Annotated in this window: 45 protein-coding genes and 1 tRNA gene; 27 read left to right on the plus strand and 19 right to left on the minus strand. The window is 69.0% G+C overall.

The genetic code is table 11. From position 1 onward, the window contains the following. Positions 1-66 precede the first annotated feature (66 nt). Positions 67-486 (plus strand): ATP-binding cassette domain-containing protein, encoded by a 420-nt coding sequence (locus D0D37_RS48515; RefSeq protein WP_279630336.1) that lies wholly within the window; start codon positions 67-69, stop codon positions 484-486. On the opposite strand, the gene D0D37_RS27270 is transcribed toward D0D37_RS48515, so the two are convergent. Together D0D37_RS27270 and D0D37_RS27275 are read right to left on the minus strand one after the other, a co-directional pair. Further along, positions 416-1,087 carry a response regulator gene (locus D0D37_RS27270; protein WP_116203458.1) on the minus strand — a complete coding sequence of 224 codons (672 nt, stop codon included), beginning with the start codon at positions 1,085-1,087 and terminating at the stop codon, positions 416-418. The two genes, D0D37_RS48515 and D0D37_RS27270, sit on opposite strands and share 71 nt — an antisense overlap. After that, entirely contained in the window at positions 1,084-2,685 is a 1,602-nt protein-coding gene (locus tag D0D37_RS27275; protein ID WP_116203459.1) for an ATP-binding protein, read from the minus strand. The genes D0D37_RS27270 and D0D37_RS27275 overlap by 4 nt, the downstream gene beginning before the upstream one ends. A 286-nt stretch (positions 2,686-2,971) precedes the next feature. On the opposite strand from D0D37_RS27275, the gene D0D37_RS27280 reads away from it, so the two are divergent. From D0D37_RS27280 to D0D37_RS27290, 3 genes are read left to right on the plus strand one after another with little or no spacing between them, the layout of a single operon-like run. Continuing rightward, a complete protein-coding gene (locus tag D0D37_RS27280) occupies positions 2,972-3,772 on the plus strand; it encodes an ABC transporter ATP-binding protein (RefSeq protein ID WP_116203460.1) in 801 nt (266 codons plus the stop codon). Further along, on the plus strand, positions 3,769-4,632 hold the full coding sequence (locus tag D0D37_RS27285; RefSeq protein ID WP_116203461.1) for an ABC transporter permease: 864 nt from the start codon (positions 3,769-3,771) through the stop codon (positions 4,630-4,632). Before D0D37_RS27280 ends, D0D37_RS27285 begins: the two co-directional genes overlap by 4 nt. A gap of 35 nt (positions 4,633-4,667) precedes the next feature. Beyond that, positions 4,668-5,708, plus strand: a complete 1,041-nt coding sequence (locus D0D37_RS27290) for an ABC transporter substrate-binding protein (RefSeq protein WP_116203462.1) — start codon at positions 4,668-4,670, stop codon at positions 5,706-5,708. Positions 5,709-5,772: 64 nt separating this feature from the next. Here the strand turns inward: D0D37_RS27290 and D0D37_RS27295 are convergent, their stop codons facing one another. Then, a complete protein-coding gene (locus D0D37_RS27295; protein ID WP_116203463.1) occupies positions 5,773-6,588 on the minus strand; it encodes a MerR family transcriptional regulator in 816 nt (271 codons plus the stop codon). A 57-nt stretch (positions 6,589-6,645) separates the two neighbouring features. Further along, positions 6,646-7,104: an Lrp/AsnC family transcriptional regulator gene (locus D0D37_RS27300; protein WP_116203464.1), complete on the minus strand. Its 459-nt coding sequence runs from the start codon at positions 7,102-7,104 to the stop codon at positions 6,646-6,648. A 63-nt stretch (positions 7,105-7,167) separates the two neighbouring features. Here D0D37_RS27300 and D0D37_RS27305 point away from each other — a divergent pair, with 63 nt between their 5' ends. Beyond that, on the plus strand, positions 7,168-7,884 hold the full coding sequence (locus tag D0D37_RS27305; protein ID WP_116203465.1) for an AzlC family ABC transporter permease: 717 nt from the start codon (positions 7,168-7,170) through the stop codon (positions 7,882-7,884). Next, positions 7,877-8,206, plus strand: a complete 330-nt coding sequence (locus D0D37_RS27310; protein WP_116203466.1) for a branched-chain amino acid transporter permease — start codon at positions 7,877-7,879, stop codon at positions 8,204-8,206. Before D0D37_RS27305 ends, D0D37_RS27310 begins: the two co-directional genes overlap by 8 nt. Positions 8,207-8,575: 369 nt before the next feature. On the opposite strand, the gene D0D37_RS27320 is transcribed toward D0D37_RS27310, so the two are convergent. Both D0D37_RS27320 and D0D37_RS27325 read right to left on the minus strand, forming a co-directional pair. After that, positions 8,576-8,977 (minus strand): DUF6000 family protein, encoded by a 402-nt coding sequence (locus D0D37_RS27320; protein ID WP_116203468.1) that lies wholly within the window; start codon positions 8,975-8,977, stop codon positions 8,576-8,578. Then, positions 8,964-9,914, minus strand: coding sequence for a LysR family transcriptional regulator (locus D0D37_RS27325; RefSeq protein ID WP_116203469.1), 951 nt, complete (start codon positions 9,912-9,914; stop codon positions 8,964-8,966). Before D0D37_RS27325 ends, D0D37_RS27320 begins: the two co-directional genes overlap by 14 nt. Before the next feature lie 117 nt (positions 9,915-10,031). Between D0D37_RS27325 and D0D37_RS27330 the strand changes: the two genes are divergently transcribed. The 3 genes from D0D37_RS27330 to D0D37_RS27340 all read left to right on the plus strand — a co-directional run bounded on the left by D0D37_RS27330 (position 10,032) and on the right by D0D37_RS27340 (position 13,647). Beyond that, the gene (locus D0D37_RS27330; RefSeq protein WP_162834498.1) at positions 10,032-10,901 is read left to right on the plus strand and encodes an alpha/beta fold hydrolase; all 870 of its coding nucleotides are present in this window, start codon (positions 10,032-10,034) and stop codon (positions 10,899-10,901) included. Next, positions 10,898-12,280, plus strand: a complete 1,383-nt coding sequence (locus D0D37_RS27335) for an MFS transporter (RefSeq protein WP_116203471.1) — start codon at positions 10,898-10,900, stop codon at positions 12,278-12,280. The genes D0D37_RS27330 and D0D37_RS27335 overlap by 4 nt, the downstream gene beginning before the upstream one ends. A gap of 1,034 nt (positions 12,281-13,314) precedes the next feature. Next, the gene (locus tag D0D37_RS27340; RefSeq protein WP_116203472.1) at positions 13,315-13,647 is read left to right on the plus strand and encodes a MerR family transcriptional regulator; all 333 of its coding nucleotides are present in this window, start codon (positions 13,315-13,317) and stop codon (positions 13,645-13,647) included. Positions 13,648-14,250: 603 nt separating this feature from the next. On the opposite strand, the gene D0D37_RS27350 is transcribed toward D0D37_RS27340, so the two are convergent. After that, a complete protein-coding gene (locus tag D0D37_RS27350) occupies positions 14,251-14,547 on the minus strand; it encodes a DUF1905 domain-containing protein (RefSeq protein ID WP_116203473.1) in 297 nt (98 codons plus the stop codon). A gap of 131 nt (positions 14,548-14,678) precedes the next feature. Beyond that, positions 14,679-14,984 (minus strand): hypothetical protein, encoded by a 306-nt coding sequence (locus D0D37_RS27355; protein ID WP_162834499.1) that lies wholly within the window; start codon positions 14,982-14,984, stop codon positions 14,679-14,681. A 396-nt stretch (positions 14,985-15,380) separates the two neighbouring features. Here D0D37_RS27355 and D0D37_RS27360 point away from each other — a divergent pair, with 396 nt between their 5' ends. Beyond that, positions 15,381-15,584 carry a hypothetical protein gene (locus D0D37_RS27360; RefSeq protein ID WP_208720167.1) on the plus strand — a complete coding sequence of 68 codons (204 nt, stop codon included), beginning with the start codon at positions 15,381-15,383 and terminating at the stop codon, positions 15,582-15,584. Positions 15,585-15,586: 2 nt separating this feature from the next. Further along, positions 15,587-16,168 carry a dihydrofolate reductase family protein gene (locus D0D37_RS27365; RefSeq protein ID WP_116203475.1) on the plus strand — a complete coding sequence of 194 codons (582 nt, stop codon included), beginning with the start codon at positions 15,587-15,589 and terminating at the stop codon, positions 16,166-16,168. Positions 16,169-16,191: 23 nt separating this feature from the next. On the opposite strand, the gene D0D37_RS27370 is transcribed toward D0D37_RS27365, so the two are convergent. Next, positions 16,192-17,160: a magnesium transporter CorA family protein gene (locus D0D37_RS27370; RefSeq protein ID WP_116203476.1), complete on the minus strand. Its 969-nt coding sequence runs from the start codon at positions 17,158-17,160 to the stop codon at positions 16,192-16,194. 269 nt (positions 17,161-17,429) lie between these two features. Between D0D37_RS27370 and D0D37_RS27375 the strand changes: the two genes are divergently transcribed. The 3 genes from D0D37_RS27375 (at position 17,430) to D0D37_RS27380 (ending at position 19,160) form a co-directional block, all read left to right on the plus strand. Further along, positions 17,430-17,615, plus strand: a complete 186-nt coding sequence (locus tag D0D37_RS27375; protein ID WP_116203477.1) for a CsbD family protein — start codon at positions 17,430-17,432, stop codon at positions 17,613-17,615. A 105-nt stretch (positions 17,616-17,720) separates the two neighbouring features. After that, positions 17,721-17,888 carry a hypothetical protein gene (locus D0D37_RS46875; RefSeq protein ID WP_162834497.1) on the plus strand — a complete coding sequence of 56 codons (168 nt, stop codon included), beginning with the start codon at positions 17,721-17,723 and terminating at the stop codon, positions 17,886-17,888. Between the two features lie 54 nt (positions 17,889-17,942). Beyond that, positions 17,943-19,160 (plus strand): AI-2E family transporter, encoded by a 1,218-nt coding sequence (locus D0D37_RS27380; RefSeq protein ID WP_116203478.1) that lies wholly within the window; start codon positions 17,943-17,945, stop codon positions 19,158-19,160. Between the two features lie 577 nt (positions 19,161-19,737). Here the strand turns inward: D0D37_RS27380 and D0D37_RS27385 are convergent. The 7 genes from D0D37_RS27385 to D0D37_RS27415 form a co-directional block, all read right to left on the minus strand. Then, positions 19,738-20,409 (minus strand): glycosyltransferase family 2 protein, encoded by a 672-nt coding sequence (locus D0D37_RS27385; protein ID WP_116203479.1) that lies wholly within the window; start codon positions 20,407-20,409, stop codon positions 19,738-19,740. Next, positions 20,406-21,671 (minus strand): PIG-L family deacetylase, encoded by a 1,266-nt coding sequence (locus D0D37_RS27390; protein WP_116203480.1) that lies wholly within the window; start codon positions 21,669-21,671, stop codon positions 20,406-20,408. The genes D0D37_RS27385 and D0D37_RS27390 overlap by 4 nt, the downstream gene beginning before the upstream one ends. Next, on the minus strand, positions 21,668-22,627 hold the full coding sequence (locus D0D37_RS27395) for an acyl-CoA dehydrogenase family protein (protein ID WP_116203481.1): 960 nt from the start codon (positions 22,625-22,627) through the stop codon (positions 21,668-21,670). The genes D0D37_RS27390 and D0D37_RS27395 overlap by 4 nt, the downstream gene beginning before the upstream one ends. Then, entirely contained in the window at positions 22,624-23,787 is a 1,164-nt protein-coding gene (locus D0D37_RS27400) for an NAD(P)/FAD-dependent oxidoreductase (protein WP_116203482.1), read from the minus strand. Before D0D37_RS27400 ends, D0D37_RS27395 begins: the two co-directional genes overlap by 4 nt. Before the next feature lie 431 nt (positions 23,788-24,218). Continuing rightward, complete coding sequence (locus D0D37_RS47505; RefSeq protein WP_208720171.1) at positions 24,219-24,452, minus strand: hypothetical protein; 234 nt, start codon at positions 24,450-24,452, stop codon at positions 24,219-24,221. A gap of 216 nt (positions 24,453-24,668) precedes the next feature. Then, positions 24,669-25,502, minus strand: coding sequence for an EamA family transporter (locus tag D0D37_RS27410; protein WP_116203483.1), 834 nt, complete (start codon positions 25,500-25,502; stop codon positions 24,669-24,671). Positions 25,503-25,507: 5 nt separating this feature from the next. Then, positions 25,508-26,026 (minus strand): MarR family transcriptional regulator, encoded by a 519-nt coding sequence (locus D0D37_RS27415; RefSeq protein ID WP_116203484.1) that lies wholly within the window; start codon positions 26,024-26,026, stop codon positions 25,508-25,510. A 513-nt stretch (positions 26,027-26,539) separates the two neighbouring features. On the opposite strand from D0D37_RS27415, the gene D0D37_RS27420 reads away from it, so the two are divergent. Beyond that, positions 26,540-26,965, plus strand: coding sequence for a nitroreductase/quinone reductase family protein (locus D0D37_RS27420; protein ID WP_116203485.1), 426 nt, complete (start codon positions 26,540-26,542; stop codon positions 26,963-26,965). A gap of 128 nt (positions 26,966-27,093) precedes the next feature. Here the strand turns inward: D0D37_RS27420 and D0D37_RS47510 are convergent, their stop codons facing one another. Together D0D37_RS47510 and D0D37_RS27435 are read right to left on the minus strand one after the other, a co-directional pair. Beyond that, positions 27,094-27,588 carry a hypothetical protein gene (locus D0D37_RS47510; protein WP_208720168.1) on the minus strand — a complete coding sequence of 165 codons (495 nt, stop codon included), beginning with the start codon at positions 27,586-27,588 and terminating at the stop codon, positions 27,094-27,096. Between the two features lie 645 nt (positions 27,589-28,233). After that, positions 28,234-28,307 (minus strand) — tRNA-Leu (locus tag D0D37_RS27435). 216 nt (positions 28,308-28,523) lie between these two features. Here D0D37_RS27435 and D0D37_RS27440 point away from each other — a divergent pair. The 6 genes from D0D37_RS27440 to D0D37_RS27465 all read left to right on the plus strand — a co-directional run bounded on the left by D0D37_RS27440 (position 28,524) and on the right by D0D37_RS27465 (position 34,807). Beyond that, positions 28,524-29,138 (plus strand): ANTAR domain-containing response regulator, encoded by a 615-nt coding sequence (locus tag D0D37_RS27440; RefSeq protein ID WP_009079762.1) that lies wholly within the window; start codon positions 28,524-28,526, stop codon positions 29,136-29,138. A gap of 617 nt (positions 29,139-29,755) precedes the next feature. Further along, positions 29,756-30,931, plus strand: coding sequence for an ABC transporter substrate-binding protein (locus D0D37_RS27445; RefSeq protein WP_116203486.1), 1,176 nt, complete (start codon positions 29,756-29,758; stop codon positions 30,929-30,931). A gap of 94 nt (positions 30,932-31,025) precedes the next feature. Continuing rightward, positions 31,026-32,039 carry a branched-chain amino acid ABC transporter permease gene (locus D0D37_RS27450; RefSeq protein WP_037818218.1) on the plus strand — a complete coding sequence of 338 codons (1,014 nt, stop codon included), beginning with the start codon at positions 31,026-31,028 and terminating at the stop codon, positions 32,037-32,039. Further along, positions 32,036-33,181 (plus strand): branched-chain amino acid ABC transporter permease, encoded by a 1,146-nt coding sequence (locus tag D0D37_RS27455; RefSeq protein WP_116203487.1) that lies wholly within the window; start codon positions 32,036-32,038, stop codon positions 33,179-33,181. Before D0D37_RS27450 ends, D0D37_RS27455 begins: the two co-directional genes overlap by 4 nt. Further along, positions 33,178-34,107 (plus strand): ABC transporter ATP-binding protein, encoded by a 930-nt coding sequence (locus D0D37_RS27460; RefSeq protein ID WP_116203488.1) that lies wholly within the window; start codon positions 33,178-33,180, stop codon positions 34,105-34,107. The genes D0D37_RS27455 and D0D37_RS27460 overlap by 4 nt, the downstream gene beginning before the upstream one ends. After that, the gene (locus D0D37_RS27465) at positions 34,094-34,807 is read left to right on the plus strand and encodes an ABC transporter ATP-binding protein (RefSeq protein ID WP_116203489.1); all 714 of its coding nucleotides are present in this window, start codon (positions 34,094-34,096) and stop codon (positions 34,805-34,807) included. Before D0D37_RS27460 ends, D0D37_RS27465 begins: the two co-directional genes overlap by 14 nt. Before the next feature lie 198 nt (positions 34,808-35,005). Here the strand turns inward: D0D37_RS27465 and D0D37_RS27470 are convergent, their stop codons facing one another. Next, positions 35,006-35,401, minus strand: coding sequence for a PaaI family thioesterase (locus D0D37_RS27470; protein ID WP_208720170.1), 396 nt, complete (start codon positions 35,399-35,401; stop codon positions 35,006-35,008). A 107-nt stretch (positions 35,402-35,508) separates the two neighbouring features. Between D0D37_RS27470 and polA the strand changes: the two genes are divergently transcribed. The 6 genes from polA to D0D37_RS27500 all read left to right on the plus strand — a co-directional run bounded on the left by polA (position 35,509) and on the right by D0D37_RS27500 (position 46,691). Beyond that, positions 35,509-38,247, plus strand: a complete 2,739-nt coding sequence (gene polA / locus D0D37_RS27475; RefSeq protein WP_116203491.1) for a DNA polymerase I — start codon at positions 35,509-35,511, stop codon at positions 38,245-38,247. Between the two features lie 746 nt (positions 38,248-38,993). Further along, a complete protein-coding gene (locus tag D0D37_RS27480) occupies positions 38,994-40,622 on the plus strand; it encodes a S1 family peptidase (protein ID WP_116203492.1) in 1,629 nt (542 codons plus the stop codon). Further along, on the plus strand, positions 40,619-42,898 hold the full coding sequence (locus D0D37_RS27485; RefSeq protein ID WP_116203493.1) for a serine/threonine-protein kinase: 2,280 nt from the start codon (positions 40,619-40,621) through the stop codon (positions 42,896-42,898). The genes D0D37_RS27480 and D0D37_RS27485 overlap by 4 nt, the downstream gene beginning before the upstream one ends. A gap of 18 nt (positions 42,899-42,916) precedes the next feature. After that, positions 42,917-44,311 carry a VWA domain-containing protein gene (locus D0D37_RS27490; protein WP_116203494.1) on the plus strand — a complete coding sequence of 465 codons (1,395 nt, stop codon included), beginning with the start codon at positions 42,917-42,919 and terminating at the stop codon, positions 44,309-44,311. After that, complete coding sequence (locus tag D0D37_RS27495) at positions 44,308-45,393, plus strand: hypothetical protein (protein ID WP_244223687.1); 1,086 nt, start codon at positions 44,308-44,310, stop codon at positions 45,391-45,393. The genes D0D37_RS27490 and D0D37_RS27495 overlap by 4 nt, the downstream gene beginning before the upstream one ends. After that, on the plus strand, positions 45,390-46,691 hold the full coding sequence (locus D0D37_RS27500; protein ID WP_116203496.1) for an ABC transporter substrate-binding protein: 1,302 nt from the start codon (positions 45,390-45,392) through the stop codon (positions 46,689-46,691). Before D0D37_RS27495 ends, D0D37_RS27500 begins: the two co-directional genes overlap by 4 nt. Positions 46,692-47,020 lie beyond the last annotated feature (329 nt).

A 47,020-nucleotide genomic window follows, 5' to 3' on the forward strand; every position in this document is an offset into this window, starting at 1 on the left:
AGGGAATTCGGTTGCTCCCATCGGGTCTTCCGGTGGCCGCGGGCGCCGCGGCCACCGGAAGACCCGATGGGAGCAACCGAATTCCCTTGTCCTGTCCGGGATATCGCCGATTGCGCGGAAGGAGCTGTTCGCCGGGTTCGCGTCGGGCGTCCGGGCTGCCCGCTGGCGATCGAGGAGGCCGCGGTCGCGGCCGTGCCGCGCGCCCAGCGCTCGACCGTGCGGGACCTGCAGAAGCACTACGCGGTCAGCAAGGGCACTGTCTTCAAGCGCAAGATCGGCACGGTGCGCGCGGTGGACGGGATCACTTTCGACATCGTCGAGGGCGAAACCCTGGGACTGGTCGGCGAATCCGGCTGCGGCAAGTCGACCACGTTGATGGAGATCCTCGAGCTGGCCGCCCGGCGCACGGTTCGGCTCAGTGTTCGGCGGTCACCGCGTACCGGTGGGTCGGCCGGCCCGCGCTTCCGTATTCCAGTTCGAGGCTGAGGAAACCACGGCGGTGCAGCTCGCTCAGGTGGCGTTGCGCGGTGGGGCGGCTGATGCCCAGCGCGGTCGCGAGTGCTTCGGCGCCAAGCGGCTGTCCGGCGCGGCGGAGGGTATCGAGCACTTTGCGCATGGTCGGCGGAAGCGGGTCCGTGCGCGGCGCGGAGCCGCGGAGGATGGAATACAGACTGTCCACTGTGGCCTGATCGACCTCCCCGTTTCCGGCGGCGCGTTCGCACCAGCTCCGGTACGCCGTCAACTGCTCGCGCAACTGCTCGAACCCAAAAGGCTTCACCAGGTAATAGGCGGCGCCGAGACGGATCGCGGCCCGGACCGTGCCGAGGTCGCGGGAAGCGGTGATCACGATGCACCCGGGCGGGGCGCCGGCGGAACGCAGATCGCGCAGCAGGGAGAGGCCGTCCTCGTCGGGCAAGTAGATGTCGAGCAGCAGCAGGTCCGGCCGGAGTTCCGCGACGCGGGCGCGGGCTTCCGCCGCGCTGTGGGCCTGGCCGACGGCGGCGAAGCCGGGCACGCGGTCGATGCTGGCGGCGTGGATCGCGGCGACCCGGTAGTCGTCGTCGACGACGAGAGTCCGGATGGTCATGCGTACTCCGCGGGTTCGAGCGCGGTGCGGGAACGGGAATTCGGGAGCAGCACGTCGAAGCGCGCCCCGGCGGAGCCGTCCACGGTGATCGACCCGCCGGACCGGCGCACCAGCCGGTAGACGAGGGCGAGGCCGAGGCCGCGGCGCATGCCCGGGCGCGGGGTTTTCGTGGTGTAGCCGTCGGCGAAGATCTCGTTCAGCGCATCTTCGGGGATGCCGGGCCCGGTGTCGGACACGACGACGCGGACGTCCGGGCCGAGGGTGTCGACGAGAACGTGCACCCGGCGTTCTCCGGGCTGCCCGGCCACGGCGTCGACGGCGTTGTCGATGAGGTTGCCGAGCACGGTGACGAGCGCGCCGGGGTCGGCGGTGCTGAGGTCGAGCCCGGAACCGGGGTCGACTTCGAGGCGCACGTCGCGTTCGGCGGCGATGGCGACCTTGGCCGAGAGGAGCGCGGCGAGTTCGGGCGGGGAAAACCGGGCGCGCAGATCGGTCGCCTGCGCGGCCGGGCCGTGCGCGATTTCGGTGAGGTAGCGGCCGGCTTCCTCCGCCTCGCCCAGGCCCAGCAGCCCGGACAGGACGTGCAACCGGTTGGCGAACTCGTGTTCCTGCGCGCGCAGAGCGGTCGTCAGGCCGGTGACGGCGTGGAGTTCGCGCACCAGGCCTTCCATTTCGGTGCGGTCGCGCAAGGTGATCACCGAACCGGCGTCCTGTCCGGAAAGGACGACCGGCATTTTGTTGACCACCAACAGGAATTCGTCGGTGAGGACGACCTCGTCGTCGGCGGCGGGCGCGGCGAGCAGGTCGCGGAGGCGGCCGGGCGGGACGAGTTCGCTGAGATCGGGGCCGCGGGCGGCGGAGGGGATCGCGAGCAGCCGGCGGGCTTCGTCGTTGATCACCTCGACCCGGCCGTGCCGGTCGAGGCCCACCATGCCCTCGCGGATTCCGTGCAGCATCGCTTCCCGTTCCTGGAGCAGGGAAGCGATCTCGGAGACTTCGAGGCCGAAGGTCGCGCGCTTGATCCGGTGCGCGAGCAGCAAGGACGCCGCCATCCCGATCGCCAGCGCCAACCCGGAGTAAAGAAGCACCCAAGGGATGTCGCTCACCAGCTCGCTCGTGACCTGTTCTTCGAGGATTCCCACCGACACCTGGCCCGCGATCCCGCCGCCGGGTCCGAAGATCGGCGCTTTGCCGTTGGCGGACCGGCCGAGGCTGCCGTTGTCGATGCCGAGATGGCCCTGCCCGTCGAGGGCCGCCACCGGTTCCTCGATGCGCTCGCCGACGAGCGCGGTGTTGGGATGGGAGTAGCGCAGCCCGGACCGGTCGGTGACGACGACGTACGACGCGCCGGTGGCAAGGCGGACCTGCTCGGCCGCGGCCTGGATGGCGTGGCCGGGATCGCGCCGCACGAGGGCGTCCCGGACCTGCGGCATCTGGGCGACGGTGTTCGCGATCCCGAGCGCACGCTGTCCGTACTGCGTGTCGAGGGTCTGGCCGGCGAGCTTCACGTAGAGCAGGGCACCGGCCGAGACCGTGGCGAGCAGGATCCCGAGCACGGCGACCAGGATCTGCGAGGCGAGAGGACGTGACCGCCACATGACCGCTCCGCTCTGCCACTTGTCGTAGGGGCGTCCCGCATGACACCACGAGACCGCCCGGATGCCAAGAAACCGCGGCCGGTACGCCCGGATCGTCCGGTCCGGCGTGCACTTAATGAGCAGAAACCGAGAAAAGCGCACTGATCGCTGGTATCGCACGCAACATTCCGCCGCGCCGCGGCGCTTCTTAGCCTCCTCGAACGGAACCGGCCCCGATCGAGAGGACGCCACCGTGCACGCACCCAGATCCGGACCGCCCGGCGGCGGCGCACCGGCCGCCATCGCCATGCGGGACGTCACGAAGCAGTTCGCCACCGAGGGGCCGCAGCCCTACACCGCGCTGCGCGACCTCGACCTGGAGGTGGCTCCCGGCGAGTTCTGCGCGGTCGTCGGACCCACCGGCTGCGGCAAGTCCACCACCCTGACCCTCGTAGCGGGCCTGGAACAGCCCTCGAACGGCTCGGTCCGGGTGCACGGCGCGGACGTCTCGGGCATCACGCCCGGGGTGGGCTTCATGTTCCAGACGGACGCGATCCTGCCCTGGAAAACGGTGCTGGACAACGTTTCCGCGGGCCCTCGGTTCCGCGGCGTGGCCAAGCGGACGGCGGTTTCCGGCGCGCGGGACTGGATCCGCCGGGTCGGGCTGAGCGGGTTCGAGGACCGCTACCCGCACCAGCTGTCCGGCGGGATGCGCAAGCGGGTCGCGCTCGCGCAGAACCTGATCAACGAGCCGCGGATCCTGCTCATGGACGAGCCGTTCAGCGCGCTGGACGTGCAGACCCGGGCGAAGATGTCCGACGAACTGCTGTCGCTGTGGGAATTGACCCGCCCCGCCGTGGTGTTCGTGACCCACGACCTCGAAGAGGCGATCGCGCTCGCGGACACGGTGGTCGTGCTGACCGCGGGCCCGGCGGCGACGGTCAAGGCCCGGTTCGCCATCGACCTGCCGCGTCCCCGGGTGGTGCAGGAAATCCGTTTCGAGCGCCGGTTCGTCGACCTGTACCAGCGGATCTGGGACGCCCTGCGCACGGAGGTCGACCTGGCGTACGCGCAGACCACCCGGGCCAGCGGGGAGGCGGGAGCATGACGACCGAAGTGGATTCGCCCGCGAACCCCGCCGCTGGAGCACAAGCGGCCGTGCGCCGTTCACGCCGCCGGACGCGCACCGTCCTGGTCCACAGTGTCCAGGCGGCGGTACTGGTCGTGGTCCTCGGCGGCTGGCAGCTGCTCGTGCAAGGAGACCAGCACGCGATCGTGCTGTACGGGCTTCCCTCGGGCATCTTCGACCGGCTGCGGTCGTGGGTGACCGAGGGGACCGCGCTCGGATCGCTCGGCAGCCAGATCTGGACGACGATCGAAGAGGCGCTGATCGGGTTCGCCATCGGCACGGTGCTCGGCATCGTTTGCGGCATCGCGCTCGGCCGGATCCGGTTCCTGTCGGAGGTGTTCGGCCCGTTCATCAAGGTGCTGAACGCGATTCCGCGGATCGTGCTCGGCTCGGTCTTCGTGCTGGCGTTCGGCCTCGGTCTGGAATCGAAGATCCTCTTGGTGATCGTGCTGGTGTTCTTCGGGGTGTTCTTCAACGCCTTCCAGGGCACCCGCGAGGTCGACCGGACGTTCATCGCGAACGCCAGCATCCTCGGCGCTTCGCGGTGGCAGGTGACCCGGCAGGTCGTGCTGCCGTCGGCGTTCACCTGGATCATCGCGAGCCTGCACGTGAGCTTCGGCTTCGCGCTGATCGGCGCGATCGTCGGCGAATTCCTCGGCGGCTACGCGGGTCTCGGCGTGCTGATCAAGAACGCGCAGGGCACCTTCGACGCGAGCGGCGTCTGGGCGGCGATGGTGATCATGGGCGTCGTCGCGCTCGTCGCCGAATGGCTGATCACCCGCCTCGAACGCCGGCTGCTGCGCTGGCGGCCCGCCCAGCTGTCCGGTCCGGACCTGTGACCCCCCGATTGTCCGCTCGAACAAAGGAGATTCCCGTGTCCGCGAAGAAATTAGCGGCCGTGCTCGCGGCGGCGCTGCTCGCCGTGGCCGGCTGTGCCTCGACCGCGAGCCAGAACGCCGGAACCAGCTCCACCGGCGGTACCGGCACCCCGGTGAGCATCATGGTCGGCGGTTTGAACAAGCAGATCTACCTGCCGTTCATGCTCGCCCAGCGGCTCGGCCTCTACCAGAAGCAGGGCCTGAACGTGACCCTGCAGGACGAAGGAGCCGGGGTCGACGCGACGACGAACATGGTCGCCGGGAAGGTCGACGGCGTCGGCGGGTTCTACGACCACACCATCGCCATGCAGGGGCTCGGCCAGTCGATGGAATCGGTGGTGTCGATGCTGACCACGCCGGGCGAGGTCGAACTGTGCCGCAACGAGGTGCGCGGCCAGATCCATTCGCCCGCCGACTGGTCCGGGCGCAACCTCGGGGTGACCGATCTCGGTTCCTCCACTGACTTCCTGACCCAGTACCTCGCGCAGAAGAACGGCGTCGACCCCACGAAAATCCACCGGGTCGGCGTGCAGGCCGGGGCCACGCTGATCGGCGCGCTGCAGCACGGCAACGTCGACTGCGCGATGACCACCGAGCCGACGGTGTCGACCGCCTTGGCCCAGGGCGCCGCCTTCGTCCTGCTGGACATGCGCACCGCGGCGGGCACCAAACAGCAGCTGGGAGGCCAATATCCCGCGACGTCGCTGTACATGACCACGAAGTACGTCGACAGCCACCCGCAGGTCGTGCAGAAGCTCGTCAACGCGTATGTCGAGGCCCTCAAATGGATCCAGGGCCACAACGGCGCGCAGCTGGCCGGCGTGATGCCTGCCGACTACTACGCCGGTTCCGGGAAAGACGCCTACGCCAAGGCATTCGACAACGAGAAGGGCATCTACAACCCGACCGGGATCATGCCGCCGGACGGCCCGAAGACCGACCTCACGGTCCTGCAGGCGTTCAACCCGGACGTGAAGGGCAAGCAGATCGACCTCGGCAAGACCTACACCGACAAGTTCGTCAACGCCGCGCACTGACGCGGACCCGCGGTGCCCGGGCGCCTCGCGGTGCCCGGGCACCGCAGTACGTGCGCCCCCTCGGTCAGTCGGCCAGCACGACCTGCAGTTCGGTGACCCAGGTCTCCGGCGGGCCGCCGCAGTCGACGTAGACCTCCCGCTCGAACGACGTGCCCTGCGCGCCGCTCTGCGCGATCCAGTCCTGCAGGGCTTGGAAGGCGTCGCCGAATTGGTCCGGCGCCCCGCGGACCACAGTGGTCGCCGCGCGCGGCACCGCGGGGATCTCCAGCGTGGCCAGGCCTTCCTCGGCGATCGTGACCCCGCTCGGCACGGGCAGCGCGGTGGTCAGCCGCATCGGCCGCTCGGGGTCGCCGACCTCCTCGTACAGCATGAACGAGATCCCCTCGAACTCGACGCGGTGCCGGTCCAGGGCAGCGTGCAGCCGGGGCCACATCCGGCCGCCGGTTTCGGCGATCTCCTGCGGTCCCGCGATGTCCGCGCTGAGCGCGACGACCCGCAGCGGTTCCAGTCGTTTGACGATCACGTCGTAACCGTTCATCGGTCCCCTCTCCAAGTGAGCGAGCCGCAGTTCGACCCGCCGCAGCTGATCGACCTGGGTGGCGAGCCGGTCGCGCGCCTCGGCCCGGCGCAGCAGCAGAATGCCGCGCAGCTGCTCGACGGTGACGTCGTCTTCGAGCAGCGTGCCGATCTCGGACAGCGGAACGCCGAGATCGCGCAGGACCAGGATCCGGTGCAGCCGCAGCACCTGGTCGGGCGTGTAGTGCCGGTACCCGGTGGCCGCGTCCACGTGCGCGGGCGCCAGCAGGCCGATCTCGTGGTAGTGGCGAAGCGTGCGTGCCGACACTTGGGCCAGCCGTGCCACCGTTCCGATTCCGTACATGACCTGAAGCCAACCAGGTGCCGTAGCGGAAAGGTCAAGCGACGGCTCGGCGTCCGTTCAGGCGTCGCCCTTGATCTTCTTCATCGTCAGATGCGACGTCACCCGCAGGACGCCGGGCAGCCCCGAGAGCTTCCGGGTCTGGAACTCCTCGTAGGCAGCGTGGTCGGCGACCGCGACACGGATGAAGTAGTCCGGGCGGCCGAACAGCCGCCGGAACTCGATGACCTCGTCGTAGGAGGCGATGGTGTCCTCGAGCGCCTCGATGGTCGCCCGGTCGGTCGCGTAGACCTCGAGGTCAATGAGCGTTTCCAGCCCCCGCCCGACGGCTTCGGGATCGAGCACCGCGCGGTACCCGGCGATCACTCCGGCTTCTTCGAGGCGCTTGACCCGGCGCAGGCACGGGGGAGGAGTGAGCCCGACCCGTTTGGCGAGTTCGACGTTGGTCAGCCTGCCGTCCTGCCGCAGGTGAAACAAAATATCCCGATCCAGCGCATCCAGCCGCACAACATTGCCCACGGCCTCATTCTAGCGCCATGATCGGACACCAAATTAGCCGAGGGCTGACGTAGTGTTTCAAGAGTGGAAACCGTCTCCGACCTGGCTGTTCGCGATCGCCCGCCCGCTCTGGCCGCGCTGAAGGACTGCGGGTCCGTCGGCATCGGCCTGGTCCCGCTAGGACTCGCGTTCGGCGCGTTCCTCACGCATTCGGGCCTCGCCTGGTGGTGGGCGACGGTGTTCACGACCTTCATCTACGCGGGCTCGTTCGAGTTCCTCCTCATCGGCCTGGCCGCCGCGGCGGCACCGCTGGCGGCAGTCGGGCTCTCCGCGTTCCTGGTCAACGTCCGGCACGTCTTCTACGCCCTGTCCTTCCCCCTGCACCGCGTGCGCGGCCGCCGAGCACGCGCGTACAGCACGTTCGCCCTGACCGACGAGGCCTACGCACTGTCCACAACGGACTCGGCCCGAGAGTGGAACGGCGCACGAATCCTGTGGCTGCAACTGTTCCTGCACCTGTTCTGGGTCGGCGGAGCGACGGCGGGCGCCCTCCTCGGCTCGCTGATCCCCAGCAGCGTCGTCGGCTTGGACTTCGCCATGACGGCCCTGTTCGTCGTACTCGCGCTCGACGCCGTCCGCGACCGCAAGGGCGACCTGCCGACTCCCGTCCTCGCCGCACTGAGCGCAGTCGTAGGCCGCGTCATCTTCCCCGGCCAGATGCTCCTGGCGGCTTTCCTGTTGTTCGCCGGGGGACTGATCGCTCGCTGCCTTGTCGCCGAACGGAGCATGAGCAATGCCTGACCCCACCTACCTGCTCGCCGCGGTCGCGGTGTCCGCCGCGGTCACCTGGGGCTTGCGCGCGCTCCCGTTCGCCGTCCTGGCCCCGTTGCGCGCCAGCCGGACCGTGCAATACCTGAGCACCCGCATGCCCGCGGGCGTCATGGTGATCCTGCTCGTCTACTGCCTGCGCGACGTGTCGTGGACGTCCCCGAGCGCTCTCGCCCCGACCATCGCGCTGGCCGCGACGATCGGCCTGCATCTCTGGCGCCGCAACGCAGTACTGAGCATCGTCGGCGGTACGGCGGTGCATGTTTTGCTGGCGAGCCTGCTGTTCCCGGCTTGAGAATTCCGGGTGTCCCCATCAGCGGAAGCGTAGTTCCGGCCGTGCGGGTGGAGACCGAATCCGCTTCGGACGACGATCTGCGTGCGTTCGACCGAGCGTGGGAGGCGGTGGCGGAAGAACTTCTTGATCAGCGTCGCTGACGACGGCCTGGGAAGCCTGCCGTGGGCGCAGGTCCGCCGTGGCCGAAACCTTTCCCTCGCGCGGCATCTCGCGGTCCATGCCGGCGAGCCCGAATTCTTGGCGATCTCAGCGGACGGTCGCGCCCTGTGCGGGGTGACGACTGAGAAACACGACATCTGGATCATCGAGGGCAGCCTCGGCCCGACGGGATTCGAACTCACACGGGCAGGTTTTGACTCCCGATGAGGCTTATCCGCGGGTGTCCGGTTCGCTACCGGATCGCATGCAGCGGTCGGCGAAGGAACACAGCGCGTCTATCTGGTGATGCCGCGTACCGGGATCGGTGAACGGCGTCGCCGTCGCCGCTGTCCATCGGTGCCACGCTTCGCCCGGCCCGACGAACCGGCTGGTGCGGTCGGTGCCGAGTCGCGCGTCCAGATAAAGGAGTGCGCCCATGGCCCAATGCTGGTCGTAGTGCAGGTCAGGGCCGACCAGGCCGATCAGATCGGCGGCGGTGGCGCGTTTGCCGTAACTGCCCGAACGGGCCTGTCCCGATGCGCCGTAACCGCGCAGGTCTGGCGACGAGCGTGTCCCGAAGTCTGCTTTCCCCCTTGCGGTCAGCGAGTGTCCGCACCTGTCACGAAACGCCAAGCGCCGCCTGCCGCCCAGTGGCAGCCGGATGCCGGGCGAGCAACTCGTCGAGCCGGCCGCCGACGTCGGCGCAGTTCTGCCGGACCACGGCGAGGAAAGCGGCCAGCACCGGCGAGGAATCGGTCACCCGGAAGGACATCTGCAGATCCGGCAGCCGGAACCGCGGTTCGACGGCGCAGAACCGGATGTCCTTGCGAGCGATCAGCCGCATCCGTTCCGGGCCGAGACCGACCCCCGCGGAGCAGGCGGCGAGCCCGGCGATCGTGTGGATGTCGCGCGCCAGCGTGGCACTGTCGAGCACGGCGGGCTCGAACACCGATCTGAGATAGGAGCCCGCTGCGTCCGCGCTGACCACGAGCGGTTCGCGGGCGAGTTGCGCGACGTCGACGGACTGTTGCCCGGCGAACGGATGTCCTGCCGAAACCGCGGCCACCAGGTGGTCGGCGCCGATGGGCACGGTGACCAGGTGCTCCGCGCCGTTGCCGCGCGGGCTGCCCCGTCCCACCGCCACATCCAGTTCGCCCGCGAGCAACGCCGCGGACCCGGCGGAACTGTCCAGCTCCTGCAAGGTCATCCGAACCTCCGGATGGGCCTTCCGGAACCGGCCGATCACCCCCGGCAGCGGGTCGAGCAGCGCGGACCCGATGAACCCGAGCCGCAGCCGCCCGGTCTCCCCGCGTGCCGCGCGGCCCGCGTCGACGAGCGCGAGGCTCATCTCGGCAAGCGCGCCGCGTGCCCTGACAAGGAACGCATCCCCTGCCGCGGTGGGGAAAATGCCTCGTGCGGTGCGGTCGAAAAGCCGCTCGCCGACTTCCCGCTCAAGCGCGGCGATCTGCGTCGACAGCGGCGGTTGCGCAATGCCCAGCGACGCGGCGGCGCGGCCGAAGTGCTGGTGCTCCGCGAGGGCCAGGGCGTAACGAAGGTGACGAGCTTCCACGGCTTCATGATACGTACGAAGTATCGCGAAGGCATTCGTAAGATATCAGGGTGGATAACGGGGCCCCGCGAGTGTGCTCTGGGGAGGTCCGTGATCGACACTCCCGAAGGACCCCAAGTGCCCCGACCCTCCTCGCCCGAGACCGTCATCCTGCTCGTGCACGGTGCCTGGCATTCCGCCCTGCACTGGACCTCGACGCAGCGCGCGCTCGCGCGACACGGCCTCGCCAGCGTCGCCGTGGACCTGCCAGGGAGCGGGCTCCGCGCGCCTGTCCCCAGCGGGTACTTCCTGCCCGGCCAACCCGGTTTCGCCAGCGAAAGGTCGGCCCTGCACGACGTCACCATGCAAGACAGCACCGACGTCGTGCTCAACGCGCTGGTCAGCGCCCGCACCCGGTACCGGAACGTCGTCCTGGTCGCCCACAGCGCGGGCGGCTCGGCCGCGTCCGCCGCCGCGGAGCAGGCGCCGGAACTGGTCGACCGGCTCGTCTATCTGTCCGCGTTCGTGCCCGCGGGCCGGCCCCGGTTCGCCGACTACATCGAAGCGAAGGAGAACGCGGGCGCGGTCCAGGTCCCGCCGATCGGCGATCCGGCCGAACTCGGCGCGATCCGGATCAATCCGCTTTCCCCGGACCCGGCCGTCGCCGACGTCATTCGCCGGGCCTTCCTCGACGATCTCCCGGCGGGCAGCCCGGAATCGTGGCGGCAGTTCCTGCACCCCGACCTCCCGTTCGCGAACTACACCACGCCGATCCCGGTCACCGCCGCGCGCTGGGGACGGATCTCCCGCTCCTACGTGCGGCTGACCGGCGACCTCGCCCTGCCGCCAGCGACCCAGGACCTGATGATCGCCGAGGCGGATCGGCTGACGCCGGAGAACCCGTTCCGCGTGCACTCCCTGCCGGGCGGCCATTCTCCGTTCGCGACCCGGCCGGACGAACTGGCGCCCACCCTCGCCGCGGTCGCCCTGCACCGGTCAGACCGATGAGCGCGGTGCGTCTTTCGCCGCCCTCCCAACGACTTCTGCTGCCGATCGTCCTGTCCGGCACCTTCGTCCAGTTGTTCAGCGTCACGGTCGTGCAGGTGGGTGTGGTCGACGTCCAGCGGGACCTGAGCGCCGGGGCAGCGGAGACCCAGCTGGTGCTCGCCGCCTACACCCTCACCTACGCCTGCTCGCTGATCGTCTCCGCGCGGCTGGGGGACAAGCACGGCTACCGCCGGATGTTCGTCGCCGGGATGGCGTTGTTCACCGCCGCCTCGATCGGGGCCGCCGCCGCGCCGGACGTGTGGGTGCTGATCGCCGGGCGCGCCCTGCAAGGTTTCGGCAGCGGTCTGATGGCACCCCAGATCCTGTCGATCATCCAGTCGGCGGTGCCCGCGAACCGCCGTCCCGCCGCGCTGAGCGCCTTCGGCGGAACAATGGCGGCGGCCTCCCTCGCCGGCCCGGTACTCGGCGGCGTGCTGACCCAGCTCGATCCGCTGGGACTGGGCTGGCGGGCGGCGATGCTGCTGGTCGTACCCGTCGGGATCGCCGCCCTCGCGCTCTCACCCGCACTGCCGTCCGTCCACAGTGAACACAAACCCCAACGAGTCGATCCGGTCGGTGCGACGCTGAGCCTGCTGGGTTGCGCACTGCTGGTGTTCCCGCTGGCCATGGGACGCGAGACCGGCTGGCCGCCGTGGACCTGGGCAAGCCTGGCGCTGGCCGTGCTGTCGCTGACCGGTTTCGTGGTTTCCCAGCGCAGGGCGGCGGAACCGCTCATCCAACCGTCCACATTGGCCGAACCGGCGACGAGGTGGGGACTGGCCGCCGTGCTGGTCTTCAACGCGGGCGTCCCGTCCTTCACCCTGCCGCTGTCGATGCACCTCCAGGGCGCCAAAGGCTGGAGTCCGCTTGAGACGGGCCTGAGCCTTACCCCGTACGCAGTCGGAGCGCTGGCCGGAAGCCGGATCGCGAACAGGCTGGGCAAGCGGTTCGGCCACCGTGCGCTCGCCGCTTCCTCGCTGGCGATGGGACTGGTGTCCATCGCCGTCCCGGTGGTCATCGACCTGTTCTGGTTGTACTGGCTCGCGTTGTGCGTCGGGGGAGTCGCCTTCGGGGTTTTCACCGCGTCGGCGTTCACCCAGATCATCGCCAGGGTGCGCCCCGAGGCGGCGGCCTCGGTGTCCGGCCTGCTTCCCGCCGCGCAACAACTGGGCGGAACGCTGGGTGTCACGTTCGCCGGGATCGCCTACACGGCCCCGGCCGCGACCGCGAGTGGTGCGTTATGGCACGCGATGACCTACGAGGCGGCAGCCTTCGCCTTCGCCGCCCTGTGCACGATCGGCGGCCAGCGGAAGGTCGCGAGGTCTGCCGTGCCCAGCTGAGAGCCCGTGCGGTTGGTTGCGGCAGGGTTCGTTGTTTTCCCTCGCCAGCGGGCGAGGTCATTGCGGGTGGCCTGGGTCTTGAGGCGGGCGGCACCGAGCCGGTCCTGGACAGCGTCGTGCAGCCACCGGAAGCAGTCGGCGGCGTCGGCTGCCAAGCCGTCCACGACAGCGCCGCCGAACAAGAGCGGTCCCTGCCCGGGTTCGTCCTGGTCGGGGCCGTTTTCTGCAGGTGCGTCGCTGGCACAGGGAAGGCGCACGCCCCCGGGTCGTACCGGCTCCGTCTCCGCGCCGCCCGGACACGCCAGAAAATCTATGCTCGCCGGAGTAGACATTCGGCGGCGGTTGTGTGTAGTCTTCTGTTCGTACCGAGAAAGACAACGTCAATCAGGCGCGGGAGATGACGTAACTGCCCGCGAGGTGAGATGAGCCGGTCAAGCAGTCCGGAGCCGATCAGCAGAACGGGCTCCGGCTGGTGGCCGGAAGCTGTACCCCCGGGGCCGGGTGGTTGTTTTTCGGAAGTAACCGGCCCCGGGGCGGAAGTCGCAGGACACGGGCGGAGCAGGTGCGCTCGTGAAGTTCAGTCGAGTTGAAGTGCAAGACCGGTCAGGTGGCCGGGGCCGATCAGCGGAAGGGCTCCGGGCAGTGGCCAGCGGCGTCAGCGTGCTGGGACCGATCAGTGGAAGGGTCCCGGCGGTGACGTTCGCAGCAGTGGAAAACGCAGTACCGGCAAGTGAAATCGCAGTACCCGTAAGTGAAAACGCAGTACCCGGCAAGTGGAAAACACCGGAAGAAAGGGAACGGGAGCATCATTGGATCGCCCGCGGCGGCCGGAACGCGCCGCGCGGGTGCCGCAGTCCCATCGAGTTCGGAGGTGGTTCTCGGTCACGAATGAGCGATCCCCGCGGAATCCGGCGGTATGCCGGACGCGGGTGCAGGAAACCGGCGTCAGCGTCGGTAGACAATGGTGAAACCCAACCCTGAGGACCCCGGGTGCCGCGCGCGGCACCCGGGGTCCTTTCTGACGTGGAGGTGGAATGATCCCTGACCAAGAAGGACCGGCCGCGCCCAGCGGGGCCGACAAGTTCGACGACGAGCACTACCCCGCCTACACGATGGGCCGGGCCGCCGACATGCTCGGCACCAGTCAAAGCTTCCTGCGCAGCCTCGACGAGGCCGGCCTGATCACGCCGCAGCGTTCGGCCGGCGGGCACCGCCGCTACACGCGGCACCAGTTGCGCCTGGCCACCCGGGTGCGGGAACTGGTCGACCAGGGCACCGCCGTCGATGCCGCCTGTCGCATCATCACCCTCGAGGACCAGCTCCACGAAGCCCAGCGCCAAAACGCGGAAATCCGCACCGAGGACTGAACTCCGGCACGGCACGCGGCCGGTCGCCGCGTGCCGTTCGTGCGCCCGCGAAGGCGGAGAGCCCGGACGGGCGTCGACGGCTCGCGACCGCGATTCCGCACGGCAGGGCGCCTGGGGCTCGAACCAGAACCAGCGGATCAAAGCCCCGGGTACCGGGTTTCGGCACCTGCCGCCTGGCGTCAAACGAGATCAGTTTTATGCAGGCGGCAGCCGACGTGCGGACGCCGCCTGAGGTCGTACAGCGTCGGCTCACGCGCGCATTCCAGGCACCTCGGCCGCGCTGGGACAGGTGCTGGCGGGGACGTTGTTCCGGTGACGTCGGCGTCGACGGGTGCTGCGATGCCGCCGTCTGAAGAGAGCCGGATCAGGTCACCTGTCCGACCGGGCAGGCGGTCTTGCCCCGCACTCGGCGACCTGATCGGAGCGCGGCCGACGGAGGCCGGGACTAGCCGGGCGATCTCCTCGCCGAAGAGGGCATGGGCGATGATCCGCTCCTGGATCTCGTTGGCGCCTTCGCAGATCTCGCCGATCTTGCTGTCCCGGCAGAGCGACTCGACGGGTCCCGTAGTGCTTCGAGATCAGGTTGGACCGGCTTCGCCGAGGTCACAAGTCGAGGACGGTCACGGTCACCCGGGCGACGTCGCCGGGATCGAGCTTCTCCGCTTTGCGCACCGCGCGTTTGACCGGCAGCACGTAGCCGTGCGCGCTGAGCGGGAAGATCGACGTCCGCCAGGTGCTGCCCCCGACCCGGACCTGCACGCGCATCGATCCGAACCCGCGGCGCGGCCCGCCTAGTTCGCGGATTTCGTCCGAGATGTCGCCAGGCAGGCTGACGAACGTCCAGGTGTCGGTCCGTCGCGCTTCCCAGATCCACAGCTCAGCGTCAAAGTGCACTTCCACTCCGCCAGCTTCGCACGCGGCACCGACAGTTTCCGCGGTGCTCCACGCGAAACAGTGGAAACGCTGCGACGACGCCGGACTTCGCGTCAGACAGCACCGGCGAGTCACCCGGCGTGGTCCGTCGGCGGCGACTACTCGCGGACGAGCTTGATCGCCAGTCCGCGGAAGAAGAACGACGCGAGAAAGAGCGGCAGGAACCGCTTTCCAGTGCACCGGAAAGCGACGGTTTCGCCGTCGGCGGCGTCGAACGTCTCCGTCCGGCTCGAGTTGCGGCCGTCGCGGAGGAGCACAGTGTGCCGACCTGGTTCGACGGGCGTCTCGATCGTTTTGTTCATTTCCACCGAGCCGACGGGTTCGCCGTCGACCTCGACCTCGTAGGCGCCACGACGCACCTCGACCCCGATCGCCTTGTGCGTCAGCTTGAGCATCGCAGACACCGGCGGCCTCCTTCTCGCTCCTGGGCGCGGTTTCCGGCGGCCCCTGCGGCCGACGAACGGCATGCCGCCTTCCGCGGAAGGCCGTTCCCGGAAAACCACCCTCCATCGAGGGTAGTTCCCGTCCCGTACGGAGCCCAGGGACAAGGCGGCCGACCGGCGATCGGGGGAGACGAGTCAGGGGTCGACGTCCGGTCTGCGGTCCGGGACAACTCGTCCTGTGCGGACATCGACGGCTGGAAAAGACGCGGCCCTGGTTGCCGGGGCGGGCTGTTGCTCCAGGCTGTCGAATCCGGTGCCGCGCGATCGACGCACAGGTGAAAGCAGCTCGCCGCGTGCCGGTCGCCCGCGAAGGAGGTACTGGAATGAGGACCCGAGACGCCGATCGGGCGGCTGACCATGCGGAAGCTGCCCGAGGACGAGTTCGTCACCGTCGAACTGGTGCATGACGGCGACCCGGTCGAGCGCGGCACCGACGTGAGCCATCTTGTCGTGCAGGTCGAGTCGATGGCCGACACGCTCGACCGGATCGAACTCGTGCAATGGCCCGCAGGACACCTCGACGGCATGACCGCCGCCGACTGGCCCGAGAAAGAGGATTGAGCATGAGCAGGACACCATTGCGGCTGTACATGTCCGTGTCGGTCGACGGGTACATCGCCGGGCCGGACGACCGGCCGGGCCAGGAACTCGGCCGCGACGGATTCCGGCTGTTCGACTGGCTCGACGACCGGATGTCCGAGGGGATCAACGGGCAGGTGTACGCCGAGGCCTCGGCGACCGGCGCGGTGATTTCCGGACGCCGCACGTTCGAGCTGGCCAAGCGCTGGAACGGCGACCACCACGACGGCGTCCCGATCCATGTGCTCACCCACCACATCGACCCGGCCGACGAGCCGCCGGGCAGTGCGAAGTTCTACACCGACGTCGACGCGTGCGCCGAGGAGGCCCGGGACAAAGCGGGAGACCGGGCCGTGCTGGTCCACGGCGCGGGCGCGGCTCAGGCGCTGCTGGCGGCGGGCCAGCTCGACGAACTGGAACTGCACCTAGTCCCGGTGTTGCTGGGCGAGGGGCGGCGGCTGTTCGAGCCGACCGGTCTCGGCCAGGTCGAACTGGAGCCGGTGCGGCGGCTCGAAGGCCGCGGTGTCACACATCTGCGCTACCGCATCGTCCATCGTGCCCGGTGAGGTCCGGCCGAAAAGCGCGCAGGTTACAGCCAGTCCTTTTTCTTGAAGGACACGTACAGGGCGGCGGAAAGAATGACGATGACCAGGGTGGACGTCCAGAATCCGGCTGTGGTCTGGAATCCGGGGTAGGGCACGTTTTGGCCGTAGAAACCGGTGACAGCGGTCGGAATGGCGATGATTGCCGCCCAGCTGGTGACTTTTTTCATGATGGTGTTGAGGCGGTTGCCCTGAATGTTGAGCTGCGTCTCCCGGATCGTCGTCACCAGGTCGCGCAGCGACTCCGTCCATTCCGAGGCGCGCAGGACGTGGTCGTAGATATCCTGGAAGTAGGGCTGCAGTTCGGCGTCGACGAGGTGCATGTCCCGGCGCATGACCGTGTTGACGACTTCGCGCATGGGGAGCACGACGCGCCGGATGCGCACGAGGCTCTTGCGCAGAGCGAATGAGCGCCGCTGCATGTCGGCGTAGCGGGGACGTTCGTCGAACACGAGGTCTTCGAGTTCCTCGATCTGCTCGTCGAGCGATTGCACGACCTCGAAATGACCGTCGACGATGTGGTCGAGCAGCCCGTGCAGCAGGAATCCGACGCCGTTTTTCGCCAGATCCGCGGCGGAGTCCCAGCGGGCGACGACCGCGTCGACCGGGAAATTCTCGTCTTTGCGGACGGTGACCAGGGCTTGGCCGGTGATGAAGGCCGCGAGTTCCGATACGAGCAGTGTTCCGTCGGTGTCGAGCGCGGCCGAATAGGCGGTCAGGAAGGCGTGGGAATCGTACCGGTCGAGTTTCGCGCGTTGGTGTTCGTGCACGGCGTCTTCCACCGCGAGGGGGTGCAGGCCGAGTTCTTCGCTGATGGCGGCCAGGTCCTCCTCGGTCGGAGCGCAGAAGTCCAGCCACACAGTGGTTTCAGGGTCGGCGAGGTAGTCGGACACCTCCGCGACCGGGATCCCTTCGGCCGCAAGCACTCCGTCGCGATACACCCGCGTGCGTGCCATGACAGGCCCGCGCTCAGAACGAAAACGCCAGGTCACCGGCAAGGGCAGGGGAAGATATCGCGGCAACCAGCACGTCAGCAGCTCCAAACGCATCGCGGAACCGGCCCGTTCACGGCGAACGGGCCACCGGCGCACCCTCTACGAGAGCCGCTGTGAGGACACTGAGAACCGGGCTGCCCGGTTCGGCGAAACGAGGTTTCGGCGCGGCGGCGACGGGGGATACCCGGGAGGCCCGGACCGGCGAGGTCCAGCGAGGAAAGGACTCCGCGATGAGCACTGCCGACAAAGCCCGGAACAAGGCGGAGGAGCTGAAAGGCCGGGCCAAGGAAACCGTCGGCAAGGCGACCGGCAACGAGCAGTGGGAAGCCGAAGGCAAAGCCGAGCAGGGCAAAGGGAATCTGAAACAAGCGGGCGAAAAGGTCAAGGACGCGGTCAAGGACGTCGTCGACGACTGACGCTCGGTCACACCCGCGCAGGAGGCTTGGCGGGGCCGCGCCGCGAGGTGCGGCCCCGCCGCACAGCCGTTCGCGGCGTGCCGCCGAATCAACGAGGAGAAGAACATGCTGGCATTGCTGGGTTTGCTGTTGGTGATCTGGGTCGTGTGCATCGTGGTCGGGATCGCCGTGAAAGGATTGTTCTGGCTGCTGATCATCGGCGCGATCCTGTTCGTCGCCACCGCGGTGATCGGCTTCGTGAAACGCGAAGCGCTCGGGCGCGGCAAGGGCTGACCCCGCTCGCGTCGACACCGCCCGCGCCGCGTTCAGAGACGAAGAGGTGACCTGGTGGCCGTTCAAGACGGACAGCTCCCCACGCGGCGGATCGCCGGCGGCGGCCGGCCGCGGCACCGGGACGCCGCTGACGCCGTGCCCTGGTCGTTGCGAGTCGCGGCGGCGACCGGGTGGCGGTTCCTTGTCGTCGCCGTGACGATCGGCGTGCTCGCCTGGGTGCTGGGCTACTTGGCGACCGTGACGGTTCCGGTGGGGATCGCGTTGCTCCTGTCCGCCCTGTTCGCGCCGCTGGTGGACCGGCTGGTGCGCTGGCACGTGCCCCGGGCGCTGGCCGCCTTGACCGCGATCATCGTCGGGCTCGCGGTGCTCGGCGGCGTGCTGACCCTGGTGATCACCACCGTCACCGCGAGTCTTCCGGCTCTGCAGAGCCAGATCGACGCCAGCCTCGGCAACATCAACAAGTGGCTGCAGGACGGCCCGCTGCACCTGACGCACGCCCAGCTGCAAGAGCTGCTCAACAATGCGGTGAGCACCATCCGGGGCAGTACCTCGGAGCTGACCAGCCGGGCGCTGTCCACCGCGGCGGCGGTCGGCGGCACGATGACCGAAGCGCTGCTGGCACTGTTCGTGCTCATTTTCTTTCTCTACAGCGGCAGCCAGGTGTGGCGATTCGCTCTCCGGATCGTCCCGCCGGCGATGCGCGACGAAGTCGACGTCGCCGGACGCCGGGGTTTCGCCTCCCTGGTCAGCTACGTGCGCGCCACTGCCGGCGTAGCCTGCGTCGACGCCGTGTGCATCGGAATCGGCATCTGGCTGGTCGGAGTGCCGCTCGCGGTCCCGCTGGCCGCGCTGATCTTCATCGGCGCCTTCGTCCCGATCGTCGGCGCGGTCATCGCGGGCGCGGTCGCCGTGCTGATCGCCTTGGTGGCCAAGGGTTTCATCGCCGCGATCATCGTGCTGGCCGTCCTGGTGGCGGTGATGCAACTCGAGAGCCACGTCCTTCAGCCATTCCTGCTCGGACGCGCGGTCCGGCTGCATCCGCTGGCCGTGGTCGTCGGCATCGCGCTCGGCCTCGAAATCGCCGGAATCGTCGGCGCTCTCCTTGCCGTGCCCATCCTCGCCGTCGCCAAGTCCGCCGTCGGGTCCCTGCTCCGGGACCCGCAGCTGGAACCCGGCGACGTCAACCCGCTCCGCCCGGCGAACGCTCGTGCCGTGCCCGACCAGCCGGACACCGCCGCCGAGGGAGAACCGCCAGGCGAAACTTCCGAGTGAGCCGCGGACCCTGGACAAATAGCCTCGGCCAACGGTGCCAGCCAGCGCTGACGTCGTCTGGGCTCGCCGCGGCGGCAGCCCGAACTGCAAGATCACCGCAGCTTCTCAGCGCCGCTGTCGTGGACGCCGGAAGCCCGCTCATCACCGCGACTACGGCCGTTCGCGGGACACCGCTCTCAACACGTTTTCAGGCACGAACTCGACCGGGCGGCCATACCAGTCGCGCGCTTGGCGCAGAAGCTCCTTGCGTAGCTTCGGGATCCGTCGTCCGGCGGAACGAGGGCAGGGCGGGAAGCACCTCGACCCCGATAACTGCCGTTCCTGCGCGCGTTCGCCGACAGCCAGTTCGCTGCCTTCGGTCTCGTCGACCCGGACGCGCTGCGGTGCTGCATGACCGGGATCAGGCTGCCAGCCTCCTTCTCCGCCGAAGTCCGCTCTCAACCACGTCGCTTCGGCAATGTCGCCGCCATTTTGCCGGAGGACCGGGTCAGCCCGTCGCGAACTCTCGCAATGCCACCCCGAAACTCGCAAGATCCACTGGCCGGAACATCGCCGCTCGCCGTGGGGTCGCGTGCCTTTACCCGCCTGAGGCGAGTCGCCGCAGCAGCGACGAGAGTCCGTCGGGGGCCCGGCCGGTCAACCGGGCGCTTGTATGCACGACCGCGCCCGGTTCCACTCCGATCCGGTATCCGGCTTCCCTGAGCCGCCGCCACAGCGAGTGGTCCTCGCCGGTGGCCGCGCGGCCGAACCCGCCGACCGCGGTGTAGGCGTCGGCTCGCACGGCAAGGTTCGCGCCGTAGACGTTCTCGGTCGTGTCCACGATCTCGCGGTACCGCGCGGCCGCGTTCGGACCCCCCGGGACTGCGCCGACGAGGTGTGCGGGGCCGGTCGTGGCGTGCCAGCCGCGGCGGGCGCGGGCGAGGTGCCGCGCTGCCCAGTGCTGGTCGACTTCGGTGTCGGCGTCCGTGTTGAGCAACAACGCCTCTCGTGTGGAAAGCCGGGACAGCGCCGTTTGACAGCCCAGATCGCGGACCTCGCCGATCGTGCGCGGCGCGTTCGCGACCATGACGTCGGCCAGCGTGCTGGCCCGATCGGCCGTGTCGTCGACGCAGCGGTCGGCGACCACGACCACCGCGCGTTCCACCGAGACCGGCAGGCGCAGCAGCGACCGGCGGACTGCGTGCAAGCACTGGGAAACCGAGGCAGCCTCGTCGCGCGCGGGCACGACGACTCCTACGGCGGCGATCACCGCCGCCTCAATACGTCCATGCGGAACTGCTCGTCGAGGTGGGTCACCAGCGTTTCCAGCGCGGGATGCGCGGCGAGGCGCTCGTGCACCCCGGCGGCGTCGTGGGGCGCCTCGGGAGCCCACGGCAGCCAGTGCACGGCTACCAGATCGCCTCCGGGACGCAGCGCGGCGACGGACGCTTCGATCGTCTTTTCGAGGTCCGCTTCGTCGAGGTAGTAGAGCAATTCGCTGTACACGAACAGATCCACCGGCCCGGACGGCAACGCGTGCGGAACCAGCCCCTGCCGCACCTCCGCACCCGGCGCCGCTGTCCGCGTCCGCTCCACCGCAGACGGGACCGGATCGAACGCGACCAGCCGATCGCACCGTCCGGCCAGCTCCCGCGTGAGCACCCCCGTGCCGCAGCCCGGTTCCACGACGGTGCCGTAGCGTTCCCGCGGCAGCGACGCCAGCAGCAGCGACCGTTTCCGCCGCTCGTACCAGCTCGTCCCGACCTGCCACGGATCATCGGCTTCCTGGTACAGCGCGGCGAATCGCTCGACTGGGGCCGACGTTTCGGGCGGCTGCCGGAAGAACGTCTCGAACGGGCGGTCGAAGTGCGCCAGGACCTCGGCGGGGAGGATCGGGTCCTCACCGCGCGGGCCGCGCTTCAGCTGCGTCGTGAACTCGCCGACGGCCGCGGCTTTCGCCGTGCGCTCCGAGGGCGTCAGCCGGTAGGAATGTGCTTGCCGCCACGGGATGTCCGGCGCGTCCGGAGCCCGCCAGTGCCACATCCAGATCGGGTACGACCAGCGGTGCGCCGAAGCCGGTGCCGCCGCCAAAGCCGCCCGTCCGGCCGCTTGGTGGTCCGGGTGCGGGTCGTCGGGCCACGGCAGCAAGCACAGGTCGCGGTCCGCCGCGTGCTCGCGGAGGGCGTCGGTCAGCTCCCCGGCGTGCGCGGTGAGGTCGGAATCGGGCAGGCCCAGCCAGATCGGTTCCACGTCGAGTCCTTGCGCGGCAAGGGAACGCTCCAGCTCTTCGCGTCGTGCGCGACCCAGCTCGGCGCGTTCCGCGGCACCGGATTCGGGGAAAGCCGCTTCGCCGTCGGTGGCGACGACCAAGGTCACCTCGGTGCCCGCCGCGTGCAGGTGCTGGAGCAGCCCGCTCGCGCCGAGCGTTTCGTCATCGGGGTGCGCAGCCACGACCAGCGCCCGCCGGAACTCCTGTTCCGGCCAAGCGGGGAAGGTGCGCGTCCACTCGTCCTCGGGCACGAACGGCCTCATGCCCGGCCCTCCGCGAGCACAGCACGGCCGAGCGCCGCGAGGTCCCGTTCGCCGTGGTGCTGGCGGATGAACACTTGCAGGTCCGCCACCTGCTGCGCGAACCGCCGGTCCCGGCACAGCAGCCCGGGCCCGGTGATCCGCGGTGCCAGGTCGACTACGTCGCGCGCGGTCCGTTCGACGCTCGCGCGGCACGTGTCGTTCTCCAGCCCCGGGTCCGCGGCCCGCTCGATCGTGCCCGCGGTGGCGGTGAGCAATTCCTCCGAGCCCCGCAGCGCCGCGTGCAGCGCGCCGAGGTGCGCGAGCTGGTGTTCGTCCGCCTTGGTGCGCAGGCTCTCGCAGACGCTGTCGACCACGCCCGCCGCACCGCCCAGCCATACCGCCGCGACACCGGCGCCGCCGCGCACGAACCCGCGCCGCGCGACGTACCAGCCAGGCGGCCCGACTTCGCGGAGCACCGGGACGTCGTCGAACACCGCGTCGCCGCTGTCGGAGGCGTCCATACCGACCGACTGCCACGCGTCCGGGTGCCGCTGGACGCCGCGCGCGGTCAGGTCGACCTCGACGAGCTGGTCGCCGGCCACGACGAGCGCGCGGTCCAGTAGGGTGAGCCCGGAGCAGAACCGGGTGGTGCCGGACAATCGTCCATTGTGGAGCGAGGAGCCGGTGCCGCTCGATTTGGAGGCCCAGACGCCGTACAGCGCCTGGGGTTCCGCGGCGAGACCCGCTTCGGCGAGGATCGCGGTCGCGTCGGCGTGCCCCTCGGCGAGCCGGCCCAGCGCGAGGTCGCGGCGGCCGAACCCGGCGAGCGCGGACCACCGCCGCCGCAGCTCGCCGCCGCCCGGCAGGGGCAGGTCGAGCGTGCCGGAGGCGAGCATTCTCCGCAGCTCCCCGCCCAGCGTTTCCGGAGTGCGGGGGAGCGGGAGAGGCTTGGGCGGGGCATCCTCCAACAGGGTCATCGTGCGTCCTCCAGGCGACGGCGCTCGCGGATCAGGTCACTGCCTCGTTCGTAGTCCTCGTCGGCCTCATGGGTGAGCACGCCGACCACGACGCCGTCGCGCTCGTACCAGACGGTGAACGCGCCGTCGCGCGAGGCAGGCCACGCGTGGTCGTACCCGTCGCCCCACGCGGCGTACTTGAGCGTCCGGTCGCCGATCTCCGACCAGAACCCCGGCACGGCGTCCCACACCGCTTCGGCGCCCGCGGCCGTGCGACCGGCGATTTCTCCCATGGCCAGCCCCTCGCCCCAGTGTTCGACGGGCAACGCTCGGCCGGCGGAAGCGTTGTGCGCGAGCGCGACGTCGCCCGCCGCGCAGATTCCGGCGCGACTGGTGCGCATGCGTTCGTCGGTCCGGATCCGGCCGTTCTCGATCGTCAGTCCGGCCTTCTCCGCCAATTCGACGCGCGGCCGGACGCCGGTCGCCAGGAGCACCAGACCGGTGTCGAGGTCCCATCCGGTGTCGGTGCGCACGCGCCGTCCGCCGGTGATGGAGACCAGGCTGGTTTCGCGCAGCAGCCGGACGCCTTCGGCGGCGAGCCAGCCCGCGATCAGTTCCCCCGCGTCGCGGCCGAGGCGTTGCCGCTGCGGCACGGTGTCCGGGCACAGCAAGGTGACGCCCAAACCCAGTCGTGACAGGGAAACCGCGGCTTCGCAGCCGATGAACCCGGCACCGACGACGATCGCCTCGTCCGCGTCCGCAGCCGCGTCGCGAAGCTCGGCGGAACTGCGGCGCGATCTGAGCACCCGTACCGCCTCGTGGTCGGCACCGGGCAAGTCCGGCCGTATCGGCTCGGCACCGGTGGCGAGCACGCACTGCGTGAACGGGTGGACCCGGCCCGCCGCCGTGCGCACTTCGCCGTCGTTCAGTTCGACGACCGGGTCCCCGAGCGCGAGCCCGATGTCGAGGTCCTGGTAGACCTCCTTGTCCATTAAGGAGATTTCGTCCTCTGTGGTCTCCCCGCGCAAGAAGTCCTTCGACAACGGCGGCCGCTCGTAAGGTGGATCGTCGTCGGCGCTGAGAAGGCGGACTTCGCCGGTTCCGCCGGCTTCGCGGTAGGCGCGGGCAGCCGAGACCCCGGCCGGCCCGCTGCCGACCACCACGAGCTGTTCTGCACTCATGTGCGCCAGATACCCGTTTTCCGGTGCCCGGACACGTTGGGAGCAGAGGGCTCAGGGCTGAGACACCGGATGCCTTGATTAGCCCACAGGGGCCAGCTCCCGCATGCACGGCCGAGCTGCGATTGGTCTTTTACCCGAGTAGCGGGGCGCCTGCGAAGTCCTCGAAGGACTGGCTGGCCTGATGCCGGGCCAGCCGCGACCCGCGCCGGGCACCCGAATCCAGCCGGGCAAGTCGGGCAACCGGCGACCCTGGAGGTGGGGTAAGCGCCTTGGCGCGCTTACGATGTCGACGTCACCCACGCGGGTGCCCGGCAGACTTTGCCGTCCGGTTGGACGGGCGAGGCGGCACCAGGTTCGGAGGACCAGCGCCCCGGCGCAGCCGAGCACGGCGACGGTGGCGGGCGATGCCCGGGAGGCGAGTGCGCGTTTGTTCAGGCGCGCAGGAGCAGGTAGGCGAAGAGGCCGAACACCCATAGCGCGATGCCGAAGAAGAATGGCGCGAAACCGCGTCCGTAGACGCCGGCCGGGTGGAGATTGTGCCGGTCGACGTGCACTGGATTGTCCTGCTCTTGCTCTCGGCTGAAATGAGGGAGGAGGCCGCGTTGCAACGCGCGTTCGCGGTCGCCGAGACAGAGACGGAGGCGAACGACGACTTCAGCGATCATGCGTCAGGCGGTCCGCAAGAACCGGTACAGCCACTGCCGAGTTGATCCCAGAACTGCGCAAGTACGGCTTCGAGTTCGGCCGCAGCGCCATCTGCCGTCTGGTGCGGGGAGTTGTCCGGGCTCTGTGTCAGGTTCTCGACCGCCGCTCCGAGGGCTCGACGGTGGAGATCGAGCCGAGACGGGCCGCAGAGGAACCGCCGCGCCGCGGGCCCGTGGTCAGGATATGGCGATCAGGACGCTGGCGACGAGGGTGCCGCCCAGTCCGATGGTCTGCCTCCAGCGGAGTCGTTCGCGCAGCGCGGTGATGCCCAGCAGCACCGGCACGATCGGGTAGAGCGATGACAGCACGACGGCGACGGCCAGGAACTGGGTTCTGGTAGCGAACAGATAGCAGACCAGGGCCAGCGCTGCCAGTGCGCCGGCGAGCAGACTCCCGAGGTCGTGGCGTGAAACCCTGGCCGTGCGGTTCGAGCGCGGCGCGAGGCGGAGGGCGACGAGCGCGACAACGGCGATGGCGGCAACCCGGCCGGCGGCGACCGGCCAGATGCCGGATGACGGGCTTGCCTGCGCCAGGGCCAGGTACTGCACTGCGATGCCGAAGCCCGCGATCAGGCCGTCCCCCAGCGCACGCCGGGTACCGGTCGTACCGCCCGCGACCAGCCACAGCGCAGGCAGAGCAAGCGCGATCCCCGCCCAGGCCGCCGGTGCGGGACGCTCCCCGAACACGGTGACGCTCGTCAGGACCGGCAACGCGACTCCGACGACCGCGCTGACGGGCACGACCACGGACATGGCGCCGCGACCCATGCCGCGGAACAGGGAGACCATCCCGATCCCGGTTCCGGCCCCTGACAGAGCACCCCAAGCGAGGTCCGTCAGCCGAGGCTCGGCTGACGAGACCAGGGGCGCGGCGATGGCGGCGGTGACCAGCCCCCCGACCTGGCCCAGCAGCGCGACCCGGGCGAAACCGGAACGGCGGGACAGGATCCCGCCGAGAAAGTCCGAGAAGCCGTAGCTCAGCGCTGATGCCAGCGCCAGCAACGCACCCACGGCGATCAGCTCTGCCGGTTGCGCTCGGCTTCGCCGACCGGGCAGGCCGCCGAACTGGTGCAACTGGCGCGGTCGCACAACCGGCACAACAGATCCGCGTCGCCGATCTCGCCGTACAGCCCGGTGAGCAGCTTGGCCAGCAGCTCAGCCAAAGCCTCCTGTTCGGCGGCGTCGAGTCTGGACACCAGGTGGGCCAAGGGTTCGGCGCGAGCGGTCAGGATCTGGCCGGCCGCTCGCCGGCCCGGCGGGGTGAGCGTCACGCTCACCTGCCGCCCGGCGCCGGGCGATCGGCGGACGAGCCCGGCCGCTTCCAGCGAGTCGACCATGCGGGCGGCGGCGGACTGGCTCAGGCCCACTTGCCGGCCCAGCTCCGTCACGCTGATTCCCGGCGCTGTGGACAGGGCCACCAGCGCACCGGCTCCGCTGGTGCTGACCTCGCCGGCTTGGCGCACCCCGGCGAGCATCACGTCGTTCACCGCCAGCGCGGCAGCCCCGAGCAGATTCGCCAGCCGTTTGTCATGCATGACTCATGCATGCCAGATGATGACGGGCGCGGCGACCTTGATTTCCACCGCTGCTGATGTGATGAGGGTGCGCTGTCCGCATCCGCAGGTGGCGCACCCTCCGCAATGCTCCAGCGCGGTGTCCGGCTCTCGGCCGTTGGTCGTTGTCCCCTGTCTCGCAAAGCAGGTAGTGCCAGCATCCTCGGCAGTTCGCGGTCCGTCCGTCTCCGGGCGTCGATCCCGGCGGGGTCTGGAACGCGGCTCTCCCGGCACGCCTGCGGAACGGCTCCAGTACCTCGCGCTGCTGCGCGGCCCGCGAGGCGAGTCCGTGTCCGGGCAGCGTTTCGCGAGCTGCAGCTGCCTAGCCGCACGGCCTGTCGCCTACTGCTCGATGCGGCGGTTGCTGGCGTCCTCGACCAGCGCCTCCGGCGACGCCGCCCCGTCCGAAAGGCTGAAGTAGCTCGCCGATGGGTGAACTCGCGGATCTCGCCCACGGGCAGGCGATCGAGACACTGAGGGGGCTAGATTGAGGCCATGCCGAGCGACTTCACGCTGAAGACGATGAACGCCGTCCACCGCGGCCTGATCAAGCTCACCGGTGGCCGGGTGGGCTGGAACGTCGCCATGCCGGTCCTCGAGCTGACCACGGTCGGCCGCAAGAGCGGGCAGGCACGGTCGGTGATGCTGACGTCGCCGCACCAGGAGGGCGACACTTTGGTCGTGGTGGCTTCGCGCGGGGGCGACGACACGCACCCAGCGTGGTTCCTGAACCTGCGCGACAACCCGGAGGTCGAAGTGTCGCTGAAGGGCGCGCCCCGGAAGCCGATGCGGGCCCGGATCGCCGACACCGAAGAACGCGCCCGCCTGTGGCCGAAGATCGCCGCCGACTTCAAGAACTACGCGCAGTACCAGACGAAGACCGAGCGCGAGATCCCGCTCGTCTTCCTCGAACCGCGCTAGCCGGGATCCGCAACGCGACACTCTGGCAGGCCCGCAGATCAGACCGCCACACCCGCGCGCGTCCGGAGCCTGGCGTCGCCGCGATGACGTCGCCGGGCACCTGCGAGGACGCCGGAACGATCGTCGCGCTAGGTGAAAGCGACTACGAGGCAGACCACTCCCTCCCGCTCGAACTCGGAGACGCACCGAAGGCGTGGAGATGAAACGGCTCCATGCTGCCGCGAAATCGCGCGCTGGGAACGCAGACGCGCTGGCGACAGCAACGTTGGCTTTGCTGACGGGCGTCGCGGGAAACCTGCGGACGAGGTGCTGCGCAGGGCGATGACGGGCTGCGCCTTCAACACCAGTCGGCGGGACACGGTCAAACCGCCGGAGGTCGAGCCTGCACTGGCCTGGCTGGCATCGAACACGCTCAACGTGTCGCGGCTCTGGACCAGCTCGCGCTGAAGATGGACGGGACAGCAGCCGCAGCGAAGACCGTCTACCGCAAGCGCGCTGTCGTATAGAACGCACTGGAGTTCGCTGTGGAGAAAGAAGTCTTGCAGAAGAACCGGCTGTCGGAGGTCAAAGTGGACGCCGCCGAAGCAGGTGCGGGCGATCGATACGCGGGTGGTGGTCAACACGACGCAAGGGCCGCAACTGTTGGCGGCAGTCGCCGAACAGAAGGTGATGCGGGTACCGAACGGCGCAACAGAGCCGATCGCAGGCGCGGCGTGGACCGACTCCGGCGAGTGCCGCGATCACAGACACCTCAAGCAGCGTGCGAAAGGCGAGGTGCGGTCGGTGCTGTCAGCGCCGCCGCTGACGGCAATGCTCCACCGGCACATCCGAGCAGTACGGCGTCGCGACGGACGGCAGGTTGTTCCGAAGTCTCGATGGCGGCCCAGTCGCTGAATCGACACTGGCAAGAGTCCGGGATAAGGCGCGCAAGTCCGCGTTGTCCGACGACGAGCACCGCTCTCCGCTGGCCCGGCGGCCGTACGACCTGCGGCATGCCTGCGTGTCCACCTGGTTGGCGGCAGGAGGGCAACCTGCCCAGGTGGCGTGCTGTTCGAGGTCTACGCCAAGGCGCCTGGCCGGTCTGGAAAAGGTGGGGTTGGCAAAGATCGCCCAGGTGCTGCGCCTCCCACCGGGCCGAATGTAGGCCACGAATAGGCCGCGGACAGCTGTATCCGGCCGGGTACTACTGGACACAACCAAACCAAACAAGAGCGGCCCCTGTCCAGGTTCATCCTGGTCAAGGGCCGTTTACTGCAGGTGCTCGCGGGTGCCCCCGGTGAGATTCGAACTCACACTGGACGGGTTTTGAATCCGTTGCCTCTGCCAGTTGGGCTACGGGGGCGCAGTGCGGGAAACTTTACGGGACCCGCCCTTCCCGCCGTCGACCGGGTCCGGTGATCGGCGGTGATCGGCAGTGATCGACTTGGGGCCGGGGCTGGGTGTCTCCCGCCACTTCGTGGTGAACGCCATCGTGGGATCTGGATCGGTCCCGGTACGCTGGGCTCTCGCGGGTGACCGCGTGTCGAAGACGTCCCGCCGAGCCTTCAGGAGGACACCGGTGACCGAACAGGCTGCCGAGTCGAACGGCGCCGCCGCCGGCGTGCCGCAGCGACGGGTGCTCGTCGCGGAAGACGAGGCGCTCATCCGGCTCGACCTGGTGGAAATGCTGCGCGAAGAGGGCTACGAGGTCGTCGGCGAGGCCGGCGACGGCGAGGAGGCCATCGCGCTGGCCACCGACCTCAAGCCGGACCTCGTGATCCTCGACGTCAAGATGCCGAAGCTCGACGGCATCGAGGCGGCCGCGCGGATCACCGGCGACCGGATCGCGCCGGTCGTCATTCTCACCGCGTTCAGCCAGCGCGACCTCGTCGAACGGGCCCGCGACGCGGGCACCATGGCGTATCTGGTGAAGCCGTTCGCCAAACGCGACCTCGTGCCCGCGATCGAGCTGGCCGTCAGCCGGTTCTCCGAGCTGCAGGCCCTCGAGGCCGAGGTCGCCGGGCTCACCGACCGGCTCGAGACCCGCAAGGTCATCGACCGGGCGAAGGGCCTGCTGATGAGCCGCCAGGGGCTCACCGAACCCGACGCGTTCCGCTGGATCCAGCGCACCGCGATGGACCGGCGCACCACGATGAAGGCCGTCGCCGAGGCGGTCGTGGAAAGCATCGGCTGAGCACCGGCAAGAACCCGGAGAAGCGGGCGCGACCAGGGGTCGCGCCCGCTTTTTCCTTGCCCGAAACCGCAAACCGCGCCGGAGAGTGACTGCCTGGCCCCGGAGCGCGCTCCCGCCCAGCGGGACTCCGTCCGGTTTGCCGCGTCCGTCCCGGGCCGCCGTGTCGCGCCGAAACCTGGCTGCTGACCAGCGAAAACCCTGCTGCCGCAGCGATGCCGGACCCACCCGTGCGGGTTGATCTGCCCTGCGCGAAAGGGCAAGGTTGCTACCTTGGAGTCCGGGGGATCGTGGTGTCGGTCACGATGACGGAGGGGATGTTCCTAGACTGCCCCCATCGATCGGACGTCAGGTCAAGGTCCGTTCGAGGGGTGCTCGGACACGAAGAGTCATTCACTCGGTCGTTGCAATAAGACGATCGAGTGTAAATCATCCGTTAATTCTCGTGACGACCGTCACGATGTGGATACAAGACTCGCTGTGACTCTGTGCAACACCTCACCCGGCGGCTACGTTCAGCGCCCAGTCGAAGTCCCACGCAGGGACCCGCCGTTCCCCTGGAACGTCGCGGGTGGCATTTGGAGGAACGAGTGCAGAGAGCACGACTCACTAAGGTCATCGTGCTGGCCGCGGCGGGAGTCATCTCCCTGGGCGCCTGCTCGGCGCGGACCGGCGGTGACTCGGGTGGCGACAGCGGCGCGCCGCAGGCCGCGGCCCCGTCGGCGGCGGCGAACGCGGCGGACCCGGCAGGAGACGGCAAGGCGCAGTGCGCGCCGACCTCGATCGCCTACGCCGGCACGATCAACGGCGCGAACGCGGCCCTGGGCCAGAACATCCTCAAGGGCGCGAAGCTGGCCGTCGACCAGCACAACAAGGCGAACGCGGACTGCCAGGTCAAGCTGGAGCAGTTCGACACCGAGGGCACCCCGGACAAGGCGCCGGGCATCGTGACCCAGATCGTCAACACGCCGGGCATCGTCGGCGTCATCGGCCTCCCGTTCTCGGGCGAGTCGAAGGCCGCGGGCAACATCTTCAACTCCGCGGGCCTGGTCGCCGTGACCCCGTCCGCGACCAACCCGTCGCTCGCCCAGAACGGCTGGAAGACCTTCTTCCGCGCACTGGGCAACGACAACGCGCAGGGCCCGGCCGCCGCGAAGTTCATCACCGGCGACCTGAAGGCCAACAAGGTCTGCGTGATCGAGGACGACTCCGAGTACGGCACCGGCCTCGCCGCCTCGACCATCAAGGCGCTCGGCGACAAGGCGAGCTGCCAGGACAAGGTCAAGACGAAGCAGACCGACTTCTCGGCCGTGGTCAACAAGATCAAGAACGAGAAGCCGGACGCGATCTTCTACTCGGGCTACTACCAGGAAGCCGCTCCGTTCGCACAGCAGCTGAACGACGCCGGCGTCAAGGCGAAGTTCGTCGGCCCGGACGGCGTGAAGGATGACCTGTTCGTGAAGGGCGCCGGCGACGCCGCGGCCAACGCGTACTTCACCTGCCCCTGTGTCCCGGCCGACCAGTTCACCAAGTTCACCGACGCCTACAAGGCGGCGACCGGCGTCGACCCGGGCACCTACTCGCCCGAGGCCTACGACGTCGCGACGATCCTGCTGAAGGGCATCGACGCCGGCAAGAAGACCCGCGCCGATCTGCTGGACTTCGTGAAGACCTACGACGGCCAGGGCATCACGAAGCACTTCAAGTGGGACGACCACGGCGAGCTGTCCGCGACCACCGTGTGGACCTACAAGGTGGAGAACGGAAAGATCGTCCGCAACACCGAGATCAAGTAGCTCACCGCTTTCGGTTCCAGTACCGGGGTGCGGGCCAGGCGGCATGATCCCGCCTCGCCCGCACCCCGGACCCACATGGAGAACTAGTGTGTCGATGACCCCTGACCTCAGTTCGCTCGTCCTCGCGCAGGGCGGCGGCAGCTGGATCACCTTCGACGTGAATTCGTTCCTGAACCAGTTCTGGGACAACACGATCGACGGTCTTTCCTACGGCAGCATTTACGCGCTCGTGGCGCTGGGCTACACCCTCGTCTACGGCGTGCTCAAACTCATCAACTTCGCCCACTCCGAGGTGTTCATCTACGGCGCCTTCGCGACGTGGTTCACCTTCTACGGCTTGGGTTTCCGCCCCGGCGCGACGCCGGATCTGCCGATCTTCGAACTGATCGGCTTCCTGCTGCTCGCGCTCATCGCGTCGATGGCGGTCTCCGGCGGGACCGCGGTCGTGCTGGAACGCGTGGCCTACCGGCCGCTGCGCAAACGCAAGGCGCCCCGGCTGGTCTTCCTGATCACCGCGATCGGCGCTTCCTTCGTGCTGCAGCAGATCCTGTTCATCTGGCGCGGCGGCAACCCGGAGAACAGCATCCGGCTGCTGCGCAACGACGAGGTCTTCACGATCTTCGGCGGCAGCGTCACGATCGTCACCATCATCACCGTGGTGGCGTCGATCCTGCTGATGGTCGGCACGGACATGTTCGTCAACCGCACCAAGTTCGGCCGCGGCATCCGCGCAGTGGCTCAGGACCCGGACACCGCGACGCTGATGGGCGTCAACAAGGAACGCGTCATCACGCTGACGTTCCTCATCGGCGGCCTGCTGGCCGGCGCGGCGGCGCTGTTCTACATGATGAAGATCCCGCAGGGCGCCTCGTACCAGGGCGGCTTCATCCTCGGCATCAAGGCGTTCACCGCCGCGGTGCTCGGCGGCATCGGCAACCTGCGCGGCGCGCTGCTGGGCGGCCTGCTGCTCGGCGTCGTGGAGAACTACGGGCAGTCGCTGTTCGGCGGCGCGTGGCGCGACGTCGTCGCGTTCGCCCTGCTGGTGCTGATCCTGATGTTCCGCCCGACCGGCATTCTCGGCGAATCGCTCGGAAAGGCACGGGTATGACGACGACTACGACGCCGCCCGCCGCCCCGGCGAAGGCCCGCCGCCGTCCCGTTTCGGAATGGTGGAACCGGCTGTCCCGGGTCCAGCAGTGGGGCGTGCTCATCCCGCTGGTGGCGCTGGTCTACCTGCTGCCGGTGCTGAACCCGCCGCTGATCACCACCCAGCCCGGGTACGACTTCCCGATCGCGATGTTCGAGGTGTCCCGCTACGCGCTGGTCGCCATCGGGCTCAACATCGTGGTCGGCCAGGCGGGTCTGCTCGACCTCGGCTACGTCGGGTTCTTCGCGATCGGCGCCTACGTGATGGCGCTGTTCACGAGCCCCGACTCGTCGCTGGCGAAGCTGCCGTTCCTCGTCGTGCTGCCGATCGCGATGGTCGTCACGATGATCTTCGGGGTGATCCTCGGGACGCCGACGTTGCGATTACGCGGCGACTACCTGGCGATCGTCACGCTGGGCTTCGGCGAGATCGTGCGGCTGCTGGCCGACAACATCGACCCGCTGCGCGGCAACCGCGGCTTCCAGGGAGTCGGGCATCCGCCGGGCGTGAAGGCGGACGGCAATCCGCTCTTCAACAACACCGACGGCATCCCGTGGTACTGGCTCTGCGTCACGATCATCATCGTGATCCTGTTCGTGGTCGGGAACCTGGAGCGCAGCCGCGTCGGCCGCGCGTGGGTCGCGATCCGCGACGACGAGGACGCGGCCGAGATCATGGGCGTGCCGACGTTCAAGTTCAAGATCTGGGCGTTCGTCGGCGGCGCCGCGGTCGGCGGTCTTTCCGGCGCGCTGTACGCGGGGCAGTTAGGCTTCGTGAACAACCAGAAGTTCGACGTGGTCACGTCGATGCTGTTCCTGGCCGCGGTCATTCTCGGCGGCGCGGGCAACAAGGTCGGCGTGCTGCTGGGCGCGATCGTGGTGGCCTACGTGCCGCTGCGGTTCCAGCAGATCGCGGAGTACAAGTACCTGATCTTCGGACTCGCGCTGATCATCCTGATGATCTTTCGCCCGCAGGGCCTGCTCGGCGCGCGGCAGCGGCTGCTCGCGTACGGCAGGCAGGCGTACCAGCGGCTGCTCGGCAAGGGCGAGCAGGTCAGCAGCGACGGTTCGCTGGCGTCCGACAACCCGGGGGAGAAGGCATGACGGTCCCTGGCAACGGAAACGGGCCCGAGGTCCCGGCCGAGGGCGGCCTCGTGGCCGAGGTCGCGAACATGACCGCCGACGAGCTGGCCGAACACGAGGCCGAGGTCGCCGAGGTCGTCGCGCCGGACCGGGAGATCCAGGCCGAGGTCGGGCAGACGCTGCTCAAGGTCGACGACGTCACCGTCCGCTTCGGCGGCCTGGTGGCGCTGGACTCGGTGTCCTTCGAGATCCGGCGCGGCGAGATCCTCGGCCTGATCGGGCCGAACGGCGCGGGCAAGACCACCTGCTTCAACGCGATGACCGGGGTTTACCGGCCGACGTCGGGGCAGGTGCTGCTCGAGGACCAGCCGCTCGGCAAGACGTCGCGGCACGGGATCACCCAGCTCGGCATCGCCAGGACGTTCCAGAACATCCGGCTGTTCTCCGAGATGACCGCGCTGGAGAACGTGGTCGTCGGCACCGACGCACGGCACAAGACGAGCCTGCTCGGCGCTCTCCTGCGGGTCCCGCGGCACCACCGCGAGGAGAAGCAGGCGATCGAGAAGGCCATGGCGCTGCTGGAATTCGTCGGCATCGCCGACCGGGCCGCGGACCGCGCGAAGAACCTGCCGTACGGCTATCAGCGGCGGCTGGAGATCGCGCGGGCGCTCGCCACCGAGCCGAAGCTGCTGTGCCTCGACGAGCCGGCCGCCGGGTTCAACCCGGCGGAGAAGGAAGAGCTCATGGGGCTGATCCGGACGATCCGCGACGACGGCTACACCGTCCTGCTGATCGAACACGACATGAAGCTCGTCATGGGCGTCACCGACCGGATCGTGGTGCTGGAGTTCGGCAAGAAGATCGCCGACGGGCTTCCCTCCGAAATCCGGGAGAATCCCGCCGTGATCGCCGCTTACCTGGGAGTTCCCGACGATGACGTTGCTTGAGCTGTCCGACGTTTCCGTCCACTACGGACGGATCCAGGCCGTGTCCGGGCTGTCCATCACGGTCAACGAGGGCGAGATCGTCACCCTCATCGGAGCGAACGGCGCCGGCAAGTCGACCACGATGCGGGCGATTTCCGGCATCCGGCCGATCTCCGGCGGTGCTATTCGCTTCGACGGCGAGGACATTTCGCGGCTGCGCGGGGATTTGCGCGTGGTTCGCGGGATTTCGCAGGCGCCGGAGGGCCGGGGGATTTTCCCTGGGATGACGGTGCTGGAGAATCTGGACATGGGCGCTTATGCGCGCAAGGACCGGAAGAATCTGCAGCCTGATTTCGATCGGGTGTTTGAGTTGTTTCCGCGGTTGGCTGAGCGGAAGACTCAGGTCGGCGGGACGATGTCCGGGGGTGAGCAGCAGATGCTCGCGATCGGGCGGGCGTTGATGGCCAAGCCTCGGTTGTTGTTGCTGGACGAGCCTTCGATGGGGTTGGCGCCGCAGTTTATTCAGCAGATTTTCCGGATTATCACGGAGATCAATCGGCAGGGGACGACCGTGCTGCTGGTTGAGCAGAATGCGCAGCAGGCGTTGTCTCGGGCGCATCGGGCTTATGTGCTGGAGACTGGGCAGATTACGAAGACTGGTACTGGGCAGGAGTTGTTGGCTGATACCAGTATCAAGGAGGCTTATCTCGGGGTTGGGTGAGTTTCCGGGCCTCGTCGCCTGGCGGCGACATTGGCCCGTTGGTTGCGCGGGGCACCCCGAAGCTTGATTGTGACTGCGGCGCGGGGGTGTGTGGCTGCACTGGCGGGTCGGGTGCGCTGGCTGCGGTTTAGGGCCGTGAGGGGAACCCTGAGGGACTCAGAGTCCCTCAGGGTTCCCCTCACGGCGTTTCACCGAAAATCAGGCGCCTGGCGGGCGGTCCCGGACTACGCAGGTCAGGCGCGCGGTGCAGGTGCGGCGGCCTTCGTCGTCGGTCAGCACGATCTCCGAGGTGATCGTTCCCCGGCCGACATGCAGCGGAGTCGCGACGCCGGTGACAATGCCCGACCGAACGGCGCGGTGGTGGGTGCACGACAGTTCCAGGCCCATCGCGGCGCGTTCGGGGCCCGCGTTCAGCGCGGCCAGCACCGAGCCAAGGGCTTCGGCGACGGTGGCGTTCGCTCCGCCGTGCAGGAGGCCGTAGGGCTGGAGGTTGCCTTCGACGGGGATGGTGCCGACGACCCGCTCGGGAGTCATTTCCACTAGCTTCAGCCCGATCTTGTCGTTCAGCTGCTGGCCCGCTGCCGCGGGGTCCATGCCCGCGAACTGGCCCGGCGTGATTTCCGCCGTCTGCTCGGTCACTCTCTGCTCCTCAACCTATGCGACACGCAAGAGTGTCAGACCCTCACCCTAGACTCGCCCCCGTGAGCCCGAGTGAGAACCGAACCGTTGCCAAGACCACAGGCGCCGCCGCTGCGCAGGAACGCCCCCGGCTGCTGCTGATCGACGGCCATTCGATGGCCTATCGCGCCTTCTTCGCCCTGCCCGCGGAGAATTTCCGCACGAAGACCGGGCAGGTCACCAACGCGGTCTTCGGCTTCACCTCGATGCTCATCAACCTGCTGCGCGACGAGAAGCCGACGCATCTCGCGGTGGCCTTCGACCTCTCGCGCAAGACCTTCCGGTCGGAGACGTACGCCGACTACAAGGCCAACCGCAGCGCCACGCCGGACGAGTTCCGCGGGCAGGTCGACCTCGTCAAAGAGGTGCTCGACGTGCTCGGCATCCCTTCGCTCACGAAGGAGAACTACGAGGCCGACGACGTCATCGCCACGCTCACCACGCAGGCCGGCGAAGACTACGACGTGCTGATCTGTACCGGCGACCGCGACGCGTTGCAGCTCGTCACCGATCGGGTAACCGTTTTGTACCCCAAGCGGGGCGTCTCCGACCTCGTGCGGTTCACGCCGGACGCGGTGGAAGAGAAATACGGTCTCACGCCGACCCAGTACCCGGACTTCGCGGCGCTGCGCGGCGACCCCTCGGACAACCTGCCCGGCATCCCCGGCGTGGGGGAGAAGACCGCGGCCAAGTGGATCCGGCAGTTCGGCTCGCTGGCCGACCTCATCGACCGGGTCGACGAGGTCAAGGGCAAGGTCGGCACCGCGCTGCGCGAGCACCTGTCCTCGGTCCAGCTCAACCGGCAGCTCACCGAACTGGTCCGCGACGTGCCGCTGGAGTCCGTGCCGGACCAGCTGGAGCTGCGTCCGTGGGATCGCGAGGCGGTGCACCGGCTCTTCGACGAGCTGGAGTTCCGCGTGCTGCGCGATCGGCTTTTCGACACCCTGAGCAGCGCCGAACCCGAGGCCGACGAGGGCTTCGAGGTGTCCGGCTCCGCGCTCGCGCCGGGCACGCTCGGCGCGTGGCTCGAAGCGCACGCCGGTGCGGCCGAACCGGTGGCGCTGTCGTTCCGGGCGACCGGTGCCTCGGTCCGCTCCGACCTCAAGGCGGTCGCCTTCGCGACGGCGGACGGCGAGGGCGCGTATGTAGACGTCACCGCGATGGACGAGGCAGACGACCGGGCGCTGTCGGCGTGGCTGGCGGATCCGAAGGTCCGCAAGATCGGCCACGACCTGAAGGTGCCGCTGCACGCGGTCCGCGCCCGCGGCTGGACGTTCGCCGGGCTCAGCATGGACACCGCGCTCGCCGCGTATCTCGCGCGGCCGGGGCAGCGCACGTTCGGGCTGGACGACCTGGCGCTGCGCTATCTGCACCGCGAGCTGCGCTCGGAAGCCGGAGACGGCGACGGTCAGCTGTCGCTGCTCGACGGCGGCGCGGACGAGCTGGAGCAGAAGGAAATCTCCGCCGAACTGGTGAAGGCGCGCGCGATCTTCGAGCTGTCCGGCGCGCTGACCACCGAGCTGGAGGAACTCGGCGGCGCGAAACTGCTGGCCGAGCTGGAACTCCCGCTGCTGGAAGTGATCACCGAACTGGAGGCGGCGGGCATCGCGGTCGACGTCGACCAGCTCACTGAGCTGGAGGCGCACTACCTCAGCCGGGTCACGCAGGCCGCGGACTCCGCGTACGAGGTGATCGGCAAGCAGATCAACCTCGGTTCGCCGAAGCAGCTGCAGGTGGTGCTGTTCGACGAGCTGGGCATGCCGAAGACCAAGCGCACCAAGACCGGCTACACCACCGACGCCGACGCGCTGCAGTCGCTGTTCGAGAAGACCGAGCACCCGTTCCTGCAGCACATGCTGGAACACCGCGACGCGACGCGGCTGCGCACCACGGTCGAAGGCCTGATCAAATCGGTCGCCGACGACGGGCGTATTCACACCACGCTGCAGCAGACGATCGCGGCCACCGGACGGCTGTCGTCGGTCGAGCCGAACCTGCAGAACATCCCGGTGCGCACCGAAGAAGGCAGGCGCATCCGCGACGCGTTCGTGGTCGGCGACGGCTACGCCGAGCTGATGACCGCGGACTACAGCCAGATCGAAATGCGGATCATGGCGCACCTGTCGAAGGACGAGGGCCTCATCGAAGCCTTCAACAGCGGCGAGGACCTGCACACGTTCGTCGCGTCGCGCGCGTTTTCCATGCCCGCCGCGGAAATCACGCCGGAACAGCGCTACCGCGTCAAGGCGATGTCGTACGGGCTCGCGTACGGCTTGTCGGCGTACGGCCTGTCGCAGCAGCTGAAGATCTCGACGGAAGACGCGAAAGAGCAGATGGAGGCGTACTTCTCGCGGTTCGGCGGGGTGCGCGACTACCTGCAGTCGGTCGTCGGCGAGGCCGCGAAGTGCGGTTACACGGAGACGATCTTCGGCCGCCGCCGCTACCTGCCGGACTTGAACAGCGACAACCGCCAGCGCCGCGAAATGGCCGAGCGGATGGCGTTGAACGCGCCGATCCAGGGCAGCGCCGCGGACATCATCAAGGTGGCGATGCTGAACGTGCACCGCGCCCTCGCCGAAGCGGGCGCGCGCAGCCGCGTGCTGCTGCAGGTCCACGACGAACTGGTCCTCGAAATCGCCGACGGCGAGCGCGGGGACGTCGAGAAGCTGGTCCGCGAGGGCATGGGCTCGGCCGCGGAACTGGCGGTGCCGCTGGAGGTTTCGGTCGGATACGGGCGGTCGTGGAACGAGGCCGCGCACTGAGCTGAGGCGCGAAGCCCGGGGTCGGCGACCGGCCCCGGGCCCGACGCGGCTCTGGCGGCGGAATCGGCGTCGCGTCGGTTCGGGCGAGGGCGGGTCCGGCGGTACGGGTGACGGCATTCGGTTGGGTGGTCGCGGGTCGGCGGCGTGGGCGGCGGAATCGGTGCCGCGTCGGTTCGGGCGAGGGCGGGTCCGGCGGTACGGGTGACGGCATTCGGTTGGGTGGTCGCGGGTCGGCGGCGCGGGCGGCGGAATCGGTGCCGCGTCGGTTCGGGCGAGGGCGGGTCCGGCGGTACGGGTGACGGCATTCGGTTGGGTGGTCGCGGGTCGGCTGCGCGGGCGGCGGAATCGGTGCCGCGTCCGTTCGGGGCGAGCGCGAGTCCAGCGGAACGCGTGACGGCATTCGGTTGGGCAGTCGCGGATCGACGGCGCGGGCAACGAAATCGGCGGCGAATCCGGTCGGACGAGCAGGAATCAGCGGCCCGCGCAGATTCGTTGTCCGCCTGATCCGCTTAGCGTCAGCGCGGGAAACCCGAACCCGGCGGGCTTTTCGGTAGCCGATTCGGCAATGTCGCCACCATCGGCGGCTTCTTCTCTGTCCGGCCGCCAACACGGGGCGACCCAAAGAAACCGGTGTCACCCACGAGAAGTGCCGAGACGCCGCTGAACGGGTGAGCTTGCTGCTCCAGCGTGGGCCACTTTCCGCGAACGCCGCCCGGGTCGCCGCAGGCCCGGCGTAGGGTCCCCCCGTGGGGTACCAGGCCGAGCGTCGACGCTGGCGGGTTCGCCTGCGCGACCGCACCGGCGGGATCCGCGGGGCAGGCACCATGCTCGACGAGGACCATGTGCTCACCTGCGCGCACGTCGTCGAGCGGGCCGGCGGGCCGAACGCGGACGTCCTGGTCGACTTCGTCGGGTTGCCCGGTACTCCAGTCAGCGTCGGTCGCGTTCTGCCGGGGGCTTGGGTGCCGCCGGGACGCGACGAGCGCGGCGACATCGCGGTGCTGCGGTTGGTCAAGCGAGTGCCGGGGGCGTTGGGCGCGCCGTTGTACCGGATGCCGTTGTCGGACGGGCAAGCCGTGCGTGCGTACGGGTTTCCGGCGGGCGCGGACGAAGGGCTGTGGACGTTCGGCGAGCTTGCCGGAGAAGGCGGACCTGGCTGCGAATGGGTGCAGCTGGCCCGGAAGAACGACGACCAGCCGATCTCCGGCGGGTTCAGCGGCACCGCGGTTCTCGACGAGGAGACCGGCCGCGTGGTCGGCATGGTCGTGTCCCGGTACAAAGCCGAGGGCGAGCGGGTCGCGTGGATGATCCCGGTCGAGACGATTCTCGGCTATCTCGGTGCGGATCGATGGGGCCACGGGAGTCCGGCTGTCGACCAGACTTTCGGGCGAGAACTCGACCAGGTCGCTTACGATCCGCAGTTCGCCCGCGAAGTCGTGGGCTGGTTCGGCGAGGGGCACGGCGTGTGGATCGTCGTGACCGGCGAGGTCGGGTCCGCGAAAGCCGCCGCGCTCGATCTCGCGGTGGTGCTCGCCGACCGAGAGCGTTCGGCCGCGGCGAACGCACTGCGCGACACTCTGGCCAAGGAAACCTTGCCGCCAGCGGGAAGTGTCGATCTCGCGGTGGACGCGGCGGGCAAAACCTCGGCTCAGGTGCGGCAACGGCTCGCGGAGCGGCTCGACCTCACGTTGGACAACGGCGAGACTCATTCGGGCATCGGCCGGACGGTGGTGGTGAACGCGATCGACGACGCGGCCGAGCCGGAACAGCTGATCGGCGAGGTGATCGCGCCGCTCGCGGACCGCGCCGCGCGGCTGGGGATCCGGCTCGCGCTCGGGTTTCGCCGGGAGTCTTCGCCGGGGCTCACGGAGTTGCGTTCGCGCCGGAACGGAGCGCGGCCGGACGGGCTGGCCCGCCGGCTTTCCGCACTGGACAAGCAGATCGACGAACTCGCCGCTCTGGAGGAACACATCGCCGAGCTGGCCCCGCGGTTCGCGGTGACCGACGTTCCGCCGCCGCGGGTGCGCCGCCGTCGTGGTGCGGTGAGCCGGTTGCAGGAAGCCGCTGATCTCGGCGATGTCGCGTGGGCGGAGCGACACGTCGAGGAAGTCGCCACTGTGGTGGCCGCCGATCTGGCCGCGGCGAAAACCGCCCGAGACCGGCTCGATGCCGCGCACGATCGCCGTACCGAGTTGCGGTTTCGCCTCGACGGGTACGGAGAACGTGCTCGCGCCGCTGGCCGGGTCGAGGATCCGCTGCTGGATTCGTTGTATGCCAACGCCTGGCAGTTGCTGTACGAGGGCGCGTGCGATCCGGTGGCGGCCGCTGCGGCGGTCGAGGAGTTCGCTGCCGCGGTGCGCAAGGGGAATCGATGACCTCCTGCGCTCGCCCGAACTGCTCCGGCACGATCAACCGTGCCGGGTTCTGCGCGAAGTGCGGCTGGGCACCGGGATCCGAGCCGAAGAAACCCACGCCGAAAGCCGACGCGACACTCGTCATCCCCGCTCCGGGCGCGAGCCGGATCGCCGACACCGTCGTCACGCGGGAGCAGCAGACCGCCGGTCACGGCACTGGCGACGACTACATCCCGCTCCCCGTGGTCGTCCTGCCGGACATCGCCGGGCGAGTCCTCGCCGATCCGCACGTCGCCGAGGGCGAGCGGTACTGCGGCAAACGCGGCTGCGGCGCGCCGGTCGGCCGCTCGACCGGCGGCCGTCCCGCGCGCACCGAGGGCTTCTGTCCGCAGTGCGGCACGCCGTTCTCCTTCTCTCCCAAGCTGTTTCCGGAAGACGTGGTCGACGGCCGCTACCAGGTGCACGGCTGCATCGCGCGCGGCGGCCTCGGGTACGTCTACCTCGGCACCGATCTGCGGCTGAAACAATACGTCGCGCTGAAGGGCCTGCTCAACACCGGCGACGAGGCCGCGGTGCGGATCGCCGAGACCGAGAGCCAGGTGCTGACCTCGCTCGACCACCCGAACATCGTGCGGATCCACGACGTCGCCACGCATCCGGATCCGCACGGCGGGCCTGACGCGCGCTACATCGTCATGGAGTTCGTCGACGGCCTCCCGCTCGCCGAGGTGATGCGGCGCGGCCGCGCGATGCTCGACGGGCCCGAGGGCAGGCTGCTCGTCGAGCACGTCGTCGCCTACGGCCGGGAGATCCTCACCGCGCTCGGCTACCTGCACGAGCAGGGCCTGCTGTACTGCGATCTGAGCCCGCAGAACGTGATCCACGGCGAGAAACGGGTCAAGCTGATCGATTTCGGCGCGATCCGCAAGATCGGCGACCAGACCAGCCCGATCGTCGGCAACCCGCGCTTCCAGATCGGCGCGACCGAACTGGACGAGCACGGGCTGACCGTGCGCTCGGACATCCACACCGTCGGCGCGACGCTGCGCGACCTGTTCCGCTGCAGCGACGGCTGGCCGCATCCGGCCGACAAACGGATCGCGCTCGGCGTCGAATCCTTCACGCAGGTGCTCGACCGCGCGACCGGACCGTACGAGCACCGGTTCGCCACCGCCGGTGAAATGCTCGTGCAACTCGACGGCGTACTGCACGAGATCCTTTCGCTGCGCGACCGCCAATCGCGGCCGTCGATCTCCACGCTCTTCACCGAAGCGGCTGTTCTGCTGGACGCCGGGCTCGGCCAGCCGCGGCCGGTCGGGGAGTGGGTGCGCCGCGCCCGACGCACCGCGGGCCCGCTCGGCGCGCTGCCCGCACCGCTCGACATCGCGCTCGGATTGCCGGTGCCGCACGAGGATCCGCACGACCCGGCAGTCACCTTTCTGCGCACCGTCCGCGCGCCGGATCCCGCGCGGCTGCTGAAGAAACTCGAACGCGCCGACTCGACCGTCGAGGTGGAGCTGCGCCGCTGCCGGGCCTGGCTCGAACTGTCCGAAATGGACTCAAGCGGTGCGGATCAGGCAGCGCAACGAGTAGACGCCGCCGAGAAACTGCTCGGTGCCCGCGCCAAGCACGACTGGCGGGTCGCCTGGCACCGCGGCCTGGTCGCGCTAGCCGCAGGTGCCGTGGAGACCGCCCAGACCTGGTTCGAGCGCGTGCACCGCGACATCCCGGGCGAGGAGACGCCGAAGCTCGCGCTCGGCCTGTGCGCGGAGCACTGTGGCGGCCCGAAGAAGGCGGCGCGCTACTACGACGCGCTGTGGGTACGGGACCACCTCCAGGTCAACGCCGTTTTCGGGCTGGCTCGCGGCCATCTGCAGCTGGACCAGCGCACGGCGGCGGTGGAATTGCTCGACCAGGTCCCGGAGTACTCGCGGCACGACGAGGCGGCGCGGATCGCCGGGATCCGGGTGCGGGCGGGAATTCTGCCGGTGGGGGACGCGCTGCCCGGCATCGAGGACCTGACCGAGGCGATCGAGCGGCTGTCCGCGCTGGAACTGGACCGCGACACCGCGGACCGGCTCACCGCCGAGGTCCGCGAGAGCGCGCTGCGCTGTTTCGTGGCCGGGATGCGCGGCATGCCGCCCGGCCCGGTCCTCGGCGAACGGCTCGACGAGCACGGGCTTCGGCTGCTGGTCGAGCAGTCGTACCGGCGGATCGCGCGCCGGGCCGGTTCGGCGGAGTACCACGACGCGTTGGTCGACCGGGCGAACGAGACGAGGCCGACGACCTGGGTGTAACCGGCGAAGGGGCGAGGGATGAGCAGGGGTTGGGACGTCGAGGTCCATCAGAACCGCTACCTCGGCGAAGGCGATACCGGGATGCAAGCTGTGGTCACCGTTTCGGCGCGCGATAATGGCGCTGTCGCGTCCCGGCCGCCCGGCGCGGAAGTGCTCCTGGTCGACTGCTCGACGTCTATGCGCTACCCACCGACGAAGATCGCCGCCGCGCGCCGGGCAGCAGCCGCCGCGATCTGGGCCCTGCCAAACGGCGTCGGCTTCGCCGTGGTCCGCGGCACCGAACGCGCCGACCTGGTGTATCCAGCCGAACCGGGTCTCGCGGTCGCGTCGGACGAAACCCGAGCCGCAGCGGTCGCCGCGGTGGAGCGGTTCGTCGCGGTCGGCGGCACGGCGATGGGCACGTGGCTGGAGTGCGCGCGGAAGCTGTTCGCTTCAGTGCCGGATGCAGTGCGGCACGCGATCCTGCTGACCGACGGGAACAATCAGTCGCAGTCCGCCGAGTCGCTGCGCCGTGAACTCGACGCTTGCGAAGGCCATTTCGTTTGCGACGCAAGGGGAATCGGCGACGGCTGGCAACGGGCGGAACTGGTCGAGATCGGCCGGGTGCTGCGCGGCTCCGTCGATTCGGTGGTGCGCGACGAGGACCTGGTCGAGGACTTCCGCGGGCTGATGGCCGCCGCGCTCGCCAAGGTGATCCCGTCGGCGCGGCTGCGGATCGGCGTCACCGAGCAGACCACGCTGCGGTTCGTGAAGCAGGTCTGGCCGAGCGAATACGACCTGACCTCGCGCTGCGTCCCCGACGGCGACGGAAACGCGGTCCTCTCGCTCGGTTCGTGGAGCGCCGGCGAGACCCGGGAATTCCAGCTCGCGGTGGAAGTCTCGGCGGACGCTCAGCCGGAGTACGGCTCGGACCGGATGCTCGCGTGGGTCGAGGTCGACGGTGCGCCGGATTCGACGGCCCCGCTGCTGGCCCACTGGACCCACGACCCGGTTGCCCCGACGCTGGTCGACCCGAAAGTGCGGCGCTACACCATGCACGCCGAACTGAGCGAGGCCTTGGTGAACGCCGACGAAGCCTACGCCGCAGGCGACCACGCGCGGGCCGCGCGCGAATGGGGCCAGGCTGTCGAAATCGCCAAGCGGACCAGCAACAAGGAAGTCCTGCGCCGACTCGCCCGAGTAGTCGACACGGACGGCGAGGCGGTGCAGCTTCGCCCCGAAGTCACCCGCAGCGAACTGCTCAACCTGCTGGTCTCCACCGTCTCGAACGTCGGCGACGAGCCTCGCGACGCCCGCCCCGCGCCCGCTCCGGACGCCAAACCAGCGATCTGCCCCCACTGCCAGAACCCCAACCCGTCCGGCGCGCGATTCTGCGAGGAATGCGGGGAGCCGGTGTCCGGAGGTGCCGCGTGACGCTCCGGACGCGGCAAGCACTAGTGCGGATCCGGGCGGTGCTGCTGGCCGGGACCGTGCTCGCGCTGGTCACGTCGTACCTCGCGGTGAGCGGCGTCGTCCGGACCGCCGACCAGATCTCGTCCGCGACCAGCCGGGCGATCCTGGAGGTCGCCGCGGCGCGGGACGCCCTCGTGTCCGCCGACGCCGCAGCCATCGCCAGTTTCGCTTCGGGCGAGGCAAAACTGGCCGGGCCAGGACAGGAGTACGAAAACCGGATGGCGTCGGCGAGCCAAAGCCTCGCGCGAGTCGCGGAGTTCAACCAGGCAGGCGACCCCGGCGCCGGAACCCTGCAAACCGTCGAAGGCCTGGTCGCGTCGTATTCGGGCGCAATGGGCCAGGCCGACGCGCACTTCCGGCAACCGGGCACGGAACTGGTCGGACTGGCCGACCTCTGGTACGCCTCACGCCTGCTGCACGCCCCGGACAATGTCCTGGAACTGCTGGGCAAACTGCAAAAAGAAGAACGCGCCGCGCTGGACGGCCAGATCTCCGGCACCAGAATGAGCGCCGGCCTGCTCATCCTCTGGCTGCTGCCGCCGATCGTGCTGCTCACCCTCCTGGTCGCGACACAAGTGTTCCTGCGCCAGCGTTTCCGCCGCCGCTTGAACCTGCCCCTGCTAGGCGCGACCGTGCTCGGACTAGGCGCCGTCGCCGGCTTGCTGATCGCTTTCGCCCTGGCCGGACGCCTCGACACGGTGCGCACCAATGTGGACCAAGCGGTCGCCGTCCGAGAAAAAAGCATCGAGTCCGCCGACGCAGGCGGCCACGCCCGTCTGGCCACTCTCCTGCAACAACGCTGCGGCCCACCCGGCTGTGGGTCCACTGTGGACGACTTCCGCCGCCAAACCCAAACCACCTCGACTGCCGCCCCGGCCCAGAACGCGATCACCTCAGCCGCCCGAGCCGTGACCTCCGCCGGAGCCGCAGCCACCGAATCCGGCGGCCTGCCGGTACTGGTCCCCGCCGCCCTGATCCTCGTCGGCGGTCTAGTAGTCGCCGGACTGTACCGGCGAATCGACGAATACCGGTACCGCCCATGAACCGTCCACTGTGGAAGAAGCTGCTCCTGCTAGCCGCAGCAGTGTTAGTGGCGGCTTCGTCGGCGTGCGGGGTAGCCGCAGGCAGCAACACCCTCCAGGTCATCGGAGTATGGACCGAAGGCGAGGAAGCAGCCTTCAACCAGGTGAAGCAACGTTTCGAGGAAAAAACCGGCATCGAAGTCCGATACCAAGGCACGCGCGCAGTAGAGCAAGTCCTAGCCGCAGACGTCCAACAAGGCGCTGCCCCAGACATCGCAGTCCTCTCCAGCCCAGGCCTGCTAGCCGACTACGCCCGCCGCCAAGAAATCAAACCCCTGGACTTCCTGGAAGCGAAGGCGGAATCGTTCTACGGCAGACAATGGGTCAACCTGCAACGCCTCGGCACCGGCAAACTCTACTCAGTCGCAGTAAAAGCCGACCTGAAAAGCGCGATCTGGTACCGTCCAGCCACCCTCCCCGGCCCGAAACCGACCACCTGGCAACAACTTGTCACCCTCGCCGCCAGCCAAAACACCCCCTGGTGCCTAGGCTTGGCGGCCCCTCCCACGTCAGGCTGGCCAGGCACCGACTGGATCGAAGACATCCTCCTGCACTCCGCGAACCCGGAGACCTACCGCCAATGGGCTGCAGGCACCCTGCCGTGGACGTCGAACCCAGTACGCCAAGCCTTCCAGGACTGGGGCACGCTGGTCGTCCACCCAGGTGGCATCCAAGGCGGTGCACCAACAGCCCTGCTCACCGACTTCCGCGACGCAGCCCGCCCCCTCTTCGCCGACCCGCCCGGCTGCCGAATGGAACACCAGGGCTCGTTCGCGATGGGCAGCTACCAATCCATGCACCTGCACAACGAAACCGGTCCCCGCCCACAGCCAGGAACCGACTACGACTTCTTCCCGTTCCCCGGCTCCGGCGCGTCGGAGGTTTCGGCAGACCTGGCCGCGATGTTCAACGACACCCCGCAAGCCCGCCAGTTCCTGGACTTCCTGGTCTCGCCGGAAGCCCAGCAAATCTGGGCAGGCAACCCGAACGCGACGGCCTTCTCCGCCGGAACCGCAGTAACGAAGAACATCTACCGCGACCCGGTAAGACGCAAAGTGGCGGACACCCTCACCGCAGGAAAACCAGTCTGCTTCGACGCATCGGACCTGATGCCGAAGACCATGACCGGCGCGTTCTACCGAGCGATCCTCGAATACACAGCAGACCCGACACAACTGGAACCCCTGCTGGAACACCTGGAAGACACCCGCAAGGGAATCCCCAAAGCCGAATGGCTGAACGTCCCCTGTGGACAGTGATGCCGCCAGCCCCGTCCGTGAGGGGAACCCTCACGGACTCTGAGTCCCTCAGGGTTCCCCTCACGACCAGCAACGATCCGTGAGGGACCCCTTCACGGACCCAGATTCCCTCAAGGAGCCCTTCACGGACCACCCGCCACCCGCACCCAACCGCAGCCGATGCACTCAACCCACCAGTGCACCCACACCACCCCCGCACCCCGATACGAAGCCTTCTCTGCGGTCTGAGGGTGGTTGTCAAGGCATCTTTCCAGCCTTGACAACCACCCTCAGACCGTCAGCACAATCAGCTTCGGGGTGCCCCACGCAACCAACGTGCGCAATTTCGC

It is taken from the genome of Amycolatopsis circi (assembly GCF_003385235.1).
Taxonomy (GTDB): domain Bacteria; phylum Actinomycetota; class Actinomycetes; order Mycobacteriales; family Pseudonocardiaceae; genus Amycolatopsis; species Amycolatopsis circi.

Excerpts from the sequence above, each read along its gene's own strand:
- D0D37_RS48515 (WP_279630336.1), top strand. The coding sequence starts at position 67 with ATGGGAGCAACCGAATTCCCTTGTCCTGTCCGGGATATCGCCGATTGC.
- D0D37_RS27270 (WP_116203458.1), bottom strand. The coding sequence starts at position 1,087 with ATGACCATCCGGACTCTCGTCGTCGACGACGACTACCGGGTCGCCGCG.
- D0D37_RS27275 (WP_116203459.1), bottom strand. The coding sequence starts at position 2,685 with ATGTGGCGGTCACGTCCTCTCGCCTCGCAGATCCTGGTCGCCGTGCTC.
- D0D37_RS27280 (WP_116203460.1), top strand. The coding sequence starts at position 2,972 with ATGCGGGACGTCACGAAGCAGTTCGCCACCGAGGGGCCGCAGCCCTAC.
- D0D37_RS27285 (WP_116203461.1), top strand. The coding sequence starts at position 3,769 with ATGACGACCGAAGTGGATTCGCCCGCGAACCCCGCCGCTGGAGCACAA.
- D0D37_RS27295 (WP_116203463.1), bottom strand. The coding sequence starts at position 6,588 with ATGTACGGAATCGGAACGGTGGCACGGCTGGCCCAAGTGTCGGCACGC.
- D0D37_RS27310 (WP_116203466.1), top strand. The coding sequence starts at position 7,877 with ATGCCTGACCCCACCTACCTGCTCGCCGCGGTCGCGGTGTCCGCCGCG.
- D0D37_RS27335 (WP_116203471.1), top strand. The coding sequence starts at position 10,898 with ATGAGCGCGGTGCGTCTTTCGCCGCCCTCCCAACGACTTCTGCTGCCG.
- D0D37_RS27340 (WP_116203472.1), top strand. The coding sequence starts at position 13,315 with ATGATCCCTGACCAAGAAGGACCGGCCGCGCCCAGCGGGGCCGACAAG.
- D0D37_RS27360 (WP_208720167.1), top strand. The coding sequence starts at position 15,381 with ATGCGGAAGCTGCCCGAGGACGAGTTCGTCACCGTCGAACTGGTGCAT.
- D0D37_RS27365 (WP_116203475.1), top strand. The coding sequence starts at position 15,587 with ATGAGCAGGACACCATTGCGGCTGTACATGTCCGTGTCGGTCGACGGG.
- D0D37_RS27370 (WP_116203476.1), bottom strand. The coding sequence starts at position 17,160 with ATGGCACGCACGCGGGTGTATCGCGACGGAGTGCTTGCGGCCGAAGGG.
- D0D37_RS27375 (WP_116203477.1), top strand. The coding sequence starts at position 17,430 with ATGAGCACTGCCGACAAAGCCCGGAACAAGGCGGAGGAGCTGAAAGGC.
- D0D37_RS46875 (WP_162834497.1), top strand. The coding sequence starts at position 17,721 with ATGCTGGCATTGCTGGGTTTGCTGTTGGTGATCTGGGTCGTGTGCATC.
- D0D37_RS27390 (WP_116203480.1), bottom strand. The coding sequence starts at position 21,671 with ATGAGGCCGTTCGTGCCCGAGGACGAGTGGACGCGCACCTTCCCCGCT.
- D0D37_RS27395 (WP_116203481.1), bottom strand. The coding sequence starts at position 22,627 with ATGACCCTGTTGGAGGATGCCCCGCCCAAGCCTCTCCCGCTCCCCCGC.
- D0D37_RS27400 (WP_116203482.1), bottom strand. The coding sequence starts at position 23,787 with ATGAGTGCAGAACAGCTCGTGGTGGTCGGCAGCGGGCCGGCCGGGGTC.
- D0D37_RS47505 (WP_208720171.1), bottom strand. The coding sequence starts at position 24,452 with ATGATCGCTGAAGTCGTCGTTCGCCTCCGTCTCTGTCTCGGCGACCGC.
- D0D37_RS27415 (WP_116203484.1), bottom strand. The coding sequence starts at position 26,026 with ATGCATGACAAACGGCTGGCGAATCTGCTCGGGGCTGCCGCGCTGGCG.
- D0D37_RS27420 (WP_116203485.1), top strand. The coding sequence starts at position 26,540 with ATGCCGAGCGACTTCACGCTGAAGACGATGAACGCCGTCCACCGCGGC.
- D0D37_RS27450 (WP_037818218.1), top strand. The coding sequence starts at position 31,026 with ATGACCCCTGACCTCAGTTCGCTCGTCCTCGCGCAGGGCGGCGGCAGC.
- D0D37_RS27455 (WP_116203487.1), top strand. The coding sequence starts at position 32,036 with ATGACGACGACTACGACGCCGCCCGCCGCCCCGGCGAAGGCCCGCCGC.
- D0D37_RS27460 (WP_116203488.1), top strand. The coding sequence starts at position 33,178 with ATGACGGTCCCTGGCAACGGAAACGGGCCCGAGGTCCCGGCCGAGGGC.
- D0D37_RS27465 (WP_116203489.1), top strand. The coding sequence starts at position 34,094 with ATGACGTTGCTTGAGCTGTCCGACGTTTCCGTCCACTACGGACGGATC.
- D0D37_RS27470 (WP_208720170.1), bottom strand. The coding sequence starts at position 35,401 with ATGGACCCCGCGGCAGCGGGCCAGCAGCTGAACGACAAGATCGGGCTG.
- D0D37_RS27485 (WP_116203493.1), top strand. The coding sequence starts at position 40,619 with ATGACCTCCTGCGCTCGCCCGAACTGCTCCGGCACGATCAACCGTGCC.
- D0D37_RS27490 (WP_116203494.1), top strand. The coding sequence starts at position 42,917 with ATGAGCAGGGGTTGGGACGTCGAGGTCCATCAGAACCGCTACCTCGGC.
- D0D37_RS27500 (WP_116203496.1), top strand. The coding sequence starts at position 45,390 with ATGAACCGTCCACTGTGGAAGAAGCTGCTCCTGCTAGCCGCAGCAGTG.